This window comes from Pilosibacter sp. NGB245, assembly GCF_057397225.1.
In genome coordinates, this window is the sequence record NZ_CM171584.1 from 2,098,481 (window position 1) to 2,154,031 (window position 55,551).

Annotated in this window: 64 protein-coding genes and 4 tRNA genes (2 of these 68 only partly in view); 8 read left to right on the forward strand and 60 right to left on the reverse strand. The window is 49.2% G+C overall.

The window, feature by feature from the left end; all coding sequences use genetic code 11:
* The 3 genes from ACXMYH_RS09415 to ACXMYH_RS09425 all read right to left on the reverse strand — a co-directional run.
* On the reverse strand, positions 1-2,148 hold the 5' portion of the coding sequence (locus ACXMYH_RS09415; protein ID WP_405578962.1) for a phosphoribosylformylglycinamidine synthase. 1,617 nt of this gene lie to the left of the window's left edge; the window shows 2,148 of its 3,765 coding nt (coding positions 1-2,148); it begins with the start codon at positions 2,146-2,148; its stop codon lies beyond the left edge, outside the window.
* 223 nt (positions 2,149-2,371) lie between these two features.
* Positions 2,372-2,986 (reverse strand): sigma-70 domain-containing protein, encoded by a 615-nt coding sequence (locus ACXMYH_RS09420; RefSeq protein ID WP_118298438.1) that lies wholly within the window; start codon positions 2,984-2,986, stop codon positions 2,372-2,374.
* Complete coding sequence (locus ACXMYH_RS09425; protein WP_147352474.1) at positions 2,958-3,143, reverse strand: hypothetical protein; 186 nt, start codon at positions 3,141-3,143, stop codon at positions 2,958-2,960. The genes ACXMYH_RS09420 and ACXMYH_RS09425 overlap by 29 nt, the downstream gene beginning before the upstream one ends.
* Positions 3,144-3,547: 404 nt before the next feature.
* On the opposite strand from ACXMYH_RS09425, the gene ACXMYH_RS09430 reads away from it, so the two are divergent.
* Positions 3,548-4,423: a LysR family transcriptional regulator gene (locus ACXMYH_RS09430; RefSeq protein WP_142411683.1), complete on the forward strand. Its 876-nt coding sequence runs from the start codon at positions 3,548-3,550 to the stop codon at positions 4,421-4,423.
* A 61-nt stretch (positions 4,424-4,484) separates the two neighbouring features.
* On the opposite strand, the gene ACXMYH_RS09435 is transcribed toward ACXMYH_RS09430, so the two are convergent.
* The 13 genes from ACXMYH_RS09435 to ACXMYH_RS09495 all read right to left on the reverse strand — a co-directional run bounded on the left by ACXMYH_RS09435 (position 4,485) and on the right by ACXMYH_RS09495 (position 20,513).
* Positions 4,485-6,848 (reverse strand): ATP-dependent DNA helicase, encoded by a 2,364-nt coding sequence (locus ACXMYH_RS09435; RefSeq protein ID WP_486554755.1) that lies wholly within the window; start codon positions 6,846-6,848, stop codon positions 4,485-4,487.
* Positions 6,849-7,167: 319 nt separating this feature from the next.
* Entirely contained in the window at positions 7,168-7,410 is a 243-nt protein-coding gene (locus ACXMYH_RS09440) for an HPr family phosphocarrier protein (RefSeq protein WP_405578954.1), read from the reverse strand.
* Between the two features lie 383 nt (positions 7,411-7,793).
* The gene (locus ACXMYH_RS09445) at positions 7,794-9,179 is read right to left on the reverse strand and encodes an NCS2 family permease (RefSeq protein WP_118322084.1); all 1,386 of its coding nucleotides are present in this window, start codon (positions 9,177-9,179) and stop codon (positions 7,794-7,796) included.
* 189 nt (positions 9,180-9,368) lie between these two features.
* Positions 9,369-10,394, reverse strand: a complete 1,026-nt coding sequence (locus tag ACXMYH_RS09450; protein WP_118298433.1) for an alpha/beta hydrolase — start codon at positions 10,392-10,394, stop codon at positions 9,369-9,371.
* A 38-nt stretch (positions 10,395-10,432) separates the two neighbouring features.
* A complete protein-coding gene (locus tag ACXMYH_RS09455) occupies positions 10,433-12,310 on the reverse strand; it encodes a DUF6320 domain-containing protein (RefSeq protein ID WP_486554756.1) in 1,878 nt (625 codons plus the stop codon).
* Positions 12,311-12,377: 67 nt separating this feature from the next.
* A tRNA-Trp gene (locus tag ACXMYH_RS09460) sits at positions 12,378-12,448 on the reverse strand.
* A gap of 189 nt (positions 12,449-12,637) precedes the next feature.
* Complete coding sequence (gene radA / locus ACXMYH_RS09465) at positions 12,638-14,011, reverse strand: DNA repair protein RadA (RefSeq protein WP_486554757.1); 1,374 nt, start codon at positions 14,009-14,011, stop codon at positions 12,638-12,640.
* Between the two features lie 102 nt (positions 14,012-14,113).
* Positions 14,114-14,527 (reverse strand): endosialidase, encoded by a 414-nt coding sequence (locus tag ACXMYH_RS09470; RefSeq protein ID WP_118298430.1) that lies wholly within the window; start codon positions 14,525-14,527, stop codon positions 14,114-14,116.
* 109 nt (positions 14,528-14,636) lie between these two features.
* Positions 14,637-17,126, reverse strand: a complete 2,490-nt coding sequence (locus tag ACXMYH_RS09475; RefSeq protein ID WP_118514478.1) for an ATP-dependent Clp protease ATP-binding subunit — start codon at positions 17,124-17,126, stop codon at positions 14,637-14,639.
* A 166-nt stretch (positions 17,127-17,292) separates the two neighbouring features.
* A complete protein-coding gene (locus ACXMYH_RS09480; protein ID WP_118322088.1) occupies positions 17,293-18,339 on the reverse strand; it encodes an ATP--guanido phosphotransferase in 1,047 nt (348 codons plus the stop codon).
* Positions 18,332-18,907, reverse strand: a complete 576-nt coding sequence (locus tag ACXMYH_RS09485; RefSeq protein WP_118529727.1) for a UvrB/UvrC motif-containing protein — start codon at positions 18,905-18,907, stop codon at positions 18,332-18,334. Before ACXMYH_RS09485 ends, ACXMYH_RS09480 begins: the two co-directional genes overlap by 8 nt.
* A 13-nt stretch (positions 18,908-18,920) precedes the next feature.
* Positions 18,921-19,298: a GntR family transcriptional regulator gene (locus ACXMYH_RS09490; RefSeq protein ID WP_118298427.1), complete on the reverse strand. Its 378-nt coding sequence runs from the start codon at positions 19,296-19,298 to the stop codon at positions 18,921-18,923.
* A gap of 156 nt (positions 19,299-19,454) precedes the next feature.
* Positions 19,455-20,513, reverse strand: a complete 1,059-nt coding sequence (locus tag ACXMYH_RS09495; protein ID WP_486554758.1) for an N-acetylmuramoyl-L-alanine amidase family protein — start codon at positions 20,511-20,513, stop codon at positions 19,455-19,457.
* 396 nt (positions 20,514-20,909) lie between these two features.
* Between ACXMYH_RS09495 and ACXMYH_RS09500 the strand changes: the two genes are divergently transcribed.
* Positions 20,910-21,119 (forward strand): hypothetical protein, encoded by a 210-nt coding sequence (locus ACXMYH_RS09500; RefSeq protein WP_147352380.1) that lies wholly within the window; start codon positions 20,910-20,912, stop codon positions 21,117-21,119.
* Here ACXMYH_RS09500 and ACXMYH_RS09505 read toward each other — a convergent pair.
* The 4 genes from ACXMYH_RS09505 to ACXMYH_RS09520 all read right to left on the reverse strand — a co-directional run bounded on the left by ACXMYH_RS09505 (position 21,104) and on the right by ACXMYH_RS09520 (position 24,369).
* The gene (locus tag ACXMYH_RS09505) at positions 21,104-22,291 is read right to left on the reverse strand and encodes a pyridoxal phosphate-dependent aminotransferase (RefSeq protein WP_486554759.1); all 1,188 of its coding nucleotides are present in this window, start codon (positions 22,289-22,291) and stop codon (positions 21,104-21,106) included. The two genes, ACXMYH_RS09500 and ACXMYH_RS09505, sit on opposite strands and share 16 nt — an antisense overlap.
* 430 nt (positions 22,292-22,721) lie before the next feature.
* Positions 22,722-22,805, reverse strand: a tRNA-Leu gene (locus ACXMYH_RS09510).
* 171 nt (positions 22,806-22,976) lie between these two features.
* Positions 22,977-24,182 carry a nickel-dependent putative hexonate epimerase gene (locus ACXMYH_RS09515; RefSeq protein ID WP_486554760.1) on the reverse strand — a complete coding sequence of 402 codons (1,206 nt, stop codon included), beginning with the start codon at positions 24,180-24,182 and terminating at the stop codon, positions 22,977-22,979.
* Between the two features lie 103 nt (positions 24,183-24,285).
* Positions 24,286-24,369: transfer RNA gene (locus ACXMYH_RS09520), tRNA-Leu, on the reverse strand.
* A 192-nt stretch (positions 24,370-24,561) separates the two neighbouring features.
* Between ACXMYH_RS09520 and ACXMYH_RS09525 the strand changes: the two genes are divergently transcribed.
* Positions 24,562-24,645 (forward strand) — tRNA-Leu (locus tag ACXMYH_RS09525).
* A gap of 175 nt (positions 24,646-24,820) precedes the next feature.
* Here ACXMYH_RS09525 and ACXMYH_RS09530 read toward each other — a convergent pair.
* From ACXMYH_RS09530 to ACXMYH_RS09570, 9 genes are all read right to left on the reverse strand, one after another.
* A complete protein-coding gene (locus tag ACXMYH_RS09530; protein WP_486554761.1) occupies positions 24,821-26,446 on the reverse strand; it encodes an IS1182 family transposase in 1,626 nt (541 codons plus the stop codon).
* Between the two features lie 616 nt (positions 26,447-27,062).
* Entirely contained in the window at positions 27,063-27,419 is a 357-nt protein-coding gene (gene rplT / locus ACXMYH_RS09535; protein WP_118298422.1) for a 50S ribosomal protein L20, read from the reverse strand.
* A gap of 38 nt (positions 27,420-27,457) precedes the next feature.
* Complete coding sequence (rpmI, locus tag ACXMYH_RS09540) at positions 27,458-27,655, reverse strand: 50S ribosomal protein L35 (protein WP_021906099.1); 198 nt, start codon at positions 27,653-27,655, stop codon at positions 27,458-27,460.
* Positions 27,656-27,682: 27 nt separating this feature from the next.
* On the reverse strand, positions 27,683-28,177 hold the full coding sequence (infC, locus tag ACXMYH_RS09545; protein WP_118298421.1) for a translation initiation factor IF-3: 495 nt from the start codon (positions 28,175-28,177) through the stop codon (positions 27,683-27,685).
* Between the two features lie 367 nt (positions 28,178-28,544).
* Positions 28,545-28,859: a DUF1540 domain-containing protein gene (locus tag ACXMYH_RS09550; RefSeq protein WP_118322093.1), complete on the reverse strand. Its 315-nt coding sequence runs from the start codon at positions 28,857-28,859 to the stop codon at positions 28,545-28,547.
* Between the two features lie 115 nt (positions 28,860-28,974).
* Positions 28,975-29,433 carry a DUF6560 family protein gene (locus ACXMYH_RS09555; protein WP_118529723.1) on the reverse strand — a complete coding sequence of 153 codons (459 nt, stop codon included), beginning with the start codon at positions 29,431-29,433 and terminating at the stop codon, positions 28,975-28,977.
* A gap of 83 nt (positions 29,434-29,516) precedes the next feature.
* Positions 29,517-30,131, reverse strand: coding sequence for a YcxB family protein (locus tag ACXMYH_RS09560; RefSeq protein WP_118529722.1), 615 nt, complete (start codon positions 30,129-30,131; stop codon positions 29,517-29,519).
* 10 nt (positions 30,132-30,141) lie between these two features.
* A complete protein-coding gene (locus tag ACXMYH_RS09565) occupies positions 30,142-30,711 on the reverse strand; it encodes a hypothetical protein (protein WP_118529721.1) in 570 nt (189 codons plus the stop codon).
* Between the two features lie 39 nt (positions 30,712-30,750).
* Positions 30,751-31,671, reverse strand: coding sequence for an AEC family transporter (locus ACXMYH_RS09570; protein WP_118529720.1), 921 nt, complete (start codon positions 31,669-31,671; stop codon positions 30,751-30,753).
* Between the two features lie 225 nt (positions 31,672-31,896).
* Between ACXMYH_RS09570 and ACXMYH_RS09575 the strand changes: the two genes are divergently transcribed.
* The 3 genes from ACXMYH_RS09575 to ACXMYH_RS09585 all read left to right on the forward strand — a co-directional run bounded on the left by ACXMYH_RS09575 (position 31,897) and on the right by ACXMYH_RS09585 (position 32,658).
* A complete protein-coding gene (locus ACXMYH_RS09575) occupies positions 31,897-32,106 on the forward strand; it encodes a hypothetical protein (protein WP_118529719.1) in 210 nt (69 codons plus the stop codon).
* Positions 32,054-32,368, forward strand: coding sequence for a DUF3837 family protein (locus ACXMYH_RS09580; RefSeq protein ID WP_486554762.1), 315 nt, complete (start codon positions 32,054-32,056; stop codon positions 32,366-32,368). The genes ACXMYH_RS09575 and ACXMYH_RS09580 overlap by 53 nt, the downstream gene beginning before the upstream one ends.
* Positions 32,369-32,442: 74 nt before the next feature.
* Positions 32,443-32,658 (forward strand): hypothetical protein, encoded by a 216-nt coding sequence (locus tag ACXMYH_RS09585; RefSeq protein ID WP_486554763.1) that lies wholly within the window; start codon positions 32,443-32,445, stop codon positions 32,656-32,658.
* 136 nt (positions 32,659-32,794) lie between these two features.
* On the opposite strand, the gene ACXMYH_RS09590 is transcribed toward ACXMYH_RS09585, so the two are convergent.
* Positions 32,795-33,067 (reverse strand): hypothetical protein, encoded by a 273-nt coding sequence (locus ACXMYH_RS09590; protein WP_118529716.1) that lies wholly within the window; start codon positions 33,065-33,067, stop codon positions 32,795-32,797.
* Positions 33,068-33,531: 464 nt separating this feature from the next.
* Here ACXMYH_RS09590 and ACXMYH_RS09595 point away from each other — a divergent pair, with 464 nt between their 5' ends.
* Positions 33,532-33,762, forward strand: coding sequence for a hypothetical protein (locus tag ACXMYH_RS09595; protein WP_486554764.1), 231 nt, complete (start codon positions 33,532-33,534; stop codon positions 33,760-33,762).
* A 38-nt stretch (positions 33,763-33,800) separates the two neighbouring features.
* Here ACXMYH_RS09595 and ACXMYH_RS09600 read toward each other — a convergent pair whose 3' ends face one another.
* The 5 genes from ACXMYH_RS09600 to ACXMYH_RS09620 all read right to left on the reverse strand — a co-directional run bounded on the left by ACXMYH_RS09600 (position 33,801) and on the right by ACXMYH_RS09620 (position 36,858).
* Positions 33,801-34,541 carry a M15 family metallopeptidase gene (locus ACXMYH_RS09600; protein WP_486554765.1) on the reverse strand — a complete coding sequence of 247 codons (741 nt, stop codon included), beginning with the start codon at positions 34,539-34,541 and terminating at the stop codon, positions 33,801-33,803.
* A gap of 12 nt (positions 34,542-34,553) precedes the next feature.
* On the reverse strand, positions 34,554-35,063 hold the full coding sequence (locus tag ACXMYH_RS09605; RefSeq protein WP_486554766.1) for a DUF2829 domain-containing protein: 510 nt from the start codon (positions 35,061-35,063) through the stop codon (positions 34,554-34,556).
* A 119-nt stretch (positions 35,064-35,182) separates the two neighbouring features.
* Positions 35,183-35,668: a phage holin family protein gene (locus ACXMYH_RS09610; RefSeq protein ID WP_486554767.1), complete on the reverse strand. Its 486-nt coding sequence runs from the start codon at positions 35,666-35,668 to the stop codon at positions 35,183-35,185.
* A 46-nt stretch (positions 35,669-35,714) separates the two neighbouring features.
* Positions 35,715-36,035 (reverse strand): putative ABC transporter permease, encoded by a 321-nt coding sequence (locus tag ACXMYH_RS09615; protein WP_486554768.1) that lies wholly within the window; start codon positions 36,033-36,035, stop codon positions 35,715-35,717.
* A gap of 61 nt (positions 36,036-36,096) precedes the next feature.
* Positions 36,097-36,858, reverse strand: coding sequence for a DUF4376 domain-containing protein (locus tag ACXMYH_RS09620; RefSeq protein ID WP_486554769.1), 762 nt, complete (start codon positions 36,856-36,858; stop codon positions 36,097-36,099).
* Positions 36,859-37,014: 156 nt separating this feature from the next.
* Here ACXMYH_RS09620 and ACXMYH_RS09625 point away from each other — a divergent pair, with 156 nt between their 5' ends.
* The gene (locus tag ACXMYH_RS09625; RefSeq protein WP_486554770.1) at positions 37,015-37,368 is read left to right on the forward strand and encodes a hypothetical protein; all 354 of its coding nucleotides are present in this window, start codon (positions 37,015-37,017) and stop codon (positions 37,366-37,368) included.
* Here ACXMYH_RS09625 and ACXMYH_RS09630 read toward each other — a convergent pair.
* The 25 genes from ACXMYH_RS09630 to ACXMYH_RS09750 form a co-directional block, all read right to left on the reverse strand.
* The gene (locus ACXMYH_RS09630) at positions 37,365-37,934 is read right to left on the reverse strand and encodes a hypothetical protein (RefSeq protein WP_215702765.1); all 570 of its coding nucleotides are present in this window, start codon (positions 37,932-37,934) and stop codon (positions 37,365-37,367) included. The genes ACXMYH_RS09625 and ACXMYH_RS09630 overlap by 4 nt on opposite strands.
* A gap of 113 nt (positions 37,935-38,047) precedes the next feature.
* Entirely contained in the window at positions 38,048-39,112 is a 1,065-nt protein-coding gene (locus ACXMYH_RS09635) for a tyrosine-type recombinase/integrase (protein ID WP_486554771.1), read from the reverse strand.
* A gap of 337 nt (positions 39,113-39,449) precedes the next feature.
* A complete protein-coding gene (locus ACXMYH_RS09640; RefSeq protein ID WP_486554772.1) occupies positions 39,450-40,451 on the reverse strand; it encodes a hypothetical protein in 1,002 nt (333 codons plus the stop codon).
* A 12-nt stretch (positions 40,452-40,463) separates the two neighbouring features.
* The gene (locus tag ACXMYH_RS09645; protein WP_486554773.1) at positions 40,464-41,084 is read right to left on the reverse strand and encodes a putative phage tail protein; all 621 of its coding nucleotides are present in this window, start codon (positions 41,082-41,084) and stop codon (positions 40,464-40,466) included.
* Positions 41,077-42,225, reverse strand: a complete 1,149-nt coding sequence (locus ACXMYH_RS09650) for a baseplate J/gp47 family protein (protein WP_486554774.1) — start codon at positions 42,223-42,225, stop codon at positions 41,077-41,079. Before ACXMYH_RS09650 ends, ACXMYH_RS09645 begins: the two co-directional genes overlap by 8 nt.
* A complete protein-coding gene (locus tag ACXMYH_RS09655; RefSeq protein WP_486554775.1) occupies positions 42,222-42,623 on the reverse strand; it encodes a DUF2634 domain-containing protein in 402 nt (133 codons plus the stop codon). The genes ACXMYH_RS09650 and ACXMYH_RS09655 overlap by 4 nt, the downstream gene beginning before the upstream one ends.
* Before the next feature lie 10 nt (positions 42,624-42,633).
* On the reverse strand, positions 42,634-42,945 hold the full coding sequence (locus ACXMYH_RS09660; RefSeq protein WP_117484109.1) for a DUF2577 domain-containing protein: 312 nt from the start codon (positions 42,943-42,945) through the stop codon (positions 42,634-42,636).
* The gene (locus ACXMYH_RS09665; protein WP_486554776.1) at positions 42,942-43,958 is read right to left on the reverse strand and encodes an XkdQ/YqbQ family protein; all 1,017 of its coding nucleotides are present in this window, start codon (positions 43,956-43,958) and stop codon (positions 42,942-42,944) included. The genes ACXMYH_RS09660 and ACXMYH_RS09665 overlap by 4 nt, the downstream gene beginning before the upstream one ends.
* 6 nt (positions 43,959-43,964) lie before the next feature.
* Positions 43,965-44,672: a hypothetical protein gene (locus ACXMYH_RS09670; protein ID WP_486554777.1), complete on the reverse strand. Its 708-nt coding sequence runs from the start codon at positions 44,670-44,672 to the stop codon at positions 43,965-43,967.
* Positions 44,673-44,688: 16 nt separating this feature from the next.
* Positions 44,689-46,758: a tape measure protein gene (locus ACXMYH_RS09675; protein ID WP_486554778.1), complete on the reverse strand. Its 2,070-nt coding sequence runs from the start codon at positions 46,756-46,758 to the stop codon at positions 44,689-44,691.
* A 162-nt stretch (positions 46,759-46,920) separates the two neighbouring features.
* Positions 46,921-47,310 (reverse strand): phage tail assembly chaperone, encoded by a 390-nt coding sequence (locus ACXMYH_RS09680; RefSeq protein ID WP_486554779.1) that lies wholly within the window; start codon positions 47,308-47,310, stop codon positions 46,921-46,923.
* Positions 47,311-47,321: 11 nt separating this feature from the next.
* Positions 47,322-47,807, reverse strand: a complete 486-nt coding sequence (locus ACXMYH_RS09685; protein ID WP_486554780.1) for a phage tail tube protein — start codon at positions 47,805-47,807, stop codon at positions 47,322-47,324.
* Positions 47,808-47,820: 13 nt separating this feature from the next.
* On the reverse strand, positions 47,821-49,179 hold the full coding sequence (locus tag ACXMYH_RS09690; RefSeq protein ID WP_486554781.1) for a phage tail sheath family protein: 1,359 nt from the start codon (positions 49,177-49,179) through the stop codon (positions 47,821-47,823).
* A gap of 1 nt (position 49,180) precedes the next feature.
* On the reverse strand, positions 49,181-49,366 hold the full coding sequence (locus ACXMYH_RS09695; protein WP_118322441.1) for a hypothetical protein: 186 nt from the start codon (positions 49,364-49,366) through the stop codon (positions 49,181-49,183).
* Positions 49,341-49,799 (reverse strand): phage tail terminator family protein, encoded by a 459-nt coding sequence (locus tag ACXMYH_RS09700; RefSeq protein WP_486554782.1) that lies wholly within the window; start codon positions 49,797-49,799, stop codon positions 49,341-49,343. The genes ACXMYH_RS09695 and ACXMYH_RS09700 overlap by 26 nt, the downstream gene beginning before the upstream one ends.
* Complete coding sequence (locus ACXMYH_RS09705) at positions 49,796-50,293, reverse strand: HK97 gp10 family phage protein (RefSeq protein ID WP_486554783.1); 498 nt, start codon at positions 50,291-50,293, stop codon at positions 49,796-49,798. Before ACXMYH_RS09705 ends, ACXMYH_RS09700 begins: the two co-directional genes overlap by 4 nt.
* 4 nt (positions 50,294-50,297) lie before the next feature.
* The gene (locus ACXMYH_RS09710) at positions 50,298-50,705 is read right to left on the reverse strand and encodes a hypothetical protein (RefSeq protein WP_486554784.1); all 408 of its coding nucleotides are present in this window, start codon (positions 50,703-50,705) and stop codon (positions 50,298-50,300) included.
* On the reverse strand, positions 50,695-51,177 hold the full coding sequence (locus ACXMYH_RS09715; RefSeq protein ID WP_486554785.1) for an NUMOD4 motif-containing HNH endonuclease: 483 nt from the start codon (positions 51,175-51,177) through the stop codon (positions 50,695-50,697). The genes ACXMYH_RS09710 and ACXMYH_RS09715 overlap by 11 nt, the downstream gene beginning before the upstream one ends.
* The gene (locus ACXMYH_RS09720; RefSeq protein WP_486554786.1) at positions 51,170-51,706 is read right to left on the reverse strand and encodes a DUF4054 domain-containing protein; all 537 of its coding nucleotides are present in this window, start codon (positions 51,704-51,706) and stop codon (positions 51,170-51,172) included. Before ACXMYH_RS09720 ends, ACXMYH_RS09715 begins: the two co-directional genes overlap by 8 nt.
* Before the next feature lie 5 nt (positions 51,707-51,711).
* Complete coding sequence (locus tag ACXMYH_RS09725) at positions 51,712-52,014, reverse strand: hypothetical protein (RefSeq protein WP_120040506.1); 303 nt, start codon at positions 52,012-52,014, stop codon at positions 51,712-51,714.
* Positions 52,015-52,025: 11 nt separating this feature from the next.
* Positions 52,026-53,066 (reverse strand): DUF2184 domain-containing protein, encoded by a 1,041-nt coding sequence (locus tag ACXMYH_RS09730; protein WP_117515387.1) that lies wholly within the window; start codon positions 53,064-53,066, stop codon positions 52,026-52,028.
* 13 nt (positions 53,067-53,079) lie between these two features.
* Positions 53,080-53,583, reverse strand: coding sequence for a structural cement protein Gp24 (locus ACXMYH_RS09735; RefSeq protein WP_117515385.1), 504 nt, complete (start codon positions 53,581-53,583; stop codon positions 53,080-53,082).
* Complete coding sequence (locus ACXMYH_RS09740) at positions 53,583-54,827, reverse strand: DUF2213 domain-containing protein (RefSeq protein WP_118322434.1); 1,245 nt, start codon at positions 54,825-54,827, stop codon at positions 53,583-53,585. The genes ACXMYH_RS09735 and ACXMYH_RS09740 overlap by 1 nt, the downstream gene beginning before the upstream one ends.
* A gap of 219 nt (positions 54,828-55,046) precedes the next feature.
* On the reverse strand, positions 55,047-55,280 hold the full coding sequence (locus ACXMYH_RS09745; RefSeq protein WP_117484093.1) for a hypothetical protein: 234 nt from the start codon (positions 55,278-55,280) through the stop codon (positions 55,047-55,049).
* Positions 55,281-55,283: 3 nt separating this feature from the next.
* Positions 55,284-55,551 carry the end of a phage minor capsid protein gene (locus ACXMYH_RS09750; RefSeq protein WP_486554787.1) on the reverse strand. The gene runs 1,184 nt beyond the window's last position, so the window shows 268 of its 1,452 coding nt (coding positions 1,185-1,452); its start codon lies off the right edge, out of view; it ends in the stop codon at positions 55,284-55,286.

The window sequence follows — 55,551 nt, forward strand, 5'->3', positions numbered from 1 at the left end:
GTACGGGCTCCAGCTGGAGAGATACGGATCGAAGCCGTAGCTCATCATGGTCACAGCGTCGCACTTTCCTTCGAGGACCGGAAGCTTTGCAACCATGGTCTGGATCTCGGTCTGCTGATATTTACCGCCATACGGCATCATAACGGTAGATGCGCCGATGGAGGAGTCGAACATCTCAACGAGACCTTTCTGGGAGCATACATTTAAGGAGCCGAGCATCTTCAGCCATTTTTCCTTAACATCTCCCACTTCTTTCTTTTCAAACGGGGTTCCCTCGTGGTTCGGAACTTCCAGGGTCACGTCTGTCTCCTGGTGAGCACCGTTCGTATCAAGGAACGCACGGCTTAAATCAACGATGGTCTTTCCGCGCCATGTGAGAACGAGTCTCGGGCTCTCGGTAACCGTCGCAACCGTCACCGCCTCAAGGTTCTCTTCCTCTGCGTAGCCTAAGAATGCGTCAACATCTTTCGGGTCAACGACAACTGCCATTCTCTCCTGGGACTCGGAAATCGCAAGTTCTGTTCCGTCAAGACCTGCATACTTCTTCGGAACCTTGTCAAGGTCGATCAGAAGTCCGTCTGCGAGCTCACCGATTGCTACGGAAACTCCGCCTGCACCGAAGTCGTTGCACTTCTTGATCAGTCTGGAAACTTCCGGACGGCGGAACATTCTCTGGATCTTTCTCTCAGTCGGGGCATTACCTTTCTGGACCTCAGCGCCGCAGACCTCGATGGATGCCTCTGTGTGCACCTTGGAGGAACCTGTCGCACCACCGATACCGTCACGTCCGGTACGTCCGCCAAGTAAGATGATCACATCGCCCGGATCGGATGTCTCACGGATGACGTTCTTTCTCGGAGCTGCTGCCATAACGGCACCGATCTCCATTCTCTTTGCAACATATCCCGGATGGTAAAGCTCTTTTACATAACCGGTCGCAAGTCCGATCTGGTTTCCATAGGAGCTGTATCCATGGGCAGCCTCTGTGACGATCTTTCTCTGCGGGAGTTTTCCCTTTAATGTCTCATTTAACGGTTTTGTCGGATCTGCCGCACCTGTGATGCGCATTGCCTGGTATACATAAGTACGTCCGGAAAGCGGATCACGGATCGCACCGCCGAGGCATGTCGCAGCGCCGCCGAACGGCTCGATCTCGGTCGGATGGTTGTGGGTCTCATTCTTGAAGTTTACAAGCCACTCTTCTGTCTTTCCGTCGATCTCGACCGGAACGACGATGGAGCAGGCGTTGATCTCATCAGAAACCTCGAGATCTTCGAGTTTGCCCTCTTTGCGGAGCTTTTTCATGCCCATGATCGCAAGGTCCATCAGGCAGACAAACTTGTCGTCGCGGCCTTTGTAGATCTCTTTATGATCCGCAAGATACTGGTTATAAGTGTCCTCGATCGGCTTTTTGTAGTCGCCGTCTGTGAATGTCACATTTTTCAGCTCTGTGGAGAATGTCGTATGACGGCAGTGATCGGACCAGTATGTATCGAGCACACGGATCTCTGTCACAGACGGATCTCTCTTCTCCTCGTTCTTATAGTAATTCTGGATGTGAAGGAAATCCTTGAAGGTCATTGCGAGATTTAAGGAGCTGTAGAGTTCCTTTAAAGCCGCCTCATCCATATCTTTAAAACCGTCAAAGATCGCAACATCCTCCGGCACATCAAATACGGTCACAAGTGTCTCCGGGATCTCCTCGGACGCCTCTCTGGAGTCCACCGGGTTGATACAGAAGGACTTGATCGCAGCGATCTCCTCAGCGGAAAGCTTTCCGGAGATCACATAAGTCATTGCGGAGCGGATCACCGGCTCCTCATTCTCATTTAATAACTTTACACACTGCTCCGCAGAATCAGCTCTCTGGTCGAACTGCCCAGGCAGATACTCGACGGAGAATACCACGTCGTCCGCGCCATGCGGGAATGTCTCCTCGAACACCTCATCGACCGGCGGCTCGGAAAAAATCGTTCCGAGTGCCTCTTTATATACATCCTCAGAAATATTTTCAATATCGTAGCGGACCAGTACACGAACGCCCGTTACCTCTGTAATGTCAAGGTAGCTCTCGATCTCCTCGCGAAGCTCTCTCGCCTTGATTGCATATTCCGGTTTCTTCTCAACAAACACGCGCTTTACGCTCATAGTCTCTCCTCCTGGAAAACGGCTTTGTCCGATGGTTGTTATTTTTCATGACTGCAGCGCCACCTCGTGCGGAGCAATCCATTTTCCATTATCATAGCACAGATTTGTGTGATTAGTAAAGTTAATATATCTAATTTATTTTATTACTTATGCTTATCAGTTGTCACATCCAGCATACTCCCACAGCGATGAACTCTTTTCCATCCTGTATCACCGCAAATTATTAACTCTGCAGATCCTGATTGATCTTGCTCATGCTGAGCGCATCCATTGTCACCTTCATGATCTCCCGGACCTCGTCCTCCGTCATCTTCATGCGCTCCGCAAGCTCCGAAAGCTTCGCCTCACGCCCAAGCTCCTCCGCCATGGACTTTGAAACCTCCTGGAGAACATTGACGCGCGCCAGCATCTCCTCCTCGATATCCGTCTCCTTCTTCTGGTCGTTGATGATCTCCTCCATGCGGACACGAATCCGGCTCTCTAAAAGCTTCTCAAAGCTCCCCTCAAAGCCTTCATCCGCCAGCATCATCAGCTCCATACTCGCCTCCTGGATCAGATCCGCCATCGGGACGCCCTTATTGATATAATCCTGAACAAAAAACAGCGCATTTTTCAGATTACCCTCGATCAGACGCTCCCTCGCCGCCTTATTCCCACTCCGGATCTCCCCGAGCAGCTTCTCATTCTCCTCCTCACTGCACGGCGGGATCGCCGCGATCTCTTCCATATATACACGGTAAATATCTTCCGGATTCAGCTCCTCATTCGCATTGTTGAACTCGTCATCAACATTCCCACTCTCATTCTCATTACTGCCATATCTCATTTTCTCTGCCATGATCTTCTCTCCGTTCTTCTATTGATAAAAATATAAACATATCAAAAATTCCATGTTCCCTGTAAGCATACCATATTTTTTCCCTGACTTCCATAGTAAAGAAAAAACCTATTGCACCAGGCTCGCAGAATTTACTTCTCTCCTGGAATTCATACATAAGCACATGTCACCCGCAAAAATAACGAAACTTCTGCCCAACGATTGTCACTATCCACAGAAACATCCCTTCTTAAAATATGCCAGCAATACCGCCGCCGGCGGTGAGCGTCCGGACAGGAGTGCATGATCCGGGGATCTGGCTTCCTCTTAGCTCGCGGGTGACTGCGTTGGAGAACAGCGGACACTTGTTTGAGCGAAGCGAGTTGTGTCCGCTGTTCTCCGCCCTTAGCAGTCTCCCGGGAGGTTAGAGGAACCATCCCCGCATCCCCAGCACTCCTGGCCGGATGCTCACCGCCCGCCAACCAATTTGGCAACAGCAGGCAACAACCAATTTTCCTTTTCCCCCTTTTCAAATCCCCCATTCTATGATAAAATAACCTTGTTTCATTAGGAGGACTAATAATGGATATCAACTACGAATTATATAAAGTATTTTACTACGTCGCAAAAACCCTGAGCTTCTCCGAGGCCTCCAAATGCCTCTACATCTCCCAGTCCGCGGTCAGCCAGTCCGTCAAGGTCCTGGAGAAAAAGCTCGGCCAGACCCTCTTCATCCGAAGCACAAAACGCGTCCAGCTCACCCCGGAAGGCGATATCTTATTTAAACATATCGAACCGGCGATGAACCTGATTCACAAAGGCGAGACCCAGCTCTTAGAGGCAAACACCTTAAACGGCGGCCAGCTCCGTATCGCCGCCAGCGACACGATCTGCCGCTATTTCCTGGTCCCGTACTTAAATAAATTCCACAAGCTCTACCCGAACGTCCACATCAAAGTGACAAACTCCACCTCGATCGAGTGCGCCCACATTTTAGAGAACGGCCAGGTAGATTTCATCATCACAAACTACCCGAACTCCGGTCTCTTAAACACCCACAGCGTCCGTGCCATCCGCGAATTCCGCGATGTCTTCGTCGCAAGCGCCGAGCACTTCCCGCTGCAGGATAAGACCTTCACACTCGCCGAGCTTCTCGATTATCCGATCATGATGCTCGACCGCAAGAGTACAACCAGCGAGTTTTTACACTCCATGTTCCAGAAATCCCATCTCGACCTGGTCCCGGAGATCGAGCTCAGCAGCAACGATCTTCTGATCGACCTCGCAAGGATCGGCCTCGGGATCGCCTTCGTCCCGGATTTCTGTATCCCGGAGGACGAAAAACAGCTCTTTATCCTAAAGCTCTCCGAGACTCTCCCGGTCCGCCAGCTCGTCGTTGTCCACAACGAGAACCTTCCGGTCTCCCAGGCTGCAAAGCAGTTTATGGATATGCTGTAGGATTAAACCAAAAAGAGTCATGTCCCGCTCAACTACATGCCGGACATGGCTCTTTTTTCTTTTACTTTCTGCTCTCCCAGAAATCCTCCATGCACTGTCCCACGTTTCCCCGGTTCACCATCTGAAAATGTTCCCACTCTCTCGGAAACAGTTCCAGATATTCTCTCTTTAAGAACCGGTCATCGAGGAGCAGGATGATCCCCTCATCCTCCGTGGTCCGGATCACGCGCCCTGCCGCCTGCAGAACCTTATTCATCCCCGGATACTGGTAGGCAAAATCAAAGCCCGCCTCCTCTTTCTCCTCGAAATATCCGCGCAGGACTTCCTGCTCCACACAGACCATCGGAAGCCCCGTTCCGACGATCACAGCGCCGATGAGACGTTCCTCCTTCAGATCAATTCCTTCCGAGAACACGCCGCCCATCACGCAGAAGGCCGCCAGCGAATGATTCCGTTTCTTCTCAAATTCTTCCAGAAATTCCTGTCGTTCCTGCTCCTTCATTCCCTGTCCTTGCACCAGAAGATCTGCCGGAAAATCCAGCTTCTCCACAGCCTGTTCGACCTGCTCCATATACTGGTAGGAAGGAAAGAACACCATATAATTTCCGTTCTTCGACCGGACAACCTCCCGGATATACTCCGCAACCTTCCGGTATTCACTCGCACTCCGCCTCGAATACCGGCTGCTGACATCCGTCGCCACCATGAGAAGCCGCTTCTCTTCCGCAAACGGGGAGTTCGCATAGACCGCGTAATCATCCTCATTTCCTGAGAGCAATGTCTTGTAATACCGGATCGGCAGCATCGTCGCCGAGAACAGGATCGTGCTGTTCCCCTGTGCCATGCAGAGTGAAAGATTCGAGGACGGATCCACGCAGAATAGCCGCACTTTAAAGGAAGAAACGCCCACATTTTCCGCGTAGATCCGGTAATGATCATCCAACAGCTCATAGACATTCAGGAAATCCCGGAGTCCAAAATAAAAGTCAAGGACCTCGTCCCGCCCTTCAAAATCCGGAAAATCCTCCAGAAATGTCTCCATATCCGAAAAGACCGCCATCGCCGCTGCCGCCAGGGATGTCACATCCGATAAGAGCTGCCATGTCTCGCATTCCCGCTTCATCGCAAGCATCACCTGATTGCACTTCTCGAGATCCTTCGTAAGCTTCGGAGCTTTGCCCTTTGTCAGGCGCTTTACCGTGAGAATATCTTCCTTTTTTAACTCAGCACTGTACATCTCCCGCGCCCGCGAGACGAGATTATGCGCCTCGTCCACAAGGAACAGATATTCCCCCGTCTGCCCGTCCGCAAAATACCTTTTCAGGCGCACATTCGGGTCAAACACGTAGTTGTAATCGCAGATGATCCCGTCCGTCCAGCTTGAAATATCAAGGCAGTATTCAAACGGGCATACCTTATATTTTTCGGCATATTCCAGGATTTTCTCCCTCGTCATCTCCTGTTCCAGATGCAGGATGTCAAAGACAGCCTCGTTCACCCGGTCAAAATGTCCCTTCGCATACGGGCATGCATCCGGATTGCACTCGCAGTTTTCCAGCGGGCAGAGCTTTTCCTTCGCCGTGATCGTCACAGAAGTAAAGATCAGTCCCTTTCCCCGGAGGATCCGGAGTGCTTCCTCAGCGACCGTCCTCGTTACCGTCTTTGCGGTCAGATAAAACAGCTTATCGCCTTTTCCCTCCCCGATCGCGCGGACCGCAGGGAACACCGTAGAGAGCGTCTTTCCGATCCCGGTCGGTGCCTGGATGAACAGCCGCTTTTTCCGGCTGATCGTGCGGTAGACAGACACCACAAGGTCTCTCTGTCCCTCCCGGTACGGGTATGGGAATTCCAGATTCCGGATCGATGCGTCGCGGGTCAGCTCATGGTGGTAGAGATATCTCGCCCATTTAAAATATTCATGGACCACGCCCGAAAACCACTGTTCCAGTTCTTCCTTTGAGCGGTCGGTCTGAAACCGCCGGATCTCCTCCGTCTCCAGATTGCAGTAGGTGAGCTGCAGGCGGATCCCGTCCAGATCCTTGTCGCAGCAGTAGAAATACCCGTAGCACATTGCCTGGGCGAGGTGGACTTCGATTGGTGCTTCCAGTCTCGCAACATCCGTATACATGCCCTTGATCTCGTCGATCACCGTGATCCCGTTTTCCGTGAAGATCCCGTCCGCCCGGCCTTCCACCGAAAGAACGATCTCCTGCTCGTCATCCGTGACTTCATGTTTCAGCGGGACCTCCGCCCGGTATCCGGATCCCATCCGTTTCTGGATCTTCCTGTGGATCCGTCCTCCGGCCAGCATCGCATCCTTCTGGGCGTTCCCGGACCTTCGGTTGTCGATATCTCCGGAGCGCAGAACAAACTCCACCAGATTCCGAACCGAGATCCGGATCGATCTTTTATTTTCCTCGCTCATCACATGCGCTCCCTTTCATTTTCGTAAATCAAATATATCTGCACATCTCCTGCGCCGTCCGCAGAAAATACCAGAACTGCAGGCTCTGAATCGCTGCTGATGTTTCCATATTTCATGTCTTTTGCAAGTATAACATTCCAGAACAAAGCTGTAAACTCCGGGTACAAACAAGTGAAAACACGCTTCGCGAGTTTCCCCTTGTTATCGCGACAATCGCCAAAGTCTCTCGCGCGCGGACTTTGGCTCATTGTTCGCGTAAAAAAAGCAGCCAGCCATACGTTTTGTACAGCCGCTGCCTCTTCGTTTTTTCTTCGATCCGTTACGCTACCGCGTGCATCGGATTCTTTCTCTCGAGGAACTCCTCGAACAGTGTGTTCTCGCCGTCGAACTCAACGGTGAGGATCTTTGTAAGATCAAGGCTCAGTACTCCGAGAAGAGACTTCGCATCAATGATCATACGGTTATAAAATACATTCACATCAAAATCACAGCCGCTGGCAATGCTCACAAACTCCTTTGCCTCGTCTGCAGACGCAAATTTTACTTTTTTCTGTTTCATCATATTTCTCAAACTCCTTTTTGTTAAACCCACAGATGTCAAATACCTGATTCCATAAACCCTTTTTGCGAAACGTGAACAGCAATGGCTTCGAACATTCCAATATATGAAATGGTTCGAAAATGTTTCCATACTGCCTACGATTATACATTTATACCATATCCGGAGTTGAGCGTCAATCGACAGATGTCACCATCTTTTTGTTAAGTTTATGACAATTTTTGTCATTTGTCACAGAAAAGGCAGGTAGTTGTCTGATGTCTTAATCTGCAGGAACTCCTTATCAGCAAGTTTCTGCAAATGCATAGTAACCGAAAGCCGAATACATAAATGGCGTTTTTTATCCATCTATATATCCGGCTTTTTGTGAGTTGTCTATGATGTTATTACATCAGAATGTACTTTAAGATAAAGAGCACGGCCAGGATGTACATGACCGGAGTGATCTTCTCCTTCTTTCCTGCGAAGAGGTTCATTACAACATAGGAGATAACTCCCATGGAGATTCCCTCGGAGATGCTGTAGAAGAACGGCATCGCGATGATGCAGAGGAATGCAGGGATTCCGTCTGCCGGGTCCTTGAAATCGATCTCAGATACGGAGCCGATCATGTAGAAACCTACGGTGATCAGAGCCGGAGCTGTCGCAAAGGACGGGATCGCTAAAAAGATCGGGGACAGGAGCAGGGATAACAGGAAGAGAACCGCTGTTGTCAGGGATGTAAGTCCTGTTCTTCCTCCCTCAGTTACGCCGGAAGCACTCTCCACGAACGTTGTGACTGTGGAAGTACCAAGACATGCGCCGCAGGTTGTTCCGACTGCATCCGCAAGGAGCGCGCCCTTGATCCTCGGGAGCTTTCCGTCAGCGTCCAGCATATCTGCCTTCGCAGATACACCGATGAGCGTTCCGAGTGTATCAAAGAGGTCAACAAAGAGGAACGCGAACACGATCACGATGAACTCAAGGACCGGAACGCCCTTTAAGCTGAACTTGAACATGATCGGTGCCAGGCTCGGGATCGAGATTCCGTTTGAGAAATCCGGGAGCAGGTTGTAGAAACCGAGATCCGGATTCGGAACATACACGCCGGCAAACTGGCAGATGATACCGAGGATCCAGGTGATCAGGATTCCCCAGAGGATATTTCCCTTTACATTCTTCACAATCAGAATTCCTGTGATCAGAACTCCGAAGATCGCAAGGAGAACCGTGATCCCGGCATCGCTCATGGATGCTGTGAGTCCGTCCGCAAGTGTGCTGTTATATCCGCTGATGGAGAACAGGCTGACGAGCGTGGAGCTTCCGATCACGATCTTCGCGTTCTGAAGACCGAGGAATGTGATAAAAAGTCCGATTCCGACGCTGACCGCTTTCTTTAAGTTGAACGGAATCGCGTTGAAGATCGCTTCCCTGATGTTAAAGCAGGAAAGGATAATGAAGATGATACCTTCTGCGAGAACTGCCGCAAGGGCAACTTCCCAGGAATACCCCATTCCGAGAACGACCGTGTAGGCAAAGTACGCGTTCAGACCCATTCCAGGTGCCAGAGCGAATGGGTAGTTCGCAAAGAGTGCCATACAGAGTGTTCCGATGAAGGATGCCACCGCTGTCGCCGTGAAGACCGCGCCGTGATCCATTCCCGCCGCTGCGAGGATGTTCGGGTTTACCGCCAGGATATACGCCATCGTCATAAATGACGTCACACCGGCCATGATCTCGGTCTTAACAGTCGTGTTGTTTTCCTTGAGATGGAAAAATTTTTCGAGACTCATTTGTTTCCCTCCAATTTGTTTTATCAGTTTTTGTTATAAAACCGTTAATTTTTATTATACGAGGTGCAGAAAAAAAACGCAAGGAAAAGAGCCGGATTTTATAAGTCAGCATTTTCCGGCAGTTCGCATTTCATGTCATAAAAAGGCCGCTCTCCCCTTTCGGTTAAGCGACCTTCCCTGTAAATATCATTATTTCAATTCTCTCTTCAAAAAAGCCAGCAAATTCAGTTTCGCCCGCTCCTCCGTATCTTTCCGCCTCGTCTTTACCTTCTTTACGACCTTTCCTTCCTGATCCCTGTGGATCCGGTAAACGATCCGCAGGTACTCTCCGACCTCTTCCCAGGCCTCGCGGCTCTCCGGGATCAGGTCGAGTCCCATCTGGAAGACGTGGAACATGCCGTCGTAGACGGAACAGCGGACTTTTACGCCCTCTGCTCTCGCTTTCTTCGCAGCTTCCCGCGTGTCATCAAGAAGGACCTCATAGGAGCCCACCTGCATGAGCATCGGAGGAAAGCCCTCAAAATTTCCAAACAGTGGGGATAGATACGGGTCCTTCGGATCAGCATCCCCGATATAGCTGCACTGGTAGAGCATATTTTCTTTCGAATTTCCAAACAATGGGTCGATCGTATAATTCTCCTCATACGAAGCCCCGCTGAGCGTCACATCCGTCCAAGGGGACATCGTGATGATCCCAGCCGGGAGCGGAAGCGCATGATCCTTTGCGTAGAGACAGAGCGCGAGGGCAAGTCCGCCTCCCGCGGAATCTCCGGCAACCACGATCTGTTCCGGATCGTATTTTTTTTCATTTAAAAGCCATTTGTAGGCATAGACTGCATCCTCGAGTGCCGCCGGAAACGGATGCTCCGGTGCGACCCGGTAGTCAGGAGTCAGGACATCCGCCCCGAACCCCAGTTCCGAATATTTAACCGCAAACCGCCGGTAAATGTTCTTCATCGGACCGATATATCCGCCGCCGTGGAGCTGCAGGATCACCCGCCCAGTGACCGCCTGCTTCGGCTTTAAATATTCCATCACGAATTTCCCTGTCGGGATCAGTTCATAGATATAATCATTCGGGCACCGCCATGCCGGTTCCACCGGATTCTTTCGGAATTCTCCAGTCTGGATCGGCTTTTTTAAAGATGTCTCCATGACATCTCTCATCATATCCCTGGTCAGATTCCCGATCATGCTGACTTCTTTTCGGCTCATGTTTCATTCCTTTCCTGTCTGTTCCTTTTCCTCATCTATCACACATGAAATCTCCGCCGCAATTCCCGTTTCACACTCCTGTCCCCGAGCAGCACCGTGGCAAAGAGCGCTGCCACCGAGATCACCACAGAAAGCACTGTGAGCAGCGGATGCCTCGTCCAGCCGATCTTCCAGAAGATCAGTGGGATAAAGCTTAAAACCGTGATCGCGATCTGGTACATAAAATAGCTCTGCCAGTTCAGTCGGTTCACGAGCATCATAAGCAGGATCGCCGCCACTTCAAATAAGACAACGCACGGGATCGCATAGTCCACCGACCAGCCATGCAGTCCCGTCAGCGTGTCGATCAGAAGCAGGATCGCCTGGATCCCCAGACACTGCCTGACAAGGATCCCGGAAAGGCTTGCATGGCGCATCACGGAAAATTTTAATGTCATCGCCACATAGGCAGCGGCGCCCGCGGTCAGGAGTGACCATTTAAACGGGATCTGCCGGTAGGTTGCAAGATTTACGATCCCCGCAAGGACCGAAACGAACACCAGCGAAAGATAAAACATCCGGACAGCCTTTTTGATCTTTCTGCGGTCCTGTGCGATCACCGGATACCGTCCTTTATCATGTTCCCGGTCTGTGATCCCGTTGCTCTCCTGCTCCACCGGGATCCCCTGATCTTCCAGGAAACGGAAAAACACTTCCGGCAGACGATTCTCTGCCATTGCACTCGTAAACGCCAGGCAGAGCTTTCCATCGTAAGCTACCGCCCCGCATTTCATCCGCTGCTTCGGAGATGCACCGACGAGAAGCTCAAAATCCTCAACATCCTCTCTCAGATCTTCCCGGATCTTTGCAGGGCCGATGTTGGAAAAGGTCATCGTATGGGCGCGGCTTGTGCGAAGGAAGATCAGTTCCATCGCCAGATGCTTGATAAACAGAGGGATCGCCCTCACATACCACTTTTTCTCGTTGGATACATTGTAGGAGATCGTCTCCTCCAGTCGCTCCTTCACGATCTGTTCGTCCATCTGACGACTGACGTTTGTGAGGACCTCCCGGAAGTTCTCCGGCGCCCTGCCTTTCGGCCAGGAGATATTGACTACCGCAAAAAAATTTGCGAGCGTCTCCGAGTCAAAAAAGCTCCGCAGATTGACCGGAAGATTGAGCGCTGCCGGTTTTTTCAGGTTCTTCCCGTCCGTCTCTGTCCGGATGACAGACCATAGAAGTGCTGCTGCCAGGTATTTTGTGATACTGACCCCGTATTTCCGGCACTGTGCTTTTAGATCCGCGACCTGCAGTGTTCCCTTTAAGATCCCCATCTGGTCAAACGGAAGAAATTCCCCACTTACCTGAAGTGCCGGTTCGCTCTCATAGTGGCGTTTCGGTAATTTTCTGTAATAGCGGAGATAATCATCCTCTTTTAATGGAGAAAATTCTTTTTCTTCCGTGATAACCGGAAGATTTTTCTTTAACTCCAGATAATGCTCCGTCAGCCGCGAGGCAAACCGGAGAGCTCCGAGTCCGTCTGTCAGCCCGTGGAAAACCTCAAAATTGATGCGGTTTCCGAAGTAGCTGACACGAAACGGAAATCTCGCCGCACGATGTGGATCGATAAACCGGCACGGTGCGCTCTGCTCTTTCTCGATCACAGGATCCCGGTCGTTCGTCTCGAAATAGTACCAGAAAAATCCCTTCCGAAGCTTCACCCGGAAATTTTCAAATTCCGGGAGTGTCAGGAGCAAGGCTCTGTGGAGAAGTTCCTGATCCACCGGCTCCTTCAGATTCGCCGAGATCCGGAATACACTGCTCAGATCTTCTCCGGACACTGCCGCAAAAAGTTTTGCCGTGTTGTCCAGTCTCCGCCATGCGGCGCCCTGGATGCGCCGGCGTTTCTTTGTGAATTGCTCCGATAAATTCTTCATTCAGATCCCGCACCTCTTTCAGGATAAAAAAATAACCGGAAAAATAATTTTTCCGGTACATCAGAAGCAGGGGAAGAGGGGCTCGAACCCCCATCTACGGTTTTGGAGACCGCTGCTCTACCATTGAACTATTCCCCTATATTTTGTTGCGCATCACTTAATGCTCCATTATAGTAGCATGAAATGTTTTAATTGTCAACACTAATTTGAAAATTTCTTATATTTTTGTATCCGGCACTTCGAGCGAAAAAATCAGCTGCCTTATGCCAACCTGCAGACCGATCCTTTTCCGCTCAAAGCATTACCGCATCCTCCGTACTTTTCCGATCAGATCAGCTGGATCGCCTCTCTCACATTCTCCACCCCGATCAGTCTGATCCGTTTCTCATCCTTTAACTTCTCCAGATTTGATTTCGGGAGCAGACAGCTTGTAAAGCCCATCTTGATCGCCTCCGACACACGCTGGGCCGCCTGGGAGACTCCGCGGACTTCGCCGGAAAGACCGACTTCCCCGAAGATCAGCATCCCCGGATCCACCTCCCGGTTCTTAAAGCTCGACACAAGCGCCATCACAACGGCGAGATCCAGCGCCGGTTCGTTCATCTTCATTCCGCCCGCGATATTCACATAGGCGTCATACCGGCTCATCGCATACCCGCATCGCTTTTCCAGGATCGCGAGTAAAATGTTGATCCGGTTGTAATCGACGCCGTTCGCCGTCCGTCTTGCCATTCCGAAATTCGTCGCTGTCACGAGCGCCTGGACCTCCAGGAGGATCGGTCGCGTTCCCTCCAATGAACAGGCTACCACCGCCCCAGACGCTTCCTTCGGACGCCCGGAGATCAGCATCTCCGACGGATTTAGCACCTCGGAAAGTCCTTTTTCTTCCATCTCAAACACACCGATCTCGTTCGTGGACCCGAAACGGTTTTTTACTGCCCTGAGGACCCGGTATGCGTCATTCCGGTCTCCCTCAAAGTAGAGAACCGTATCCACCATATGTTCCAGCACACGCGGTCCCGCGACAACGCCCTCTTTTGTCACATGGCCGACGATAAAGATCGTGATCCCGTATCCCTTTGCGATCTGCATCAGGAGATTTGTCGATTCCCGGACCTGGCTCACGCTTCCAGGTGCCGACGAGATATCTTCCCGGAACATTGTCTGGATCGAGTCGATGATCACCACATCCGGCTTTGCACGCTCGATCGCGCTGTGGATCGTGTCGAGATTTGTCTCGCATAAAAACAGAAGCTCTCCCGAAATCTCCCCTATGCGGTTCGCACGCATCTTGATCTGCTTTAACGATTCCTCTCCGGAAATATAGAGGACCCGTTTTCCGGCCCCTGCAAGGTTTCTGCAGACCTGTAAAAGCAGCGTCGATTTCCCGATTCCCGGATCTCCTCCGACCAGCACAAGGCTTCCCTTTACGATCCCGCTTCCAAGAACTCTGTCAAGCTCTCCAAAGCCCGTAGGCGTCCTGTCCTGCTCCTCCAAAGAAATCTCCGAGATGTGGACCGGGACCGCCGTCTTTCCGGCTCCGACCGCATTGATCTGTCCGGCCGGCGCTTTTTTCGTCTGGGCAACCGGTTCCTCGACAAATGTATTCCATTCCTTGCACACCGGACATTGTCCGAGCCATTTTGCGGACTCATAGCCGCACTCTTTACAGAAAAAAGCTGTATTTCTTGCTTTTGCCACGATATTCTCCCTGTACAGGAAACGCTCCGAAGTGTATCCCCGGAGCGCTCTGTGATACTGCCGTCCATATCCTGTCCGGACAGTGATTTCTGATTTTCCTATTTACTTGCGAACGATCTTGACCTCTACTTCTCTGCCCTCATTAAGTTCAACAGAAAGGCTCAGTTTACCGCTCATATTTGTCTTCATACCGCCGACGCCAACGCCGTCCTCGAAAACCTCATACTCGCAGTCATCCTCTAACTGTACTGTGATCTGGGCATCCTCAAATCCTTCGACTTTGAATGTCACTGTTGTATCGGTCACTGCAAAATCCTTTACAGCAGTTCCCGGAACAGACTCATAAACGAACATTCCGTTTCTCTCTAACTTTGTGATTTCCTTAAATGTCTTAACTTTATAAAGATCACCTTCGTGCTCGAAGTCTTCTACTTTAGATTTTGCTGCGAGGCTGTAGTTTCCGAAACTTAATGTCCCGTTTGCCTCTGTACGGATCAGTTCGTTGATTACTGACATAATGCTTACTCTCCTTTTGTGTATTTCAACAGAGGGCTTTCTCCCCTTCACTGTTGTAAATGCTGCAGGGATCTGATTACCGGACCAGGTCATCACTGCATCGTCGTGCCTATGATTTTACCACACTGGCGGAAGTTTTTCCAGCAGTTTGTGGATGTCTTGCAGAAAATTTCAGTTCTCCGTCCTTACAGGTGATCTTCACGGAATCTCCCTCCCGGACTTTTCCTTCCAGGACGAGCTCCGCGAGCTTATCTTCAATGAGATTCTGGATCGTGCGCTTCAACGGTCTCGCGCCATATTTCTCATCGTATCCTTTCTCGACAAGGTATTCCTTCACGTCATCACCGGCATTTAAGCGGATAGACATCTGGCTCTTTGTCCGCTTTTCGAGGATATTTAAGAGGATCGTCACGATCTCCTTCATGTGATCCTTCGTCAGCGGGTGGAACACGATCGTATCATCGATCCTGTTTAAGAATTCCGGCTTGAACATCCGTTTCACCTCGTCCATGACTCCGGTCTTCATGCGCTGATAGCGCACTTTCTCATCGTCCTGGGACATGAATCCGAGCTGCTTCGGCGCGATGATGTTCTCAGCACCGGCATTGGATGTCATGATGATGACCGTATTCTTGAAATCAATCTTATGGCCCTGGGAATCCGTGATATGACCGTCATCCAGCACCTGCAGAAGGATATTGAACACATCCGGATGGGCTTTCTCCACCTCATCAAAAAGGATCACAGAATACGGATTTCTGCGGACTTTTTCGCTTAACTGTCCGCCTCCCTCGTATCCGACATATCCTGGCGGGGATCCGATCATCTTGGAAACACTGTGTTTCTCCATATACTCCGACATATCAACACGGATCAGGGCATTTTCCGTTCCGAACATTGCCTCCGCAAGTGCTTTGCAGAGCTCCGTCTTTCCGACTCCGGTCGGTCCGAGGAATAAGAAGGAGCCGATCGGGCGCTTCGGGTCTTTCAATCCGACTCTTCCGCGGCGGATCGCCTTCGCGACGGCAACAACCGCCTCGTCCTGTCCGACCACGCGCTCATGGAGAATGGATTCCAGTTTTAAGAGACGTTCTGTCTCTCCCTCTGCGAGCTTGCTCACCGGGATCTTTGTCCATCCGGAGATCACATCCGCAATGTCGTTCTCGTCCACAGTCAGCTGCCTGCTCTCCTTCTCACTCTCCCACTTTTCCTTCATCTTGCGGATCTTCTCCCGCTTCGAAGCCTGTTTCTTCTTGATCTCACCGGCGAGCTCGTATGCCTCGCTGCGGATCGCGTCCTCTTTCTCTTTCTCGAGCTTTCTGATGTCCTCCTCGAGTGTCTTGATGCCCTTCGGCTCCACATAGACCGTGAGTCTCGTCTTGGAGGCCGCCTCATCGACTACATCGATCGCCTTGTCCGGCAGGAACCGGTCATTGATGTAGCGGGCAGAAAGGCGGACTGCTGCCTTTAACGCCGCATCTGTGATCGTCACATGATGATGCTCCTCATATTTCGGGCGGAGTCCCTTTAAGATCTGGACCGCCTCGTCCTCCGTCGGCTCCTCCACAGTCACCGGCTGGAACCTGCGCTCCAGAGCCGCGTCTTTTTCGATATATTTCCGGTATTCCTCGATCGTCGTCGCGCCGATCAGCTGGATCTCACCGCGGGCAAGGGACGGTTTTAAGATATTCGACGCATCCAGTGCGCCTTCCGCTCCGCCTGCACCGATGATCGTGTGGATCTCATCGATAAAGAGCAGGACATTCTCCGCCTCGGTCACCTCACTGATCACATTTTTGATCCGCTCCTCGAACTCGCCGCGGTATTTGGATCCTGCAACCATTCCGGAGAGATCCAGGATCACCACGCGTTTTCCGCGGATCGTGTCCGGAACATCACCGGAAGCGATGAGCTGCGCGAGACCTTCGATCACGGCTGTCTTTCCGACGCCCGGTTCTCCGATCAGACACGGGTTATTCTTCGTTCTTCTGCTCAGGATCTGGATCACGCGGCGGATCTCCTTCTCCCTGCCGATGACCGGATCCAGTTTTCCCTCTTTTGCGAGAACCGTGAGATCGCGGCTGTACGCGTCAAGCGTCGGAGTCGCGCTCTGTCCGCCCCGCGGCTGGCGTCCCTGAGCCAGTTCCTCTTTTCCTGCGTTTCCATCCTCTCCCATCGCGGATAAAAGATCGATATAGACCTTCTGGATGTTGATATTCAGTGTATTTAACAGGCGGACCGCCACACAGTCCGATTCTTTCAGTAACGCCATCAGGATGTGTTCCGTCCCGATTAACGGCGCATGGAACCTCACCGCCTCTTTATAGCTGTTTTCCAGCACATGTCTCGCGCTCGGCGTGTAGCCATCGCGTTCTTTGGTGGCTGTGTTCTGATAGGAAGAGACAAGCTGCTCCACAAGAGCGAGCAGTCTGTCGAGCTTCACCTCATTGGCCTCGAGGACCATGGCAGCGGTTCCGCTTCCCTCCTCAATGAGCCCCACCAGGATGTGCTCCGTCCCGATCACATGGGACCCCATATCCTCCGCCGCTTCACCGGCAAGAACGAGCGCCTCCTGGGCTTTTTCCGTATATTGTGCCATCTGTTTTCTTTCCTCCTGATCGATCAGAAATATCCGCAGACCCCGCACCGACCGGTGTCCTGGTTTTTTTCGGTCATTTCTGATTTTCTGCAGCCGTTCAGTGCCCTTACAGGCGCAGGCACAAACCTGCTGAACAGTTGCGATTTTCTATCTTTTCTTCCGGAGATCATGCCTCCGGCTCTATAATTTCCGGCAGCCGTTTTCTCAAAAATTCCGCTCTCGCAGCATCCAGCTCATCTTTATCGAGCGGACGGTCTGCCAGACTCAGAAGATTTGCAGGCTGGATCCCGATCATCAGTCCGTAAACGGAACACGGCTCCTTCACCGTCAGGATCCCGTCTGTGATCCCAGTCATGATCTGGGACAGAAATTCCATTCCGTCCTTTCTCGTCAGGCGTCTCGCATATTTTAAGACTCCGTACGATTTATAGCATTCATCCGCTGCCTGCACCGGCTTTCTCTGGCGGTATTCCCGGCGCATCCGGCGTTCCTGGGCATCCAGCTCCAGCGCCGCCTTTCGCACGATATCAATGATCTCCTGTTCTGTCTGACCCAGAGTCTTCTGGTTCGAGATCTGGTACAGGGAACCGAAGTTTTCCGCGCCTTCGCCGTAAACGCCGCGGACCTGGGTCCCAAAACGGCCCATATCCGCTACCAGGCTGCTGAAATTTTTGTTTTTCGACAGCATCGGCAGATGAAGAACCACTGCTGCCCGGAGTCCCGTCCCCACATTTGTCGGGAACGAGGTCAGATATCCGTATTTTTCATCAAACGCATAGTCAAACCGTTCTCCGATGTAATCATCGATCCGGTCCGCCTTTTCGTAAAGTCGGTCCAGGGTCAGCCCCGTCTGCAGCGTCTGGATCCGCACATGGTCATCCCCGTTTAAGAGGATCGCCGTGGACTCATCCTCCGACAGGATCATCCCCGTCGGATCTTTTTTCTTCATCACGCTGCGATTTAAAGCCCGCCGCTCTAAAAGTGCAGTCTTTTCCAGATCTCCCATCCTCTCCAGGTGTGTAAACCGGTACTGCATCCGGTCCATGGAGGCGATACCGGTGAGTCCGCCGAGAAGTTTCTCTGAAAGCTCCACACTCTGTTCCTTTGTGAGACGCCCGGGGAACGGGTACTCTTTCAGGTTTCGAACCAGACGGATCCGGCTGTAGATCACATTTGTACCTGTCTTTCCAGGCATCTCATACCATTTATCCATTCTGTTTCTCCTCTTTTAACGCCCGGATCTCATCTCTGAGCTTCGCGGCCTCCTCGTACTCTTCCCGGCGCACCGCGTCTTTTAATCTCGCTTCCATCAGGCGGATCTTTTCCTCTTTTGAAAGTTCCGGGATATTCACCGGATCCTCTCCCGGTCCGGCAGCTTCTCCGATCACCGCCGGATCCGGCTGAAATCCTGCCGGATGTTTTCCGACATGTTTTTCGCTGCCCTGAAGATGGCGGATGTGGTCGCTGATCAGCGGATCAAAAACACTGTAGCAGTCCGGGCATCCAAACCGGCTGTCCTTTACAAATTCCTCATACGTTGTTCCGCAGGTCGGGCATACGACGCCGGAATATTTTTCATCCTCTTCCTCCGTCTCCTGGGTTCCAAGGAGTCCTGAGAGAAGTTTTCCCAACGGGAACTCTCCCTCAAAGAGTGCGGAGAACTGTCCGAGGTCCGCATGGGCGGCACACTGGGTACAGAGGTTGTGCTCGGTCTTCACGCCGTTGATGACTTCCACGTATTTTACGGTCGCTTCCCGTTTTTTGCAATGTTCACAAAGCATGAATGTTCCTCCTTTATGCCTGTCCGCCGAACTCATCATAGATCTGGTCCACAAGGTTGTGGATCTCGTCTCTGCCGACGTTTTTGCAGATCCCGCGCGCCACGATCAGCGCAAGATCATTTTTCATCTCCTCCATCGTCCGCAGTTTATCCATATCCAGGGCGATCACGGCCCCGCGTCTGCGGTCCAGACGCAGGAAGCCTTCCTGTTTCAATACAGCATATGCCTTATTGACTGTATGCATGTTAATTCCGATCTCATCCGCAAGCTGTCTGACCGACGGAAGGCTGTCCCCGTCGTGAAGCACATCCATCGCAATGCCGCAGATGATCTGGTTGCAGAGCTGGGTGTAGAGCGCTTCCTCACTGTCAAAATCAATCTTCAATACCATTCTATCACCGTCTTTGTTTTAGATTTTTGATACCGGGACCGCGCAAACAGCCCCGGTATCATTGTATTCCATTTGTTATATGTGTATAGTAACAGATCGTATGGAATCCGTCAAGCGGAATCATGATTTCGACGTACATATGTTCTCTTCAGCTTTTTATTCCAGGTCCAGCCTTCCCTCCGCTGACCGGTTCACCGCGATCCGCTCGATCGTCCAGGCGATATCCGCGGCCTTACCTTTCAGTTTTTCCCAGGCATCCGGATCCTGGTATACACGAAACAGTGCTCCGAAGATCACGTCATATTCTCTTCTCGCACCTTCTGGAAGTCCCGTCGCCTCCGAGATCTCGTCAAAGCGGTATCGCGCAGCTTTCGGGAACTGGTCTTTTTTCATCTCATCCCCGGAATTTTCATAGATATATGCCCCGAATCCGTCCTTCACCGCATCCGGCTTTGAAAAACGCAGTTCCTTTTTCTTCTCGTCGAGGGAATAAAAACAGGAATACAGCGGGTTTCCTCTCTTATCTTTAAAACCCCGGTATTCCCCGCCGGACGGGTCATACACAAACCTCCAGCCGTCATCGCGGAATTTCTTTCTCCACCCATCCGGGAACGCATTGATAAATCCGGCAATCATGTTTTCTTCCTCCGGGCTCACATCTTTTTTCGTCCCATCCGCGTTCACTGCCCGGATATCCCCGGCCGGATCCGGCTGTCCGTCATAGTCAATATAGGAAAATCCGGCATATTCATTTACGCGCATGCTCCCGTCCGGACGAAACGCATAAGTCCTTCCCCGGATCGTGCGAACAGCCTCCTGATTCATCGTTCCGTTCGCATCGAACCAGTACCACTTTCCCTTATCCTGAAACCACTGGATCATCGCATTTCCAGAAGGATCATAATAGTACCAGTTTCCGCCGCCCGGACCGTCGTACTGCCAGCCCTCCGAGAGGGAACCATCCGTATTAAAGTGGTAACGGATGTTTCCGATCGTTCTCCATCCCGTCTCCATGATCCCGTTTTGATCAAAATGATACCACTCACCGTTAAGATCCTCCCAGGTGCCGCGCGCCGCTCTTCCGTCCGAATATTTGAACGTATACCCGGCATCCGTGAGTGTCCACGTCCCGTCCGCAGCGAATGACGTCATGGCATGTATGGCAGTCAGTGCGAGGGCTGCGGCCGTCAACGCATATTTTTTATTCTTCTTCACAGACAGTCCTCCTTTCCGCGTTTTCCGCTGTTTTCTGTTCGTTATGATCCGCAGCCAGTCATTTACAGAGTCTGACTTGTCGGCACAGATCTGCCGGCCGTCTGCTTTCTGACAGCCGGGCTGCCAAGCGTCCTGTCCGCCGCTGCTGTTAAATCTCCGTTCTCATCCACATCAGGAGCAGACGGATCCTTACTATTATCGGTTGAATCTGTGTGTAAAATCATTTATACTGAATAAAGGATTGTTTCATCCAAAGTCAGCATTTTCACGGACTCGGCCCCGTCAGAACAATACTGACCGCGGTTGATTTCTGGTCTGCAATCCTTTCGCCGTCCATCGAGGACAGGCGAATCCTTACTATTATTGACAAAGAAACTCACACGAAAGGATTTTTATATGAAACGATTTTTTGCCTGGGTGGGAATCCTCATCATCGCCGCGGTATTTCTCTCCCTCATCGTCCTGACATTCACCGGAGGTTCCGAAAATGTCATCATGGCACTTCTCTTCTGCGTCATCGTCATCCCGGTGATGCTCTACGGCTACGCGCTGATCTTAAAATATCTCCGCGGCAGGAACAAAAAAGACGATCAGCAGAATCCGTAATCCTTCGCCATCTTTTCCAGACGGTCAGCAGCCATTTTCAATGTCTCTCTCCCTCTGGAAAAATGCAGGCGGATATAGTTGTTCACCGGCTCCTTAAAGAAACTGGAGCCCGGCACTGCCGCCACACCATACTTCTTTATCATCCATTCACAGAACTCCAGATCTGTCCATCCGGAAAATTCCGGTCTCTCAAGGAATCCAGAAATATCCACAAGAACAAAATAGCTGCCCTGCGGAGTTGTGTGCGGGAGTCCCATCTGCTCCAGCCTTCCGCAGAGATAATCTCTCTTTTCTGTATAAAGGTCTTTCAGCCATTCATAATACTCCGGTCCAAATTTTAAGCCTGTGACTGCTGCTTCCTGAAGAGGTGCCGCAGCGCCCACCGTGAGGAAGTCATGAACCTTCTTTGCCGCCTCGATCACGCGCTCCGGTCCGATCAGATAGCCCAGTCTCCATCCGGTCATGGAATACGTCTTTGAAAGCGAGCTGCAGGTGATCGTCCGCTCGTACATTCCCGGGAGTGCCGCCATGGAAATATGACGGTTTCCATCATAAATAATATACTCGTACACCTCATCGGTGATCACAAATGCATCATACCACTTCGCAAGCTCTGCAATCTCCTCCATCTCTCCCATAGTAAATACTTTTCCGCACGGATTCGACGGATTACAGAGGATCAGCGCCTTTGCTCCGTCCCGAAACGCCTGCTCCAGGACCGCTCTGTCGTAATGGAAATCCGGCGGCACAAGCGGAATATAGATCGGGTCTGCCCCGGAGAGGATCGCGTCTGCCCCATAGTTTTCATAGAACGGGCTGAAAACCGCAACCTTGTCTCCCGGATTGCACACCGTCATCATCGCTGCCATCATGGCCTCCGTTCCTCCACAGGTCACAACGATCTCCTTATCCGGATCGATCGGACGATTCCATTTCTTTGTATACATGTCTGCCAGAGCATCGCGGAAATTTTTCGCTCCGAATGTGATCGAATACTGGTGAGGGCCATGTTCCACCGCCACCTTCAATGCCTCCAAGATCTCCTTCGGCGGATCAAAATCCGGGAATCCCTGGCTCAGATTGATGCTGCCCGGCGTCATATCGTTAATTCTCGTCATTCTCCGGATGACGGAGTCCGTAAATGTCTGTACTCTTCTGCTTAATTCCGGCATAGGAAAAACCTCTCTTCTGATGTATTTTGTCATTTATGATACCGCTGCCTCCTGAGCAATTACGCACTTGCGGGCCCTGCGGTCTTTTATCCTAGTATCATCTTACCACAACTGATCCGCGTGGCATATTTCTTTTTATTTACAATTTTATAAAAAGAACGGAATCCTACCTTAGTCAGAGATTCCGTTCTTATATTGTTTTCATCTTTATCTATCAGCGAAACTTTATCTCCGCTCTGTTCCTTCTCAAAATATCTTTCCGGACACACTCATTCATAGAATTATAAATTACACCATCCGCAACCATTTACATTTTTCCTATTTGCATCTCTTTTCTTTACCTTCTCCATGAAATAAGAATTCTCATAGAGAATCCGGCGCTCCCCCCTATAACGCAAAAAGACTCAAGTCTCACGACTTGAGTCTTTCGTGCGGAAGATGGGACTTGAACCCACACGATGTAACCACCACAAGATCCTTAGTCTTGCTCGTCTGCCAGTTCCGACACTTCCGCGTATCGGGTGTTTCAAGATTTCGTATCTCTCACCGACGCATATTAATATACCACACCTTTTCATGTTTGGCAAGTACTTTTTTAAACTTTTTTTATTTTTTTAATAGCATGTTTTATTTGTACAATTTGTATAACTGATAGCTATCAATTAACTTTATCCATAGTTTTTTCTCACGCTTCTCCCTTTACTCTCCACAGTCCAACCGCTGGGGCTTTGATGAAATAATACTCTTCCCCATTGTCCTCATACCAGCCCGTTTCCTTTCCCTTCGGCTGGTATTTTTTCATCATCGGCCCGATATCGGTCCACTCATAGCCCACGGATCTCATGATCTCCTCCGGCATAAGTTTTGGATCTGCCGCGTAGGTGATCTTAAATCTACCGTCCGACGAGCCGTGGATCAAGTGGGCCGCCGCCATCTCGATTCCGTTGAACTCCCCATTTTCATAGGCATTCTGTATCGTTTCCGTGCCGCTGTAACCGTATTTTCTGATACAGGAGTCTACCTCCTCATTCTCCCCAAAGGATTTTATCCCAGGTGCCAGGATCAGAAGTTCTCCTCCATCCGCGATCGCCATTCTTGTCCGGTAGACCGCTTTATTTCCAACCCAGGTACTGCCGAATTCCGCCGGATCCAGCCACGTGACAATCTTTTTCGCCCGTTTTGGAAGCCAGGTGATATTCTTCTTTTCCGCAAGTCTGCATGCCGCAGAAAACGTCTCCCGCTCCTCGCCAATATAGAAACCGTAGAGATCAGAATCCTGATGTTTCTCACAGGTCACCGTCAGCATGAATGTGATTTTAAGCTGATCCAGGAAATTTTTCTGGACATAGTCAAAGATCCGTCTCACCGGCGTATTTTCCCGTCCCATGATCTTCTCGATTCCGCAGATGGCGCTGATCATATGGGATTGGTTGCTCATGTCCCTGCCGCCGACTCCCACCAGCAGGTTTTTCGTGTAATTTGCCATTCCCACCACCTCATGGGGAACCACCTGACCGATGGATACGATCCGGTCAAACTCTCCTGAAAGAACGTTTCTGTTTAATTCAGCCGTAATCGCTCTCCTGTATGTTCCCCCGGTCGCTTCAGAAACAATCTCTTCCGGCACAATGCAGATATCTTCCGTGTCATTTTTCCAGTTATGACTTAAAAAACACACATCCGGGATTGCTCCGAAAAATCTGATTCTCTCTTCTCTCGTCATCTGCCGGTGTGTCCCCACCGCCGGCATAATCCGAACTTTGCATTCCCCAGATAATTTTTCATACAGATACGCGGTAATCTTTCCCGCATAAGAATAGCATCTCGTAATGTCCGGAGGCAGGATCAGAATCTTCTCTCCCTGTTTCACCTGGCTGATCCACGTTTCCAATATTCTCTTCCACTCATGATCCGCTAATGCCGCTTCTGATTTTTCTGCATAGATTTTCCGCCACAACGCAAAAAGACTCAAGTCTTTCAACTTGAGTCTTTCATGCGGAAGATGGGACTTGAACCCACACGATGTAACCACCACAAGATCCTTAGTCTTGCTCGTCTGCCAGTTCCGACACTTCCGCGTATCGGGTGTTTCAAGATTTTGCATCTCTCACCGACGCATATTAATATACCACACCTTTTCATGTTTGGCAAGTACTTTTTTGAATTTTTTAAAAAAAATATTTTTTTAGCAATATTCAAAAAACTGTTGACAAATCCATTCCCTTATACTATAATATATCTTGTCAATGAGATACGTCATCTGACGAGATGCAGAAGTGGCGGAATTGGCAGACGCGCACGGTTCAGGTCCGTGTGATAGCAATATCATGAGGGTTCAAGTCCCTTCTTCTGCACGAAGGGGCTGTCGCATTAGCAAATATTTTTTGCTGGGCGGCAGCCCTGCTTTATGCCCAAATGGCATCGAAATCGGTCACGTTTTCGATGCCATTCTTTATAAACGCAGTTCATTCCCAGGCATCCCTTTCGGCATGCCTTATTTCAGGCTGTTTTGTTTTCAACTATCAAAATCTATGCCCTTTTTAATGGAAAAAGATAACTTCCCGTTCTTCCGGTCTGAATCTTGCAATGAAGCTTATTGATATTTCGTCCCATCGCCAGAAGGATGCTCTCTGCCAGTGCATTTGCCTTTCCACGATACAGATATCTTCGAAAATTCATGTCCTCTTTTACGTCAGCAAAAGAACCTTCTGCCTGAATACTGCGATTCATACGGAGCATCGTTCCATACTCACTTGTGATCCGTTCCAGATCTTCTGCGCGTTTCTGGCTCATTGTTTTTGAAACCATCAGCACTTTATTGCGCTTTTCCATAGGTGTTTTGCAGTTGTTTCCCTTGATACATTCCGTTTTATAAGGACAACCAGTGCAGTCTGGGCTTCTGTAATAAGTTTTTACACTGACATATCCGCTAGTTGTTTTACTTCTGCGTTCATTTGTGACAGTTAGTTCCCTTCCGTTGAGGCAGATGTAGCTGTCTCTGTCTGCATGGTACTCCATGTTTTCCCTTCTACTGATGTCTTTTTTGTATTTTCGGGTCTTCGAAATCTCATAGTTCTGCGGCTTTATATAGGCGGTCTGTCCGTTTTCCTCAATGAAAAGATAGTTCTCTTCACTTTCGTACCCGGCATCTGCAACGACTTCTGAATACTTAAATCCCAGGTGATTCTCCATGTCTTTCAAAAACGGGATCAGGGTACGTGTATCGGTAGGGTGCGGGCTGATATCGATCCATGTGATGTATTCGGAATCCACTCCATGCTGAATGTTATAAGCAGGCTTTAACTGTCCATTCAGCATCGCGTCCTCTTTCATTCTCATGAAGGTTGCGTCAGGGTCTGTTTTGGAATAGCTGTTTCTATCCCCAAGCGTATACAGCTTTTTTGTATATTCCTTTAGTTTCTCCAGATATTGATCCAGCTGTTCCAGAGATTTCTGTAATTGTGTTTTTCTACGCCCGATTCCATGTACAAACACAATTCCCTCCTGCACTTTTATGCGGCACAACTGCTTCTTTAACCGTTTTAATGTGTGGATGGATATCCGGTCATGGTATACGGTCCTGATTCCATAGAGTTCTTCGCATTCAGCCACAAAAGAAGATAGTTTTGTGTATAACCGGGCCTGATTTTTCGTAATAGCCCGTTTCCATACAAAGGTATATTTATTGGCTGCAGACTCGATCTTGGTGCCATCAATAAAAATGGTCTTTCCTGAGATCTCACCAAGAAGATAGAGCAGATCTGACATTTGGGCAAGCAGTACCTTTGCACAAGCCGAAAAATGCAGGGAGATAAAACGCGCGATCGTTGCATGGTCAGGAGCCGGCATTCCTTCCAGGAGGTACATAAAGTTGATATCCCGTTTGCATGCCTTTTGGATATCCCTGCTTGAGTAGATTCGATTCATTGCTGCATAGATGACGAGTTTCAGCATCTGACGCGGCGTTGCCTGATTTTTTCTGATCCTGCTGTAAGTTTTATACAGTTCAGAAAGGTCCATTTCCTCCACAAAGGCACTTACCAGACGAACCGGATCATCAGATGGAATAGAAATCTCTAAATCCAGCGGAAGTTTGATTTGATAATACAGAGAAAAAGAGGTATAATCTCTCTGTATTATTTTGTTTAGTCGCATAAACTGATTATACCACGAACGCCGGGCTTTTCGAAGCTCGGCGTTTTGTGTTGGAAATATGAAATGAGCTGCCGCACGTTAGTGCGACAGCCCCTTTTTTGTTTAGTAGAAAGTTCCGATGGCACTTCCCATCACCAATTCGCCCGTTCAGTGCAATACGCATCTCGATCATCCCTCCCCTCTATTCCTTTCACTGCCATCCCATCACCGATAAAGCTCCAGACTTGGATCGTCGCCTCTGGGAAACCGTTTGAAAGCTGCAAACATTCCCACCGCCAGCCCAGCGCAGCGTCGGCATCCTCTCCGCCAACGCACAGCGCCGGCAAGACTCCGGGCATGGACCGCCCAATCCCATGAATCCGACTTTCTCTTAGTCTTCAGAAAAGCATTTCCGAAAGCTACAAACATCCCCATCACCAGCCCAGCGCAGCGTCGGCATCCTCTCCGTCAACGCACAGCGCCGGCAAGACTCCGGGCATGGACCGCCTGATCCCGGGAGCTGGTTTCCTCTTAGCCCGCAGGAGAATGCGTTGGAGAGCTGCGGACACCCCACAAACGCAAAAACCTTCCCGACAGATCACTCTATCAGGAAGGTTTTCTCTTATCTCACTGACAATTAAGCCAGTTTTGTTTTTGCTAACTCAGCAAGCTTTGCAAAGCCCTCTGCGTCGTTGATAGCCATATCGGATAATACCTTACGGTTCATAACAACACCAGCCTGCTTTAAGCCGAACATGAACTTGCTGTAGGAAAGACCGTTGATTCTAGCTGCAGCGTTGATACGAGCGATCCAGAGCTGTCTGAACTGTCTCTTTCTCTCTTTTCTGCCAGCGTAGGAGCTTGTTAAAGCTCTCATTACGGACTGCTTTGCTACTCTATACTGTTTGGAACGAGCTCCTCTGTAACCTTTGGCTAACTTGAGCACTCTGTTATGTCTCTTCTTGGCATTTAAGCCACCTTTAATTCTTGCCATTGCTTAATTTCCTCCTTAATCTTAATTCCGAAAACAAATTATAAATACGGTAAAATCTTCTTCATTACCTTGCTGTTTGTGATATCGGTAACGATGTCTTTTCTAAGATTTCTCTTACGCTTTGTGGATTTCTTAGTTAAGATATGGGACTTATAAGCTTTATTTCTCACTAACTGACCAGTTCCGGTCTTTTTGAAACGTTTTGCAGCTGCTCTGCTTGTTTTCATTTTAGGCATTGTTGTTTCCTCCTTAAAATTGTTCCCTTATCGTTTTGCAGTTAAAAACATTACCAGGCTTCTTCCCTCTACTTTGGAAGGCTTATCGACAACAGCGATATCGGAAAGTTTCTCAGCGAAATCATCCAGAATATACTTCGTCTGGTTCATATGAGCCATCTCACGACCGCGGAAACGAAGCGTAATTTTTACCTTGTTGCCTTTTTCGATGAACTTTCTCGCAGATCCGATCTTTGTATTCAGATCGTTTGTATCGATATTCGGGGAAAGACGAACTTCCTTCACCTCAACCGTTTTCTGCTTCTTTTTCGCTTCCTTCTCCTTACGGATCATCTCATACTTGTATTTGCCGTAATCAATGATCTTACATACCGGCGGCTTCGCTGCCGGAGCAATCTTTACAAGATCCAGTTCTGCATCTCTCGCCATTTTGTAAGCGTCTTTTGCAGACATGATTCCAAGCTGCTCACCATTTTCTCCAATTAAACGAACTTCCTTATCACGGATCTGCTCGTTAATCATTAACTCGCTAATAGCCGTACACCTCCAACTCTCATACTCTACATATGTCGATAGAAAAGAAAAAGCAGATAGGTAACTATCCGCTCGTAACTGCATTGGTTTGGCATGCTGCTGCATGATAAAAACCGATGTCTATGAACCCGGGTCACTTACTCGTGCCAGGGTGAGGCGGATACCTGCTTTCCTGTCAGTTGTTCTCACAACTTATGTAAGTTTACTATAGGAATCCCGTTTTGTCAATCCCTTTCTTTAAAAAAATCATCAGACGTCGCGCTCTCCGTATCAGGTCGATAAGCCGCGTGAAAAAGCCGGAACGCACAGAACGCAGCCGGATTCCATGTCCGCTGCGTCCCGTCACTTCCTTTTTTTATTTTTCCCTGAAGCTCGCACACTCTGTCTGTCCGACCGCCATAGCCCCGTCACCGGCGATCGTGATCCGCTCTGCCCGGCATGTGCGGTCATCATTGTAAAGGCAGTTCATCACATCGCAGTCGACCTGCAGCTTCGATTCCGGTGTCTTAAAGAGGTTCTTAAAAAGACCTCCGCGATTTTCCTCAAAACTCCCGCAGCAGGTATCACAGCAGTTTCTCGCCTGTGCGCCCTCCACGAGGATCGTATTTTTACAGCAGCATTTTTCCGCGTTGTGAACACATGTTGTCACTGTACAGTCCAGTTTTGTCATAACATGACCTCCTTTTCTTTTCAGAGATCATTATGAACAAAAAGGTCCCGGATTATTCACCACGGAACCTTTTTCTGGCATATCTGCACCACGCAGTCGTTATTTTCTGCCTGTTTTACGCCTCTTCCACCGGATATTTCAGTCTCTTCAGGCGTTCCATCAGCGTGCTGCTGTCCTTCATGAGCGGATAGATCGTAACGATCGGCTTGTCATTCTTATCGATCAGTTCATAACTCACGATCGAACCCGTCTTTTTCTTCTTATACACGACCGCTTTTTTCAGATCCGTAAATGGGACCACTTTTTTCCTTCCGATCACAGGATTCACCCGGATCGTCTTTCCATCGATCGTAGTCTTCCATAAAAGCCCCCAAAGAGCAAACAGGAGACCAGCGATCCCGCAGATAACATAGAATGCCTTGATAAACGGTTTTCCATCCGCTGCCGGATTCATAAAAAAGCTCCCCATTGTCAATACATCCACGATCCCCATGAACGGCACCACCAACGTATACTTCAGTTTGAGTGTCGGCAGTTTCTCGATCTGCATCTTCTCTTCTTTCTTGATCTTCATCCCCACAATCCTCTCCGTTTTATTTTTCGCGCAGATCACTCATCCCGCACAGTCCCTGTCCCAGGCAGGAAGTTTTGATCCATTTACGCATTTTTTACTTTCTCGATCACCTTATTGCAGCGTTTCTCAAGGAAGCCTCCAAAAGTCTCCTTCTTCCCGCGGTAAAAACCGGCTTTCTCCACCGGTATCGCAAGAGAACGGTTCCAGAAGATCATATAATATTTGCTGGTCTCCTTGATCCATGCGATCCCTTCGTACTGGTACTCCGTGATGATCCCCGGACGCTCCACGGTAAAGGTATCCTCATAGAAATTCAGGGTGCAGCGCTCTCCTTTTAAGCCGGAACTCTCCAGAAGCTGCAGAGCCTGATTTTTATCTGCCGATATCGAATTTGTCTTTTTCCCGGAAGTCTCCCCGTTCTGTCTCTCATTCATTCGTCTCAAGACCACCGCTACCACAAGGCCGCAGAGCACTGCCTGCAGGATCCTCGTAGACGTTTCAAGCTGTCCGAACGCCATGTAAACAGCTGCTCCCACAAGAAGCGCCATCAATGTATCCTTCAGTCCGAAATCCGGGAGCTGAAACCGGATCTTCTTTCCGTTTTCTTCCTTCGGCATCATCCTCGGTTTGGATGCCACGACCTGATGATAAAACATATCTTCATCATATGTTGATCTTACTGCGTATATTGGTTCCATCCTGCACCTCCTATCGTACCGTGAGCTGTTCCATCGGAAGATGACATTTTTCCGTGAGGAAACCTGCAAGTTCCGTGGAATTTCCCTGCACCGCGTCATCCTTCATGAAATACCGGACCACATTTCCGCGTTCCACGATCACATACATGCCGGACATATCGATGAGACGTCCCACATTATCGTACTTCACACGGGATTTCTCATTCTTTCCGACAACCTCATATCCGTCATCATAGAAGCGGTATTCCCACTGGTAATTGTCATCCATCTTTCCTGCCTCAAACTGCAGATGGATCTGTTTCTTCGCATCCATCCAACCTTTGAGGAGCGCATATCCGCCGAACAGGAAGCCCATGGCACAAAGGATCCCGATCATCATCAGCGCATCCCCGATCGTGCCTCCGACGATCGCCTTCGCTGCCATGCAGAGCAGGAACACCCCCAGAAAGATCGACATGATGCGTTTTCCGCCGGACTGGAAACCAAGTTTCCGGACTCCTTTTTCCAGATGAAGCAGCTTTTCTTCCGTCACATGGTGCCGGATGATAAACCTCGCATCCTTTTCATTCCGTAATTCCATCTTATTCCTCCTTGTGTCGCAACTATTTTTTCAGAACTATTACTGGAAGACAATGATCGCCGCTGTCAGGCTCACGATCCCCAGAATGATCGATGCCGAGTTCACTGCACTGGCCAGATTGATATCTCCATCAAGCATGGACGTATACGCGACTCCGAGCGCCGATACCGGACCAAACATCAAGATCGCAAGTGTTCTGCGGATCTCCTGGGAAAATGGAAGGAACTGATAAAACAGGACCGCCAGGACCGCCGAGATCATGAAGCGGGTTCCCAGGATCTTCGCCACACTGCCTGTCTGTTCTCTCGTCATATGTAATTCCAGTCCCAGACCGATCATTATCATGGAAAGGAATGTATTGGCATTTCCCACCGTCTCAGCAACCTGGTCCGCAAAGACCGGAAGCCGGAGTCCCGCCATGGTCAGCGCCGTCATGATCACATAGCAGTCAAAAGGAACCGACTTTAAAAGCTGCACCACGATCCTGCGGATCTGGTGTTTATCCCCGTTTCCTCCTTTTCCGGCAACTGACATCGCCACTGCATAGGAACCGCCGGTACAGACCACCGCGTTTCCCGTATCAAAGAGACTCGTGCACGCCACGCCGGGCGCACCTAAAAATCCCTGGACGAACGGCATGGTAAAACATCCAATATTATATCCCGAAGCATTCACAAGACCAAAGGCCTTCTGCTCTCTCGTTCCCCTTGCGAACAGTCCGTAGCCGATCACCGCGTACGCGCCGCTGCACAGGAAGCCGATCAATACGATCACCAGCATGGAGACATCCATGGTCGCCTGGCCGAAATTATGGATGATCGCCGCCGGCAGTGTGATCTTTGTGACAAGTTTTGAGAAGACCGGAAGATCCGTCTGATGCAAAAGACCAATCTTTTTTAAACCGTATCCCATCAGGATGATCAGAAAAAAACATCCCGCTTTCAATAATACTGCACTCATTTTTCATGTCCCTCTTTTTATGTCTTTTTGGCAGAAATATAAACAAAGGTTATTATATCTCAAAGTCGCGATCGAATCAATCACTCTTTTCCATCCGGAAAAGTATTGATCCCATATCCCAGAGTGATTTCACATAGCGATTTCGTTTTTCCCGCACTGGACAGTTTTCTGTTCTGATGTTATACTTGTTCTGTTCTCATACAGTTTTCAGGGAGGTTTTTTACCATGTCCGAAGAAAAAGATGCAAAAATTCAGGAACTGGAAGCCGAGATTGCCCGTTTGAAAGAAGAAAATTCAAAGCTTCAGGAGACTGTCCAGTGGATGCATGACCTGATCTGGAAGATGGTCCGTGACCGCGAGGGGCAGAAAGGAGATCCTGCCGATGGTACATACGCTTGTTCCGATGTCCGTGAAGATCAAGATCAAAAACTTTGAGACACCGGCACGGCTGATCAATCACATGGAATTATCCTGTGCAGTTGGTATGGCATGCCGCGAGGCTTCGCTCCCATGCCCGGTGGGAACTGCAGGAATGGGGCTCAAAGAGTTCGTAAAGTCGGTTCCGGATACTATTTTTTCAAGTCCGGCCGTCAATGAGAAATTGAAGGTTCTGATCCGCAATTATATCTATAAGAAGGGCGAGGTTCTGGATGACGACTCACTGATCACCCTGAAACTCGGATATGAAGAATCTTAGGTGTGGCTGCCGCGAGCCAGGTCAGCCGCATAATCTGATCCGGATCCGGATCATAATGGAAGGAGTTTACAGCGATGGGAATTACTGAAAAAGAGTTTCTCGATAAAATGATCGCGCTGGCAAAAGCAGGCGAGGATGAAATGGAGCATTTAAAATGCATGTTTTACGCATGGGCAGAATTTTTCGAAGCTGACGATGAGACCGTAAACGGGATTGCCGAACTTCTCGCTGACGCCGCGGAGATTTCCGATAAAGATGCGTTTATCAAAAATTTAAACTGTATTTTATAATTGCAAAAAGACCGGATCCTGCGTAAAGAACGGATCCGGTCTTTTTTGTTTACGCGAATAACGAGCCAAAGTCCGCGCTTGCGCGAGACCTTGGCGACTGTCGTGATAACTTCCCGTTACGCAAAAAGGTTCATTTTTATTCCTCTGTGCTGTCATCTTCCGGGCAGAGATACTCGATCAGAGCGTCCTGCTCTTTTCCGGACAGGCGGAAGAAACCTTCGCCTACGCAGAGGTAACCATCTTCAACATAAACTTCGCTGGAATCAAAATACTCGCCTTTCGCGAACTTGCGGTTTAATTCCGCATTGATCTCGCCGTAGTTTTCCACTCCAAAGATCTTGTTCTTCTTCTGTTCGATCTTCATTAAGTGATAATATGCTTTCTTTAAGTAATCGCCCCGTTTTTTCATAAGAGTTCTCCTTTGCTTTTTATATTCTCTGTAATAAAAGTGTACGGGATAATGCTGAGTTTGTCAATCAGGTATCCTGTTTCTTTAAAAAAATAAGAACCCCGCAACCCCGCATAAACACTGGATTTCTCGAGATTCTTATAAGTGGACCTGAGGGGAATCGAACCCATAACCATAGATTCCATGATAGCTCCATAAATAGCGTTTTCCCTTATTTTATGCAGGTTTCGCAGGAATTTTATAAACCTATTTCTTACTGTTTTTTCTCCCAAAAACGCTCTTTTTCGCAACTATGCAACACGAAATGCAACACAAGAACTAAAACTGAAGAGGAATCGTCCCTACTCTTTCTAATAGGGAAGGATCCATTGTCGTCGTGTGATATCTGCACTTTTTTAAATCTTGTCACAAAATAGAATCTTTTGCGTTTATATAGGTAGACACTAACTTAAGGAGAAAAAATAATGCTTGTATTTCCAGAAGAAAATTTAAGGTCCATCCGGATCATAACGACAACTATTCCGATTGCGATTGCCTGCTACAGCAAAAGAGATGAAGAACTCGTAATAGGCTTTGAATCAAACATTGAAGAAAATGGATATGACTATCTTGAAGTTGTGACCTGGTGTCGGGACAATGGACTGCTCTGCTCATCCTACCGCGAGATAAAAGGTGTTAGTTTCAAACTTCAATAAGTCTAAGGCGACACCCTGAACACAGGCGCCGCATTTCCCTACTTCTCTACATACCACACTTCCATCGCTCCACTTGATCTGCTGTGCCAGCACGCGCCCTGCAGGTCACCATCCTCCTGGAGATAATACCAGTCTCCGGAGCCGTCAGCCGGATCCACCTGCTTTGTGTCTGGATTCCACCGATGCCAGCCGGTCCGGATGTATCCGTTTGCTCCGAAGAGGTAATGGTGGTGGTTGATCAGACGCCAGTCCGATGCTACCCAGGATCCGTCCTCGTTTTGCCACCACCAGCCGTGCGCATCATGCTGCCAGCCCGGAGTGATGGTCTTCTGCTCCGTCGCTGGCCATGTCTTCATGAACTCTTCCGGGGTCTTGTAATGTTTCTTTATCCCACTGGTACTGCTACCCCAGTCTGGAAGCTGGAAGTGAGGTTTGTCCACGATGGATTTCCAATTTCCACCCCATTCGAGACCAAGTGCCACTCCGATCTTCCCGACTTTGGAAAAGAATCCATCTTTATCATAATAGGCACCGCGGCCGTCGGCTCTGTAAATATCAAACGCCACTCCCCACTGATGATAAGAGCTGTAGCTGCTGCCTTTCGCATTCGTGACAATAGTCCCCGGCTTTGTGCGTCCCTGAGCATACAGGGCATCCTGCTCTGCCGTGGTGCGTAGCGTCTCACCGATTTTGATCTGCAGTCCCTGCTTCTCGCATTCCTTGATAAGCTCCGCGGCCAGACACTGGAGTCGCGGATGGCATAAAGTAATATCTCTCACGTGATCACCTTCCTATTCTGCAAATACCCAATCATCAGCAAGCATATCCGCTTGTGATGCCAACCATCCCATCTGCACTCCAGATGTGCCCACAAATGCAATGGCTTTGTTGCCAATGGCATCATGCTCGCAATTCACAATCTGCCCGGATGCGTTCACATAGCTGATATTGGTTGCAATCTCAATGTACTGGCTTTTGCCATTCCATCCCTGTCTTGCTACTTTTAAACCACGTTTCAGATAGCGGATAGCGTCTGCAAATGAGAATGTAGCAGTACCGCCCAGCACCGGACAGTTTTTCTCATCTGCAATCTCCCATTCTTCAGACTGCATATTCATGAGCGTGTACTCTACACACTGGGTCTCTCTGATATCAAGGAGATCTCCCTGATCAGGATCCTTCTGTCTGCACCGCATCATAATGGTTTCTTTTTCAGAATCCCAGTACCAGTATCCGCCCCAGCCTGGAAGTTTCACCTTAGCTCCGGATTTCATTTTTTCAAATGCTTCTTTAAATTTCATTTTTTACCTCTTTTCTTTCATAAAAGTTGACAGCCCGGAAGGATATCCCCTCCGGGCTGTTGCGACAACGCAACGGCCATTCCCCGGACCGTGACGGGAGATATTCGGATCACCTCCTCCTAATCTTTCAGATTTGTTTCATTGCTGCTATCGATTTTATCTTTCAGAACTGCAATGTACTTCATCAGCCATTCAGGTACCGGTGCACCCATGCGACCGGCGTTTTCTGTAATTGATAAGGCTTCATTCAATAAGTACCACACCGTTGTAAGAAGGGACAGCATCGCAGATGGCAAATGATATCCGAGATTTCCAGATGTCTTTGCTAAGATGTAATCAATTACAATTGCCACAGTGATCACAAATAAATATGCGATCTTCTTTGCGATTCCCTTTGCTCCTTTTTTACTGGACCAACCATATGATGTGTCTCCCGGATGATCAATCGCTTCCACCATACTCGCAATCATCCCACTGATATAGTCAACGACCATTAAAAAGACAAGCAGTCCCAGCAAATAAAATGTGATTCCCAATTTTTCAGACAAAAAAGCAATCACTCCAGTTGCAATCAACTGGATCGTTGTGCACGTACCTCTGTTCATTCTCATTTCTCCTTTTGATTTTCTTACTATATTGTATGTTTGTCCGTCAGATCAGTCTGTAGTGTGGCCGTTCCTCCCCGAACTTTCGGTACCGGATCCAGTCGTCCAGGACGATTCCGACCAGTGCCACCGGCAGCCACATAAGAAAGTACTGCGGACAGATCTGCCCCAAGAGGTTGCCCGGAAGCCCGCTGTAGTCCCAGACTCCCCAGCCGAGCCACAGATTGACGATGCAGCCAGTCAAGAACTCTAATGTTGTGATTCCGACCGCACCGATGAGGACCTGCTGCCATAACGGCATCTGCCAGGGAAGAACCTCGTTGATCAATCCCAGAAATACGAAGCAGATCCCACCGAGTAAAAACATGGTCCAGTGACTCCGGCCGCGCCAGATCAGTTCGATCAATATGTAAAGCAGTCCGCCAACATTAAACAGGAACAGATATTTGTTCAGTAGTCTGTGACTCATCCACATCACTCACACCTTCTTTCATTGATGCAATATATGCCTTGAGGACATCTGACTGGTACTGTTCCGGCACATCTGCACCATAATAGATCTTCTGGATCTCATCTGCTGTCTCACATCCTGCGATCCACATGTTTACGGCATTGCAGTAGGTCGTGTGGTAAGATACGAAAGCCATTGCCATGGATGTAATAATCTGCATATCCTTAGCGCTGTAGTATCGGCATGGCTGACCGTCCGCGTGGTACTCAAGCTCAGTGGTGCCTGCTGCAAGCTGTACCTGCTTACCGAAGAGATTGAGCTGATCATGCTCCGTAAGTGAAAAATGCTCCGTGGATCCGTCCGACAGCTTGACATCGACTCCGGAATAGATAGCGTTCTCACATGCCTGACTGATTTCCCGCTTTTTCGCTGCCTGTAGTTCTTCCAGCGTCGGAACATACGGCTCCGGCGGAAGGATCTCGCCACCAGTATCCGGATCCGGTGTCTGGTACACGCTGCTATCATCTGACAGATAGACTGTCTGGCCCTCATCGCGATATACTGTAGTCCATCCCGTCAGCGTTGCGCATTCGATGCCGCCGTCCGTGTATAGGGTGATATCTCCCCATTTTGTCGGCGGTGTACCCACGAAGACAATCTGCATCACGTGTGGTTCGATCGTCTGGATGCTCCGGATCTCGTATGACTTGCTTGATCCCTTGATTTTGATTTTTTCCATGGAATACCTCCTAAAAAAATAATTTTTTGTATATAAAAAGGACCCTCGCGGATCCTGAGTTTTCAAATTTATGTGATTTGTAGTTGATTTTTGTGTTGATGAGTTGATTTTTCTCTTTTTCCTCAATTGTATAGTGACAAGGCCGATGTATCTGCTTTGAATTCATATGCTACGAAAAGCGAACTAACTGCATCTAAAAACGGATACCCAGGTGTTAAGACTATCAAAAGTCTTAGCTCTGCCGGTCAATTGACGCAGGCGGGTTCTTATCATTTTGAAGCGATTACTGCTGACGTCAATAAGGATGCTGGGACAGAAATATTTTCAGAGTATAATATGGGGGATTTTTATGCTCTTTTGCTCGGAGAAGATAGCAATTCAAATGACGGATGTAACTTTGGCACATTATTGATTGCTTCTCCTCGCATCAATAATGGAATTTGGATCTGCACAATCTGGCAGAAAAAAATGATACATTGGTATAAAATTGCGAAAATATCAACTGATTAGGCAACACAAAATACTGCTTCCCCACAAAATGAGCTTCCTGATGGAGTTGTTATACCAGCATTAGTCGACCAGTTCCATAAATTGATATCGCCGCTTGTTGTAAATGCTAAAATTCTCGATTCATTGGACTGCTGACGCAAAATAAGAGATCTACACTCAAAGTTTGGGCGGAATCCATTGGGAATAACTCCTAATTTTAATACATTATAACCAGATACTTCAGATGTTGTTGTTACTGTAATATGCGCAACTACGATTTTCCCATATTTATAAAACTTGATGTATGATTCATCAGTGACATTTTGCTTCGACTGTAAAGCTGCGGAAGAAACAACGAGATCTGACTTTAAAACATAATCGGATAACATTGATATTGTCGCAAGCCGATACTGTTCCTGCCATGTATTATTTCTCAATATTGTAACCGCGGCACTATTTTTTTCTAAAATAAGCTGGTTTGGACCATCTGGGGTATCAATAATTATTGTTGCAAATCGTCCATCACTTTTTTGCCAATTAACGTAACCACCAATCATTTCACCGCCAATAGAAATTTTTTTCCCCATGTCACTATACAATTAAGCCGGTCAGTCAGATCTGCTGTTTCCCGCCGTCATATCTCCGCGCATAGCAAACAAGCAGCCGTTTCCGCCTGCCTAAAAATCATATTTTTTTGCTCTTATGCGTACTTCCGGTGGGACGCTTTCACCTGTTCTTCCTTAACGGTGCAATATATGAGAGTTGTATCCAGCTTTTCGTGACCAAGAAACTCCTTCACCTGTTCTATCGGCATTCCACGCGCAAGCAAATCCGTAGCAATTGTCCGCCGGAACCGGTGCGGATGTGTCTTTTCTACTCCGGCCCGGGCACCCAGTTGCCGGAGCATGTACTGAATCCCGGCCACCGTCAGACGACGATCCGGATGATGCTCCGCACCGAATAGTGGCTCAGAATCCTGGGCCTTCCGGTCCTTCAGATACCGTTTTAAATAAAACTTCGCGCTATCCGTCAAGTACGTCTTTCTCTCCTTGCTTCCCTTACCATACACAATTAGTTCCTGTCGTCCCATTTCTATGTCTTTTACATCTAACGCTGCCATTTCTGAAACTCTGACGCCGGTCGAATATAAAAATTCAATCATCGCCCTGTCTCTCACTCCTGGACACGCATCGCGCAACCGCTCCATTTCTTCAGCCGAAAACGGCTTCTTTATCTCTTTTTCCAATTTTAATGTGCCGACTTTCTTTACCGGATTTCCCCGGACAAGTTCTTCCGTTACCAAAAAGTCCCAGAAACTGGATAAATAGTGCAACCTTGTCTGCACAGTGATTGCTTTCATTCCTTTAACTTCGCGCATATACCCGTAATACATCCGGAGATCCATGCTTGTTATGTCCGCAATGCTTTTACCCAAAAAGGTCATCACATTCCGGACTTCCTTCACATAGTGTTCCAAGGTTTTTCTCTTCCTGTTCATCGCGATCTTGCTGGCCACAAACATTCTGATCCGCGCTTCATCCCCATCTTCTTCAGTATTCACCAGTTCGGTACATTCCTCCCGAAGCTCTTTTCCATGAAAATTCATGTAAAGTACATTGCTGAGATGTTCTAACTGCTCTGGATCCAGCCGCGACGTCATCGCATTAAGTACGTTTTTGATAATCTGCTCTATCATAAAAGCCTCCTTTCCTTCACATTTCATTGTAAAGGATGGAGGCTCTGATAGGGCATTTACCCAAAACACATACTCAATTGTATAGTGATTTGAATACCACAAATAACAATTTGAATAAGAAGGTCGACAGCACGTCCTTGTCAAGCTATGCCCTAAAGTCGGAAGTGCTGATTTATCGCGGCGACTTTGCAGGAGACTTGAATGGTGCATCATCCTCGAAAATTCCTATCGGAATCTATAATATCGGAGCTGTTGATACCATCTCGAACGGTCCCGACAACGCACAATGGTGTCTGTTTATTCAGCTCCCGGGTATATATTGCACTCAAATAATGTGTATTGGTGGAGACAATGGAGTTGTGACAAGGCGATTCATTGGAGACCCAAAGGTCTGGACGTCATGGACTTAAATCATGATTTTGGCATAAAGAACACCTATAAAAATCGTAGTATTTTTTTGTGTTCCGTTTAAATTAGACACATCGATTTTAGCATTTTTACCTTCATCCCGGAAATAAGCATTCCATACAAAGCATGATGGATCTATACACCAAGCTCGCAGAATACCTACATATTTATATCCAGATGGAATATCACAAGTGATATCATGTGTTGATGTAGAATAAGGAGATCCGTTTGGTATAGTAACATCCGCGGATATTTGTCTCGCCACAACAAAATTTGACAAATCACTATACAATTGAGTGTACAGGTCCTTCAGCACCTTCCCCTGCGCCGCTGAAAGAGGAAGCCCAGCATTGTCTGTCACGCAGTTATTAACGATCTGCCCGGCATGCAATACGAACTGCAGTCCGGCTTTTAAATTTCTGAAGAACTGGAAGAAATTCATCTTCGACTTCATGGTTTCAAGAAAACTTGGAAAGCTGCTGATCCCTTCCACCGTTCCGGAATCATCAAACTCTGGGGTCTCAATATCCATAATATCCTGCACTGTTGCAGTTCCGGCCGGATTCACGGTAAGCGTGATCTGTGACGCATTCTGCACTGTGTGCTGAATATTGTATATGTACGCTGACGGGGAGATGTCACTCTGCACCGGCATTTCATCTGGCGTTGTCGCTTGTGTGACAGAAAATAATGTTTCCGCTCCGCCCTCAATCTTGGCATAGAGTCCGATCGTCTCGATTCGATACGTCTGATCCACTCCATCATTATCGAAGCGGACACTCACCTGTGCCACATTTCCGCCCAGTACTTTACTGTCAAATGGCAGCACACTCTGCACCACATCCTGTAGCCCAGTCAGTGCCGGAACATCGGTTCCCACCGGATATGAATAACTTGATGTTTTTGCGCTTGTGAAAATTAAAGGTTTCTCATTCGCTAACGCTTGCGCAATAAGGTTCTGTCCGTTCTCTGTTACAATGGCCGCTCTATATACTCCCATCGTTTTTTCCTCCTATTCGTTCGATATTGTCTGAATCTTGGTGCCTGATACCGCTCCACCTGTATTTGCCGCCTCTTCGATGTCATAAACGGTATGTCTGTAAATTGTCTGTACAAATACCCGTGAAACGGCTCCTGCTGCGTACAGGCGGCACGGAACACGGTTTGTTGTCTGCTGATTGGCAAGGATCTGAATGTGAGCTGGAACAACATCCCACAAAAGATCATAAAGAAGGTCGATCGCCCCGTAACGGTCTGATGTAACTTTTATCTTCAGCTTACAAGCTGCTGAATCAACGGACATCTCATATCCGTCTTCCCCGTACAGCTCCGTGAGCTTGTCTCTCAGAAATTCAATGGAAAAGGGAACGATCGTGTTGTATTTCTGCAGTACCCGTGCTCTCCGGTATTCCATCGTGTCTCCAAAACGATACGTGATCCCCAGGAGCTTTTCATAATACGCAATCGTTTCCTCATCACAGGTTGCGATGTAATTGTTGTCCTTCACCTTCTCGCTTGTTTCATCAAGCTTGTCAAGACTGTATCCATGTGCTTTTAATATCTCTCTGAATTCGATGATTGGCCGGAAGTATTCCGGCAACTGTCCTCTTAAAGTTTCTTCCGCTCTACTCACCGTTGATCACCACCGTCCCCAGTACCGGCACCTGCTGCAATGCAGATGTCTCTGTAAGCTTCAGATCTCCGCTGACGCCGTTGATCTTTACATTGGACACATTGACAACATCCTGGATCGTTAGGATGGAATAGATGATCCTGGACGCGTAGACCGTGACCGCATACGTGATCTGATGGGATTTTATAGCATCTCCCCATGCTTTACAGAGCGTATCCAGATATTCCTGAATCTTCTGCCTGATCTGATTTTTATAGGTTTCAACACCGTTCGGCATCATCTCTACAAAATCGATGTCACATGTAATATTTAAAGTCAACGCTGTGCCTGTTGTGATCGTCACTGCCGCGCCGATCGGTGCGATCCCATATCCGTCTGCGGATGGTACGCTGCCGCCATCTTCCGGCGGGCAGATGATATTCTGAACTTTCTGGACTGTAGCTGGAAGCGCCGGCCGGAGATCATCCCCGAGGATGCTGCAGAGGACGGTCCCGCCGCCCTTCCATGCCGGATATACCTGCACGGCTCCAACTCCTTCAATTGACAGAATCTCATTTTTATAAGAGGAGATATTTCCGCCGAATGCAGCGACATCAAACGTCTCATAGAACCGGCTTCTCAGCGCTTCCTCCGTCTCCTCTTCCGTTCCGGCCATGATGATATCTCCCAGAACTGCGGAGGTAAGATTTTCCACCGGCGTAATTGGGAGCAGATTCCCGGAATAGTTGTTTCCGGATATTCCCGTATCCTTGCACTGCATCGCATAGACGTATTCCGGCCCGCCTCCGGAGATCCGGTCTCCGGTCACGAAGATCTGGGAATCTGCCCCGTTGATCGTCTTGAATTCCGACCCGGATGGAACTGCGGTGTTAAAGGTTCCTTTCCGGACTGCTGCCGTTGCCTGTTTTCTGGTAAGTCCTCGCGTCTGAACGATCTTATCCAGGCAGTCACCGACCGCAGTGGCCGGATAGGCGTTATCCTGAATCTGCTTTAAGATCATGTAAACCCCTTCCAGATACCAGGCCGCCGGTCCAATCGCTGCCTGGATCATGCTGCCTTCCCTGGTGTCAATGTTGGGATCCACCTGGTCCAACATCTCTTTCTGAATCGCTTCCCTTGTATATCCGCTAAAATCGATCACACACTCACCTCCTCCGTCAATGTTCCATATACCGTTTTCACATCAAAGCTGCAGCTCAGCTCTCCCGGTATTTTTTCCGTAAATACAAAATTTTCCACTGTAAGGATTCGGCTGTCTCCTGAAAATGCATCTTCGATCCGGCGGGGGAGTTCACTTTCGATGTAATCCCGTTCTTCTCCCACCAGGTTCTCCAGTTCACTTCCAAAATCAGACGAATAGATCTGCCACCGGAACCGTTCAATCTGAAGGATGATCTCCACGGCCTGACGCATTGCAGGAAGTCCTTCATCCATGCCGGAGACCTGTTTCGATGACCAGTCGATCAGGAATGTCCTTGTCGGTTTTTCCACATGATGCAGGGTCACATCAAGCCCCACACCTTCCGGTAATACTGCCATGATGACCTCCTTATGTGATCTTTGATAATACAATAAACTGCTGCCCTTTTTGGACTCGGAGGAGCAGGACCTTGTCTCCCGCTTTTAACCCTTCCGTGACTGTTACTGTTCCACCGGCGCCACCCTTCACCTGCTCCGTCCGCTCGATGACGTTGCTCGTCAGGATCAGCGCATTCCCGGAAATCGGCGGCAGGGAGGTATCTGTCTGGATCGTGAGCGGAGAGGTCTTTGTGACGGTCCCAGTGGCCTTGTCCGTCATTTTTATCGCATTCATATAGTTTTTTACGATCTCCTGAAGGACTCCAAGAAGTTCCGTTGTCATATGATGCTCACACCTCCCAGTTGTTCAAATGATTTCACTTCAATCTGCATGGTATGGTCCTCTCCTTCCCATTTCTGCGTCACCTTTTCTGCAAGGAGCAGCCTCGACGTGGCAAGATCTTCAATATCCCCGACCTTAACCGGCAGAATCATGCCGGCACGGATCTCCGGCAATCCGATTGCCTCCAGCTTCAACGTCTGAAGGACCCGGTTGTAATACTGGAGATATGCCTCACACATCTTGTCGATCTGTGCCTCATTCAGGTTCTCATCCACCTCATCATAATACTGCAAAAGCCCCCACTTTTTGATCGTATCGGTGTCTTCATGCACGTACACGTCGGTGCGTCCACTCTTTTCATTCTTCCGGGCAAGCTTCACGCGGTTATAGGTATCAGAATCAATATCACGCTTATAGGTGTAGTCTGTTACCAGACTGCCATCTCCTACCATTGTGTTCGTAAACCAGTTTTTCGCTTCCACAAGCGTCAGTTCTCCGGCTTTATCGTACAGAATGAAGATCTTCCCGGTCTGGACAATGGTCTCTGACAGCGCGTCAAATACAATGTTCAGACAGTCATCATTTTCCTTCAGAAATGTCGGAAACACATACCCGGTTGTTTCCAATGTTCCTACTTTCAAGCCAAAGTCTCCGGCAATCCGCGTAAGGATCTGTTCAAAACTCATGTTGTCAAGGGAATAGCTGGCATTCGCTTTCAGGTACCGAAGCTGATCATAAGCGGTATAGGTTGTCTCACCATCCCTGGTACGTTCAATGGTAAACACATATCCTTTGAACAGCTTTGTTCCATCGACACTGTACTCCACGGAGCTTCCCTCCGGAATCCCGATCGGACCATCCTCCAGACAGGAAAACTTTAACTTTCCAGGCGCATCCATCCGGTTCGTCGTGAACTCGATCTCTCTGGCAACCTCTATGTATTCCATGATCGTTATCAGGTCTGAACCATCGGGAGCTTTTCCTTTTATTTGGACCTGCAATGATCTCTCCATCTTTCATCACCCCGTAATCTGCAACTGGCTTTCCTGTACCCATCCATAGGATCCGACGTGGACCGGATACGGGTTCCCGGAAACGATCCGAGTCACCGTAGTGCTCAGGTTGTTGGCCGTTCCATAAGGTCTACCGCCGTAGCTGTCATAGCAGTATTCCCCGTTTACGATCACCGCGGCACCGACACGAAGAACCGGGGATTCAACCGCCCTCGGAGTCTCTGTGGATGCCTCAGCGCTTGCCTGCCCTGTGGCAGGAGTCTTTAATATCGAGACGATCTTCGGTGCATAGGAGCGATACTCCTGTAATTCCAGGCTGTAATAGATATCTTTGGGTTCCCCGCCCTTATCCTTCGTCTCAAAGTTTGAAACAATGCATTTCATATTGGTGTCGGATCCACCGGACCTTGTGATGATCAGACGGCAGATCTGCTTTTTCTTCAATGCTTTTTCGAAATATTTCAAATAATAGGATGGAGATTTTGCCCTACCGTTTACATACACGGCCTGGCGATCTCCCGGGAAAAAGGATTCCCAGGATACCTCTTTTAAAGAAGGCTTCCTGGGAACCACGATCTCACCCACACCGATGACGTCATACGTTTTATGGTCTGTCGGATTTTTTATTTCAATCTCTTCCGGGTTTACCGGGAGCTTTACCTTCTTTCCGGCAAATGCCAGATAGATCGAACATCCGATTTTTAATTTTGCCATGAACACACTCCTTTCATCATCCGTGCGATACCGATGTCTGGGAGTTCATCTGCTCGATGAGCATCTTCCGAATATAATCCGTGACATCATCGGCCGTCAGGTTTCCACCCGCTGATTCCGGAATCGACACATTGATTTCCGGTGCCAGAGTCTTCAGCTCGATCTTATTCATATACCGTCGTTCCGCAAGATCCCGGTAGATTTTCAGATCTTCATCTGACAATTTGATATCATCCACCTTGCCGACTTTTCCAACCTTCGCGACCTTATCGATATTGTTTCCGCCGGAAAGGTCCAGGTCGTTGAAGCTTCCCGCGAGTTTTCCAATATCAAGATCCAGATTGTCCAGTTTGGAACCGAGATTTGCCCCGTAGTTTCCCCATTCTGCCGCTGTAGCACCGATATCAAGGTTTGCCATCCGCTTAATCTGGATTGCATTCTCTCCAAAGGTATCGTCTACCCAGCCAGATAGTTTTCCGCGGAAGCCACTCACAGCCCCCTGAAGATGAGAACCTGTCAGTGCATCGATCGCACCTGCCGCAGTTTCTACCATACTGAGGATCGTATCCAATGCATTCGAAAACAGATGTGCAATAGCAGCAACTGGATCGTTAAATACATTCGCGAAGAACTCTGCAAACGAAGCGATCACATTCCAGAGTGTGGCAAATACATTGTAGCCAACTGCGTAGGTCATTCCGAAGACCTGTCCGACCCAGCCGCCGACTTCCTGCATCCCGATTCCAAACTGCTGTGCTGCGATCAATGCTCCCGCAAACAATGCCACCAGGAGCAGAATCGGCCAGTTCGCGGCCGCCCACGAAGCCATGTGAATTCCTGCCACTGCTGCACTTCCAAGCGCTGCCTGGACCGCCTGTGCCTTCACAAGCAGGAATCCCAGCCCCACGGCCGCCAGGATCGGAAGGATCATATCCATGTTGTCGGCAACAAAAAGTGCCGCCGATCCAATCCCTGACAGTGCATCCGTTCCGACTTGAGCCATCACGGACAGCAGCGAGATCGCTTCACCGAGGATCTCCTGTCCCTGATCTGTCTGAATAAAATCATTCCAGGACTGTGCCATCTGCTTTACTTCATGCTGGACGATGTTCTGCGCCTGCGTCATCGCATCCGACAACGTCATCGGGATCGATTCAAACTTCTGGTTCGTCTGATCCGCCATATCAAGCAGCGCATTCTTTACAACCTGAGCTGTGACTTTTCCGTCCTCCGCATACTGCTTGATGGATCCGGACGCCCATCCCATACTCTCCTCGATGGTCCTGGCGATTCCCGGAGCCGCCGCCAGAATGGAGTTTAAGTCCTGACCTCGCAGGACACCAGCCGCCATCGCCTGGGTAAGCTGCACCATCGCATTACTCTGTTCCTGAGCCGACGCACCGCCGATCTTGAACTGCTTATTCACCTGCTCCGTGAATGCGATCAGCTCCTGGTTCGAAGAGAATGCATTTCCGGCATTCAGCCCCATCTTTCCGACTGCATCTGCCGTATCGGAATAAGCCGCTTTGGAACGCAGTGCCGACTGATAGATCATCTCACTCAGTTCATTCGTTGTCTGAAAGCCGTCGTTCATGAGGTTTAAGCGGGCGTTGATCTGAGCCTGGGTGTCAGAGAAATCCAGGAAACTACGTACCAGTGTTGTCACACCGGCGGCCGCGGCAATCCTCTTGATCGTACTCAGGAGTTTGCCCGCTTGGTCATTTGTCTTCTGTGTCTCTCGTCCCAGACGTGACTGGTTTTCGATCGTATCGATCAATGCGGAATTGCCTTCCTTGATTGCTGCTGTCATCTGGTCAAAACCTTTTCCACTAATACTGTTGGCCGTGTCTCCCAATGCTTGAAGGGCAGCTCCCTGTTCCTGGATTTTTCCGCTGAGTTCCGTGATCTTCTGATCCAGGGTATTAAAACCGGCTGCCGCGATCGTATTGGAAGACTGCCCCATCATATTGATGGAATTGTTGATCCTTTCAGTTGCTCCCACTGCTGACTCACCAAGCGTTAAGAACCGGGTGAATGCAGCCGTAAATTCATCCGTCAAAACAAGATTTTCCTGTATTTTACCCATTCACATCGCCTCCTCACTTGTTTTTCATCTCTTTCGACAACCGGTCCATCATTGTAAACATAAGAATCTTTTCCCTCAATGGCCGTTTCTCAAAGTCTTCCGGGAAGATTCCAAGGGAGACAAAAGCAAAATAGCTTGTTTCTGTCTCCCAGTCTCCTCCCTCTAAAAGTTTTTTGCGGCATTCTTCAGCTCGCTTGCCATCTTGACATCGTTGATCTCAGAAACCGCATCCATGACAAGATTCTTTTCCCCGATCGTGAACATGAGGCCCGGCACCTCTGTCGGGTCCATGACACCATAGAAACTGCAAAGCTCTGCATCCTTGAGATTCGGTGTCTCCATGCAGGTCACGATCATCTCATTTATATAAGTCGCATTGTTAAAAACACCTTTTACAGTGTTTCTTTTTACGATCCTATCGTTTTCCTTCGGTGTGATCGCTTTTACAACAAACGGGATCTTCTCCCCTTTTTCATCCTTAAAGTTTTCCAGATAAAACTCTTTCGTCTTTCCGGCCGGAACCGGTCTTAAGTATGCTCCTAAATTTCCCATGTTTTTTCCTCCTATTTGCCTAACTGAGCTGGCTGGCTGTTAAATGATTTCAGTACCTCGAAATCGCTGAATGTGAACTCGATATCAATCTGAAGACTCTCCGCAGAATCATCCAGGACCGCGATCGGGATCTTCTTTAAGATGACGTTATAGAGCACAACGGTTTGGGTACCCAACGATGAGGATGGATCATCGTTCGTGATCTGGAAGTTGATCGTTGGGAATTTTCCGGTACGTTTAAACTCCGATAACAAAGTTAAAAACGTCGGGGTTCCGTAATAGATCGTAGCTGATCCGGAATACTTTAATCCTTTGACCTTTTCCTGTTCTGTCAGCGCTCCGACAACCTTAAACTCACCCGTCTGGATCTCAGCGTTAGAGTTAAATTTCTTCAGTCCAAACAGAAGCTCATTGCTTCCATTGATCACAGTAAAAGCTTTTCCGGCCGCGCCGCGGTAGGAATCCTGTGCGAGTAAATATCCTTCGTTGATTACCATATCTTACACCTCCTTACTCATTGTCCGAATTAACAGACACATTTACTGTCATGTAGATCTTCTCAATGCTGTCCACCGGCTGGATCGCAACGTTTACAACAACGGCATCGATCTCGTTTCCGGCCAGGACTTCCACATCATCCGGAACAAAGTTCTGCACGCCTCCGTTTGCCTGCATCTCATTTAAATATCCAACGATCCAGCCCTTCAGAAGATTTCTTCCATCGTCGTTATTGTTGGTCTTCCCGATGTAATACAGGGAAAACTGCTTATAAACATCATTGCAGAACTGGTTCAGGACACGCATCACGCGGTTCTTTGCAAAGCAGCTCTGTTTATCTACCGTGAAGCTTGTCAGGGTGTTGATATCTGTGCATACCTTGACAGTGTCAAAGGTATCGATAAACACAATCTTGCCCTTCTGGATTGCTTCCTCGATCTCCGTATCGGTCAGCTTCGGACTCGCTTCCACTGCGTTCGGATATCTGGAATAGGTCAGGGACTGATTATACGGAGCACCTGCCTCCGCTCCGCCGAGCCACCAGGTTACCTGCTGTGGAGTCAGCACCGTACCGTCAGAGAGCTTAACGCCGTTTCCGGACGAGATCACCCACTCGGTATTGCTGTCCTCTGCGCCTGCCATAACTGCCTGGCACTTCCGACCGACACGTTCAGAAATCCTCTTTACAAAGGACGCATAAGCCTCGATCACAACCGACTCCGTTCCGTCGTAAACCACGATATCGAACGTGTATTTTTCCAGTGCTGTCAGGAATGCGGAATAATCTGCATTGGCGACCGTCGGATCCACACCGCCACTCAGAGCGGTTCCGGCTGTCTCTGTGAACGTGTTTCCGGTTCCCGAGAATGTCACCCAGGCATTTGCGGAAAGCTCAGAAAGCGCGGTTACTGTCTGTTCATCCACGGTTCTTCCATCCACGACCGTAGATACCACATAGGTTCCGCCTGTGTCCGGATCTTCCTGGACGATCATTGTGATATCATTTCCGCGGATGCCTTCATACAGTGCTGTCACCGATAAGGCGCCGATCGTTCCGGACGCCTTGACGCCGCCGGTTCCCTTCGGACGATATAACAGGATCTTGATCGGTCCCGGTGTGGTATCGCTGCCCTTCATCATTTCCTTAAGGAATAATGCTTTCTCATTTGTGACATCATAGCCGATATACGGAGTCAGGTCTTCTCCCGGAATGATCGTCTGAATGACCTCACAGGGTCCCCAGGAGAGCGGCTCAGCGATCGCCACAACGCCCTTTTCTCCCACACTTGCGGAAAGATTCCCGCTCGATTTTGTATTGATGTACACGCCCGGCTGGACCTTATTCTGGCTCATCCATGTACCACCTGCCATGTTATCTGCCTCCTTTCAAAGCTGTCTCCAGGGCGTCAACCGCCTCAGAGATCGTGTATTCCGGTTCCTTCAGGATCACCCTGGCGAAATCCGGCTGATATGCCGCAAGACGGCGGCTTTTCAAAAGTTTCTCTGTGGAGTACTTCTTTTCCTCCGTTTTCTTAGTCGTTTTCTTTGATACCGACATTGTTCTCCTCCATCTCCTGCATCATGTTTTCCGTTTCTTCCACCAGGATCCGCGTCCGGATATGGAACTGGTAATGCAGCTCCTCATCTTCAATGCTCCACTGCTGATCCTGCACTGGAACCGGAACGCTCTTTCCGCTGCCATCTGTGTATGGGAACGGATCCAGATTCCGGTCCAGAAACTCCGCGATCTCATGGATCTTCCGGTTTCCGTTTACCAGGTTCCGCTGCTGTACAAAGACAAGATCCACGCCGAGATCACGGAAATAGTGGTTTCCCACATGCTCCTCGATCGTGGACGGCATGAAGAAAAGAAAGAAGCAGGGAAAACTCGTTCCCTGCTGGTTTGGGCTGTCATATACCGGATAGTCCGGATATGCTCCGGTAAGCATACCGGCCAGGCTGTCGATCACATGATGTAAGGAAAAGATCATTTGAATGCCTCCTCTACCCGTTTTTCCAGTTCCGTCCGGACCACATCCCGGTACCTTCCGATTCCTGCCTCTTTCATGTACTTCCCCTGCACATAGCTCGTTTTGGTTCCGACCATGATACCGCCGGATCCATCCGGACTCCGCTCCAAGAGATTCCCATTGATGATCAGACCCGGAACGAAATGTTTATCGCCCCGGTGTCCGTCATTCACATAGGATGCGTACTGCATGTTGTTATTGAGTTCGGTCCGGACACTGCCGCCCGTCACGACCGGTGTTGTCACACTGTCTGTCGCCCAGTGCTGTGCCATCTGCCCGCTTCTCATGTTGGTCCCGGCAAGGGTTCCATCATTCGGCGGCGTCTTTTCTGTTGCCACGCGAACCGCCTCAATGGTCGCTCCTTCAGCAACCTCTGCCATAATCTTCGGAACATTCTCTCCGGCTTTTCTCAGTTCTTCCAGTCGTTTCCGCATCTGGCTTCCAAAGCTTGACATCTGTTCACCTCCCGGATCCGATCAGGTTCTCTCTCAAGAGTGTCACCTCTTTATGTTCCAGACCAGTGAGCGCACCGCCGATCGGATCATAAAAGTCCTGCGGAGGTCCGGCAAGATACCGTTCCGGCTCGTTTGCATGTCCGATATTTCCTCCGCGGATCACATACAACTCGTCTCCGGCCTGGATGTCCACAGAAAGATCGCAGGAGAGCTTGTCCTCTCCTCTGATCCTGGCGGCATTGTCGGTGATGCCCGGACTCCCGGTTCCTGTATGATACACGCGGCACGGGACCTTCTCCGCAACCGTTTTCCGTTCCTGTCTGGTGACATTCCCGTCCTTTACCGGAACGACCCGGCAGACGTCCATGAGATCGGTATACCAGTTTTTGAAAATCGGATTGTCAAATAACATACTGTTTCCTCCTCTGATGAGCTATGCTCATTTTCATACGTGTTTCCACACTCACCTTTCGTCCTTTATTTGACGCGCCTGCAAGCAAGGCATTTTTCTTACGTGCCTCAATTTGTGCTGGCGTGTTTTGTGAAAGCAAACCATTTTTGCTAGCATGAAGAGTATTCTCAGATGGGGTACACCATTCAAGGTTTTCTACACGGTTATCTGTTTTTACTCCATTAATGTGGTTGATTACCGTCTTCCTGTTCGGATTAGGTATAAATGCAAGAGCGACTAGACGATGAACTCGCATATACCGATATTTTCCTGAATCTGCCAATGCAACATCATAATATCCATCTTTTTTCAAATTAGGTTTTAAATTGCGGCTTTTCCCAGTATTCCCATAGTTTAGGCTCTTCACCTTCCCTTTGTTACTGACCGAATATCTTCCTTCAAACCCTGGAACATCTTTCCATATCTCATCCAATCCACATGCCTCCCATCCCCACCAGCCGGGCGAGCGTTGCAAGCTGCTGTCCGTACTGCGTGGCGTTCCAGCTGCCCCACTTCTCGGTTCCGATCGTTACAGCGGAATTATCATAGCTGATCTGGGTATCGCCCATCGTGGCGCTCTTAATGACTCCTGCGGGCTGTGCCTTTGCGGCTGCCTGTGCCGCCCCGGAAGACTCCGGAGCGTATGTCTTTAAGTACATCGCCGCAAAATGCGCCAGGTAAAGCCCTGCGGCATAGCGCCACATGCTTCCCCAGCGCGATGGAAGGACACTGTCATTGACCTGTTCCAGAAACATCTGAAGGATCCCTTTCGGAAGAAGATCCTGAATTTCGGGATCCCCATCATTCTCTGGAGTGACTTTCTTCGTAAACTGCGGGAAGTCTTCCCGGAACATCTCTTCCGTGTAAGCTCCCCGCTCTCCCGGCTGTGTAAGGTTCGCCGCCTGCTCTTTTGCCGCCTGAAACTTTGCTGTCATCGGGTTTGTGCTTCCATACGGCCACATAGGCATCACTCTTTCTTTGTACTCTTCGCTTTTACAGACTTCTTAGCCTCTTCCTCCGCCGCCGGTTTCTCAGTGTCAGGACGGATGTCATATTCTGCTGCCTGCTCTGCCGCCGCATCATCTGCCTTATAGAGCTCCTTGTCTTTGGTGCCGCCCGGAACCGCAATATTACCGCCGACGATCGCTCTCTGGACAAGCTCACTCTCTGCGACATCCTCCGGGATCTCTCCGATATAATCCTTTTCGATCCGGTAAAACGAGCCATCGGCCCGTCTCACCAGATAATTTCTTTTCGCTATAATAAACATGTGTTCCCTCCTTAAATTCCGTCTACATAGAGCATGGTCTGGTCGTAGAACATCTCTACCTCGGACAGGTTTCCGGCATAGGCAGTGTCAAAGCAGAAGTCATTAGTGTTAGAGCTTGTCATGGCTCTCGTCAGCGGTACCAGCTCATCCATCGCAAGGAAACGTTCCTCATTGCGATAGACCACCATACGATCCACCCCTGCATCTCCGGCTCCCTTGCACCACTTTGTTGCTGCGATCACAAGATCGGATCCGTTCTGCTTGGCAACGTTGTTCTCGAGCAGGAAGGTTAAGATCGTCTTTTCTGCCAGATCTGTCACCTTTGTGGTTGCGAGGTAATTGAACTGCTCATACGGCATGATGATATGGTTCGGAATCGCTGCATTATCGTTCTCGGAGGCATTCCATGCTAAGAGGATCGCCTCGTTGATGTCCTTCAAAATCTGATCTGGTGTCTTGTCCTTGAACTTTGTACTGGATGTCGTTGCACCATTGGTTGCCGCGTTTGTTACGGTAACATCCGGATTGTTTAACAAGCCTGTGGTGCCAAATCTGGAAAATCCCACGTAGGTATTCTCATCCATGTGCTTGTCGTAAGTCAGACGCAGACCGTCACGAAGGAGACTGTCCATGTTGCGTCCGGTCATATTACCACGCTGCAGATCGACCCACATCACACGGGTACCTGCGGCAACCACGTGGGTTTTATACTGTCCTTTCGAGAAGTCTGCCTGTACCATCGGGATCCCGTTCGCGCCGCCGGAATGCATCAGGTTATCCCCGGAGCCTCCAGTGATGCCGTAACCCACCTGCATCGCGGAAACAAACTCTGCCCAGCCGCCGCCAACACGGATCGGGATATCTCTTGCGTATGTGAAGCTTGTGAGCGGTGTCCGAACGAGCGTATCACGCTTCTCAAGCTCAGCCGTGAGGAACGCCTGTCCGGAGGCAATTCCGGCAGCGTCCATTGTAAATGCACCTGCGTTTGCGGCTCCGGCAGACCCGCTCACCGCTTTATCTAAGTTGTATGTACCTACATTCTTAAATGCCATGTCTCGTTCCCTCCTATGCGTTTAAGATGGTCAGGATCCGCATCTCTGCCACGCCATTGGCATCTGCGCTTCCCTTCCACTGTGCGTTTGTCAGTTCCACGTTCTTTCCGGTATCTGCTGCCGCTTCAAAGCCTCCGATAACTGCCTTCGGGTAAGACTCATTTTCCACGGTGCGGATGTAGACCTTTCCGCCCGGTGCCGGTGTGCCATTCTGGCAGATCACGTTCACACAGCCGCGCTTCATGACCGGCACGGCTTCGTTTTTGTGATATCCGCCCTCGTTCTGGTTCATATAATCCGTTGCGGATTTTACCTCACGAAGTGCGACACCGACGAACTTCGCCGCTGTGGATGCTGCTTCCCACGGTTTTACTGCTCCCGCGGTTCCAAGTACTACCGGCGCACCGAATGCGATCTCACCTTCGCTCGGATGGGTGTCTACCACCATATCTGCCTGTCTTGCATAGCTTCCGGCATAGCCGTGCGGCATGCTCTTTCCAATTACCTGTCCTCTCATCAGTTATTCTCCTTTCTCTTGTGCGGGTTTCTTGCGTCATAAGCGGCCTGACACTGGTCCACATCCATGACCGGCGCTTTATCAGCTGCATTCTTTGCGTTCGCGCGGGATGCATTTAAGATCGCGCTGATATCGCTCTTCGAATCGTTTGTGGTAACAAGTTTGATCAGCGCATCAGAAACAGCCTGTCTCTGTACCGGATCCTGGATCGCGGCCACGGTCGGACGCATTGCCTTTAAGATTCCGAGAGCTACTGCTTTGTCCATACCTTCTGAAGATTCTCCATCCATCTCTTCTGCCGGAACGACCTTTGCCTCGCCCTCTTTCTTTTCTTCTCCCTTCGGATCAGCGTCCTCGGTTCCCTCTAATGCCTTGATGGCCTCGTCCATCGGATCCTTCTTTTCTTCCTCCGGAGCTTTATCAAGGACCTCTAAGAGTTTGTCGATCTTCTTATCCAGGGCATCCAGAAACGCGGCGTCCTTAGTCGGAGTCTTTCCTGTCTCTCCCGGCTTCTCCTCTGATGTCTTTTCCCCCTCCGGGGTCGCTCCCTCCTTGCCTTTTGTCTCCTCCGCATCTAACGCGGCCGCAGCATCCATGGCCAGCTGCTGGATTTCTTCCGGACTCTTATCCTTGACGGCCTGTCCGAAGAGGTTGAAAAATAATCCCTTTTTACTCATTGCTTTCCTTTCCGGCTTGTCTGCCTTTTTGTTTTTATCTGAATCTAAAATAGCGGCCCGCTTCCCGGCTCTTCCCCGGTCCACTACCGCTACATGATTCCCTCTGATATTTTTCTGGCTGTATGTGCCATCCTCATTCTTCGCATAATCACATTCATATCCGCAGCTGATTTCCCGCTTTCCGTTCTGGATCGCATCGATCAGGTCTCTGTCGTGGATATGAAGATCCGCGATCATGAAGTCCTTCCATTCACCGGTTCCCCGGCGGATATTCTGTGCATGCCCCATCTCGTAGTTCTTCACGTCATCCGGTCCGATCAGTCCAGGCGGATGATCATTTGTCACCGGCTTGCCCTCAAAAGACGCCATGGCCGCCTCGGAAAACACTTCATCCGGCGAACGGATGACAGCGATGATCCGGCTGGAATCCCCACCGGAGAGCCCCAGCTCACTTCCGAGATAGTCCTGCGTTCCGGTGCGGGCAATTGGCACATTCTTACAAATCAAAAAGCCCTCGCCAGTCTCGAGCTGGTTTGGGCTTATCGTGTATCCGTAATACGCAAGCATCTATTTCCACCTTTCTGTCTTGTCGCACCTCACGCAGCGTTTCACATAACCTCCATACGGGCCGGAATCCCGGCTCCAGTGTTTGCAGTAGTGATGGCTGCATCGATGCTGTCTGATCCACTTGAAAAATCCTATTGTAATCACCTCCCTGTTTGTTGCGACGTCGCAACACCTAAAAATGGGTATAAAAATACCACCGGCCATTTCTGACTGATGGTACTAATCTGTTATTTTGATTTCTTTAATTTCATGCTCCATCACTTCTGTTTCCCACGGAAGTTCTTTTCCATCCTTTAACGGTCTGTGCAGAGTAATACTTGCCTCTTCTGGATCATTATCGTATGCCGAAGAAAATTCCGTACACATTCCAACCAATTCTGATCCGTCATTTAAATAAATCTGCACCTTTTTCCCTTGAACCTGATACATTTCAAGCTCCTTGCCTACCAACATAGCTTACTCCTTTCTCGGCACTATATGGACACCATTTTTCGAATAATGAATCGAAAATCTTGAAGTTTCTATGGTTTCTCCCGTATTTGCATCCACGGCAACGCCAATTATATGGTCCGCCGATACAAATTCTTTATTCGTCCAATGTCCCTTGCTGTCACGTTTTATTTGACCTGTTCCGGCATATTGATCAACTAATCGCTGTGCTTCTTCCGCAGATACCTTCAAATAACTACGGCCATCTTTGTAATTTTTGTGTCCGAGGATATGC

Excerpts from the sequence above, each read along its gene's own strand:
- ACXMYH_RS09690 (WP_486554781.1), bottom strand. The coding sequence starts at position 49,179 with ATGGCAGGTGGTACATGGATGAGCCAGAATAAGGTCCAGCCGGGCGTG.
- ACXMYH_RS09655 (WP_486554775.1), bottom strand. The coding sequence starts at position 42,623 with ATGGCAGTATTACCGGAAGGTGTGGGGCTTGATGTGACCCTGCATCAT.
- ACXMYH_RS09585 (WP_486554763.1), top strand. The coding sequence starts at position 32,443 with ATGGGAATTACTGAAAAAGAGTTTCTCGATAAAATGATCGCGCTGGCA.
- ACXMYH_RS09530 (WP_486554761.1), bottom strand. The coding sequence starts at position 26,446 with ATGCGACTAAACAAAATAATACAGAGAGATTATACCTCTTTTTCTCTG.
- ACXMYH_RS09595 (WP_486554764.1), top strand. The coding sequence starts at position 33,532 with ATGCTTGTATTTCCAGAAGAAAATTTAAGGTCCATCCGGATCATAACG.
- ACXMYH_RS09670 (WP_486554777.1), bottom strand. The coding sequence starts at position 44,672 with ATGGCAAAATTAAAAATCGGATGTTCGATCTATCTGGCATTTGCCGGA.
- ACXMYH_RS09730 (WP_117515387.1), bottom strand. The coding sequence starts at position 53,066 with ATGGCATTTAAGAATGTAGGTACATACAACTTAGATAAAGCGGTGAGC.
- ACXMYH_RS09575 (WP_118529719.1), top strand. The coding sequence starts at position 31,897 with ATGTCCGAAGAAAAAGATGCAAAAATTCAGGAACTGGAAGCCGAGATT.
- ACXMYH_RS09665 (WP_486554776.1), bottom strand. The coding sequence starts at position 43,958 with ATGGAGAGATCATTGCAGGTCCAAATAAAAGGAAAAGCTCCCGATGGT.
- ACXMYH_RS09725 (WP_120040506.1), bottom strand. The coding sequence starts at position 52,014 with ATGTTTATTATAGCGAAAAGAAATTATCTGGTGAGACGGGCCGATGGC.
- ACXMYH_RS09700 (WP_486554782.1), bottom strand. The coding sequence starts at position 49,799 with ATGATCTTTTCCTTACATCATGTGATCGACAGCCTGGCCGGTATGCTT.
- ACXMYH_RS09560 (WP_118529722.1), bottom strand. The coding sequence starts at position 30,131 with ATGGAACCAATATACGCAGTAAGATCAACATATGATGAAGATATGTTT.
- ACXMYH_RS09450 (WP_118298433.1), bottom strand. The coding sequence starts at position 10,394 with ATGAGCCGAAAAGAAGTCAGCATGATCGGGAATCTGACCAGGGATATG.
- ACXMYH_RS09720 (WP_486554786.1), bottom strand. The coding sequence starts at position 51,706 with ATGTGGCCGTATGGAAGCACAAACCCGATGACAGCAAAGTTTCAGGCG.
- ACXMYH_RS09590 (WP_118529716.1), bottom strand. The coding sequence starts at position 33,067 with ATGAAAAAACGGGGCGATTACTTAAAGAAAGCATATTATCACTTAATG.
- ACXMYH_RS09705 (WP_486554783.1), bottom strand. The coding sequence starts at position 50,293 with ATGTCAAGCTTTGGAAGCCAGATGCGGAAACGACTGGAAGAACTGAGA.
- ACXMYH_RS09435 (WP_486554755.1), bottom strand. The coding sequence starts at position 6,848 with ATGAGCGAGGAAAATAAAAGATCGATCCGGATCTCGGTTCGGAATCTG.
- ACXMYH_RS09425 (WP_147352474.1), bottom strand. The coding sequence starts at position 3,143 with ATGTATGAATTCCAGGAGAGAAGTAAATTCTGCGAGCCTGGTGCAATA.
- ACXMYH_RS09685 (WP_486554780.1), bottom strand. The coding sequence starts at position 47,807 with ATGGTAATCAACGAAGGATATTTACTCGCACAGGATTCCTACCGCGGC.
- ACXMYH_RS09440 (WP_405578954.1), bottom strand. The coding sequence starts at position 7,410 with ATGATGAAACAGAAAAAAGTAAAATTTGCGTCTGCAGACGAGGCAAAG.
- ACXMYH_RS09695 (WP_118322441.1), bottom strand. The coding sequence starts at position 49,366 with ATGTCGGTATCAAAGAAAACGACTAAGAAAACGGAGGAAAAGAAGTAC.
- rplT (WP_118298422.1), bottom strand. The coding sequence starts at position 27,419 with ATGGCAAGAATTAAAGGTGGCTTAAATGCCAAGAAGAGACATAACAGA.
- ACXMYH_RS09505 (WP_486554759.1), bottom strand. The coding sequence starts at position 22,291 with ATGCCGGAATTAAGCAGAAGAGTACAGACATTTACGGACTCCGTCATC.
- infC (WP_118298421.1), bottom strand. The coding sequence starts at position 28,177 with ATGATTAACGAGCAGATCCGTGATAAGGAAGTTCGTTTAATTGGAGAA.
- ACXMYH_RS09610 (WP_486554767.1), bottom strand. The coding sequence starts at position 35,668 with ATGAACAGAGGTACGTGCACAACGATCCAGTTGATTGCAACTGGAGTG.
- ACXMYH_RS09445 (WP_118322084.1), bottom strand. The coding sequence starts at position 9,179 with ATGAGTCTCGAAAAATTTTTCCATCTCAAGGAAAACAACACGACTGTT.
- ACXMYH_RS09420 (WP_118298438.1), bottom strand. The coding sequence starts at position 2,986 with ATGGCAGAGAAAATGAGATATGGCAGTAATGAGAATGAGAGTGGGAAT.
- ACXMYH_RS09740 (WP_118322434.1), bottom strand. The coding sequence starts at position 54,827 with ATGCTTGCGTATTACGGATACACGATAAGCCCAAACCAGCTCGAGACT.
- ACXMYH_RS09735 (WP_117515385.1), bottom strand. The coding sequence starts at position 53,583 with ATGAGAGGACAGGTAATTGGAAAGAGCATGCCGCACGGCTATGCCGGA.
- ACXMYH_RS09430 (WP_142411683.1), top strand. The coding sequence starts at position 3,548 with ATGGATATCAACTACGAATTATATAAAGTATTTTACTACGTCGCAAAA.
- ACXMYH_RS09455 (WP_486554756.1), bottom strand. The coding sequence starts at position 12,310 with ATGAAGAATTTATCGGAGCAATTCACAAAGAAACGCCGGCGCATCCAG.
- ACXMYH_RS09555 (WP_118529723.1), bottom strand. The coding sequence starts at position 29,433 with ATGAAGATCAAGAAAGAAGAGAAGATGCAGATCGAGAAACTGCCGACA.
- ACXMYH_RS09630 (WP_215702765.1), bottom strand. The coding sequence starts at position 37,934 with ATGGGGAAAAAAATTTCTATTGGCGGTGAAATGATTGGTGGTTACGTT.
- ACXMYH_RS09570 (WP_118529720.1), bottom strand. The coding sequence starts at position 31,671 with ATGAGTGCAGTATTATTGAAAGCGGGATGTTTTTTTCTGATCATCCTG.
- ACXMYH_RS09485 (WP_118529727.1), bottom strand. The coding sequence starts at position 18,907 with ATGCTTTGTGAACATTGCAAAAAACGGGAAGCGACCGTAAAATACGTG.
- ACXMYH_RS09710 (WP_486554784.1), bottom strand. The coding sequence starts at position 50,705 with ATGTTATTTGACAATCCGATTTTCAAAAACTGGTATACCGATCTCATG.
- ACXMYH_RS09550 (WP_118322093.1), bottom strand. The coding sequence starts at position 28,859 with ATGACAAAACTGGACTGTACAGTGACAACATGTGTTCACAACGCGGAA.
- ACXMYH_RS09745 (WP_117484093.1), bottom strand. The coding sequence starts at position 55,280 with ATGTTGGTAGGCAAGGAGCTTGAAATGTATCAGGTTCAAGGGAAAAAG.
- ACXMYH_RS09500 (WP_147352380.1), top strand. The coding sequence starts at position 20,910 with ATGAAACGATTTTTTGCCTGGGTGGGAATCCTCATCATCGCCGCGGTA.
- ACXMYH_RS09480 (WP_118322088.1), bottom strand. The coding sequence starts at position 18,339 with ATGGATAAATGGTATGAGATGCCTGGAAAGACAGGTACAAATGTGATC.
- ACXMYH_RS09605 (WP_486554766.1), bottom strand. The coding sequence starts at position 35,063 with ATGAAATTTAAAGAAGCATTTGAAAAAATGAAATCCGGAGCTAAGGTG.
- rpmI (WP_021906099.1), bottom strand. The coding sequence starts at position 27,655 with ATGCCTAAAATGAAAACAAGCAGAGCAGCTGCAAAACGTTTCAAAAAG.
- ACXMYH_RS09565 (WP_118529721.1), bottom strand. The coding sequence starts at position 30,711 with ATGGAATTACGGAATGAAAAGGATGCGAGGTTTATCATCCGGCACCAT.
- ACXMYH_RS09660 (WP_117484109.1), bottom strand. The coding sequence starts at position 42,945 with ATGACAACGGAACTTCTTGGAGTCCTTCAGGAGATCGTAAAAAACTAT.
- ACXMYH_RS09470 (WP_118298430.1), bottom strand. The coding sequence starts at position 14,527 with ATGTCAGTAATCAACGAACTGATCCGTACAGAGGCAAACGGGACATTA.
- ACXMYH_RS09490 (WP_118298427.1), bottom strand. The coding sequence starts at position 19,298 with ATGGTATTGAAGATTGATTTTGACAGTGAGGAAGCGCTCTACACCCAG.
- ACXMYH_RS09640 (WP_486554772.1), bottom strand. The coding sequence starts at position 40,451 with ATGGGAGTATATAGAGCGGCCATTGTAACAGAGAACGGACAGAACCTT.
- ACXMYH_RS09680 (WP_486554779.1), bottom strand. The coding sequence starts at position 47,310 with ATGGGAAATTTAGGAGCATACTTAAGACCGGTTCCGGCCGGAAAGACG.
- ACXMYH_RS09620 (WP_486554769.1), bottom strand. The coding sequence starts at position 36,858 with ATGGAAAAAATCAAAATCAAGGGATCAAGCAAGTCATACGAGATCCGG.
- ACXMYH_RS09475 (WP_118514478.1), bottom strand. The coding sequence starts at position 17,126 with ATGGCACAATATACGGAAAAAGCCCAGGAGGCGCTCGTTCTTGCCGGT.
- ACXMYH_RS09615 (WP_486554768.1), bottom strand. The coding sequence starts at position 36,035 with ATGTTTTTACTCGGTGGGATCTGCTTCGTATTTCTGGGATTGATCAAC.
- ACXMYH_RS09675 (WP_486554778.1), bottom strand. The coding sequence starts at position 46,758 with ATGGGTAAAATACAGGAAAATCTTGTTTTGACGGATGAATTTACGGCT.
- ACXMYH_RS09580 (WP_486554762.1), top strand. The coding sequence starts at position 32,054 with ATGGTACATACGCTTGTTCCGATGTCCGTGAAGATCAAGATCAAAAAC.